Source organism: Saprospira sp. CCB-QB6, from assembly GCF_028464065.1.
Taxonomy (GTDB): domain Bacteria; phylum Bacteroidota; class Bacteroidia; order Chitinophagales; family Saprospiraceae; genus Saprospira.
This window is the reverse complement of record NZ_CP116808.1, coordinates 2815172-2872842: the sequence shown is the minus strand read 5'-3', so window position 1 is coordinate 2872842 and position 57671 is coordinate 2815172. Positions and strand designations below refer to the sequence as shown.

Sequence of the window (57671 nt, the reverse complement as noted above, 5' to 3'; positions counted from 1 at the left end):
ACAGGAATACACCAACCCCAATATTTCGCTCAGCCATTTGGCGCTCAATATCAATACAGAGAAAACAGAGTTTGCTCCTATTCCCTTTAACGACGATGTACTCTATTATTCTTCTTCTATCAATGGAGTATCGAAGATTTACCGTACCCAAAAGACTGGTGAAGCAACTTGGAGTAGTCGCCAAGTCCCCCCTATCTTTCTTGGTAAAATGGAAAAGCCTAACTATGGTAATGGAAGCTTTTCTGTAGATGGCAAACGCCTTTATTTTACAGAATGTGACTTTATCAATGGCGGAGAATTGCAATGTGCTATCTATGTGATGAACCAAAATGAAGACGGCAGTTGGGCCAATCCCGTACAACTGCCCGACTATATCAATGTGGCCGAAACCAATACAACTCATCCTTTTGTAATTAGTAAAGACGATAAAGAGATTCTCTACTTTGTCTCTGATCGAGAAGGGGGAAAAGGAGGATTAGACCTCTGGTACAGTAGCCGTGACCTAAAAGAGAAGGATAGTGATTTCTCTCTCCCCAAAAACCTTGGCCCCAATATCAACACTTCTGGCGATGAGATAACGCCCTTCTATCACTTCCCCTCTCAAACACTTTATTTTAGTACCAATGGACGCATCAGCGCAGGAGGCTTCGATATCTTTAAATCTAAAGGCGAAATGCTCAAATGGGAAGTAGCCCAAAATGTGGGCTTCCCGCTTAACTCCTCCGCAGATGACCTCTATTTTGTCATCAATGAAGCGCATAAGGGCGGCTATTTGGTCTCTAACCGCACCTTTGACCCCAATAAGGTCACGACCACCAATGATGATATTTTCTACTTTGGTCAAGAGGGCAGTCGCTTTTTTCTCTCGGGTAAAATTATGGGCGAAGACCAAGACGGCCTACTCGAAGATGTTAATATCAAGCTCTTTGAGGTAATTGATGGCAATGAAGAACTTATTAGTGATAAAATGCTAGCCGTAGGCGAGTATAAATTTGAACTCAAAACCAAAAAAGAATACCTATTTGAGATTAGCGCAGAAGGCTATCCCAAGCTCCTCAAAACCCTATCTACTGAGGATACCGAACCCAATGAAAAGAAACAACGCAACTTCGTTTTACACAAAGCACAAGTTGCCGCAGTACCCGAAATCCCCAGCATAGATCCCCGCTTTATTGTGGTCCCCGAAGAGTTCTCGGACCGAGATCATGCCTACTTACTACCCGATGAAGTTCCTTTAGATGAAAGCACAGGCAACCCCTACACTGAAGATAGCGAGGTCTATGATCTCTTTATCAAAGCCCAAGAAGTAGCTAAGCTCTCTATGACGGGAGAAGTCTACTGGCAAGAGGAGGTTTTAGTCCCTTATATGAGTGAATCAACGGCAGAAGTCGATCCCGACCCTATTGAAGAAGCCCCCCAAGAAGCTGGAATTTTTGAGCTCTATGAAACTACTCCTGATGCTGACGAGGGCGTGGCCTACCAAATCCAAGTGGCCGCCGTGCGTAAATATCGCGCCTACCGCTTCGAGGAATTGCAGGAGGGTCCATTGCTCGACTATCGTCTAGGCTTCGAGCCCATTGATGGTGGCATTACCCGCGTCATGATTCTCCCCCTAGAAAGCAATGCTGATGGCTCAGAAGGCTTTAAGACAAAGTCTGAAGCCCTAAATGTCCTCTCTTATATTCTAGATCACACCCGCTTTAAAACAGCTTTTGTCGGTCGCTACGAACAAGGCGAAAGAGTAGGCGAAGGCTTTCGCGGCCTAGATGAAGATGCAGGATTAGATTAAACAAGTATACAAAAGCAGCCTATTTTGGGCTGCTTTTTTTTGTTCCTACTCAACTTTCTGTCTGCTTACTGTTTTAGTCATTTGGGGCCTCCGCCTCGCTGCGCTCGTCGGCGCTACGTTACAGGGCTCGCTGTTCGCTCGGCCCTACAGCGCTACGCGCTTTGGTCTGGCCTAACGGCCACCCTTCCACATCGCTAGGCCTGCGGGCCTTCGGCCCTCTAAAACGTAAATAAATCACCATTATAAAATTAGAATATGCAACTCAAAAATGCAAAAGTAGTCGTTACGGGCGGAAGCTCAGGAATTGGAAAGGCCACTGCTCAACTACTTATTGAAAAAGGAGCTAAGGTCTTGATTACTGGCCGCAATGCGGAAAAGCTAGAAAAGGTGGCCCAAGAAATTGGCGCTACTCCCCTAGCGCTAGACATGACCGATACCGAGCAGTTTGCCGCAGCTGCAGAAAAAACACAGGCCCTACTTGATGGTCCTATTGATGTCTTAATCAACAATGCTGGAATTGGCGAATTTGCGCCCTTGGGAGAAATCCAACTCGCTCAATTTCAAAGTGTATACATGACCAATGTTTTTGGACTTAGCCTATTGACGCAGGCCTTTTTGCCTCAACTCAAGGCCCAAAAGGGCAATATTGTAAATATTGCTTCTACAGCGGGACTAAAGGGATTTGCCACAGGCTCCATCTACTCTTCTTCTAAGTTTGCTGTCCGTGGCTTGACCCAATGCTGGCAGGCCGAGCTGCGTCCCCATAATGTTCGGGTGCAGTTAGTTAATCCTTCAGAAGTAACCACAGCCTTCAATCAAGCCAACCGTGCCGAGCGGCCCGAAGAGGCCAAGAAGCTCCGCAGCCAAGAGATTGCGCATGCTATCGCTTCGGCCCTAGAGATGGATGATCGCGGCTTCATTCCAGAACTTACCGTTTGGGCCACCAATCCATTTTAGATTCTAGGCAGAACAACAAAGGGAGCGACAGCTTAGGCTGTTGCTCCCTTTTGCTTTTGGGCGCAGTTCGACCAAGCCGCCCAAGAGCGCAGGCCCCAAAAAAAGCGTGTATTTTGCACAAAAAAAATTAACTTTGGTCAAAGTCAAAACAAAGCTATGAACTACCTAAAAAAATATGCAAAGCTCTTAGTTGGTTACTCTTTGAGCGTGCAGCCCGGCGAGCGGGTATATATTGCCTCCACCACCCTAGCCGAAGATTTAGTGCGGGAGGTCTATGCGGAGGTCCTCAAAGCAGGGGGCATTCCCTATGTTAGCCTTAGTTTTAGAGAGCAGGGCCGCTTATTGAACCAATATGGAGAAGGGGCCCAATTAGAAGCCATTGATCCTATTTATGCGCAGGCCATGCAAGAGTTTGAGTGCTATTTATACATCCGAGCACCTTTCTATGGGCAACTCTGTTATAACCCCAATGGAGATAAGCAAAAGTTGCGGGCCTTGGCCCATACACCCTATCGCAAACTATATAGCGAGCGAACGGCCGACCTACGCTTAAAGCGCAGCCTGTGTGAGTATCCAACTATGGCCCATGCACAAAATGCAGGCTTGAGTTTAGATGAGTATAGCGACTTTATCTATACCGCCTGTCGCTTGGATGCAGAAGATCCGCAGGCGGCTTGGGAAGCCTTGAGCAGAGACCAGCAAGGTATTGTGGACCATCTGAATGCTTGTAGCCAAATCCATTATAAGGGCGAGGGCATCGACATTCAGTTTAGTACTGCTGGCCGTAAATGGATCAATTCCGATGGAAAAACCAATATGCCTTCTGGAGAAGTCTATACTGCTCCAGTCGAAGATTCTGTAGAAGGGCAGATTCATTTTGCCTATCCCTCTATCTATCAGGGGCAAGAAGTAGAAGGCATTACGCTTTGGGTACAGGCTGGAGAAATTCAGCGTTGGGAAGCCAAGAAAGGACAAAAACTATTGGATCAAATCTTTGAAATTCCTGGTGCTCGTCGCTTTGGTGAGGCAGCTATTGGGACCAACCGAGATATTCAGCGCCCCGTTAAAAACATCCTTTTTGATGAAAAGATTGGGGGTACCGTGCACATGGCAGTGGGACAAACCTATATGCAATGTGGCGGCAAAAACCAATCGGCCATTCACTGGGATATGATTGCCGAGATGAAAAACGGCGGGGAAATCTGGGCCGATGGCGAAAAGATTTATGAATCTGGCCATTTTTTATTAGGCTAGGGGCATCAAAGAAATCAGTTTAACAGAACTAAATAAAGTATTCAGATGAAAAATGTTGTTGTGATAGGTGCGGGAACCATGGGAAATGGGATTGCCCACGTTTTTGCCATGCAAGGCTATCAGGTCCAATTGGTAGATGTGTCTGAGCAGGCGCTCAGCAAGGCGATGGCGACCATTGAAAAGAACTTGGACCGCATGCTACGCAAAGAGAAAATTGATGAGGCTGGACATGCTGCTACTTTGGCGAATATTACGCCTGGCACAGCCCTAGATAAAGCCGCAGCTAATGCTGACTTAATTGTAGAGGCCGCTACCGAAAACGTAGACCTCAAGCTCAAGATTTTCAAGCAGATGGATGAGGTTGCGCCTGAGGGCTGTATCTTGGCCACCAATACTTCTTCTATTTCTATCACCAAAATTGCGGCCGTCACGAGCCGTCCCGAATTGGTGATTGGCATGCACTTCATGAACCCTGTACCCGTCATGAAATTGGTAGAGGTTATTCGAGGATATGCCACTTCTGATGAGACCCTAAATACCATCATGGAGCTCTCTAAAAACCTCAAGAAGGTTCCTGTAGAGGTCAATGACTACCCAGGCTTTATTGCCAACCGCATCTTGATGCCCATGATTAACGAAGCCATTTATAGCCTTTATGAGTCGGTAGCTGGCGTAGAAGAAATTGATACCGTCATGAAATTGGGTATGGCCCATCCGATGGGGCCCTTGCAATTGGCGGATTTCATTGGTTTAGATGTCTGTTTGTCGATTCTCAACGTATTATATGATGGATTTGGGCAAGACAAATATGCTCCTTGTCCCTTGCTAGTCAATATGGTGACTGCAGGTAAACTTGGCGCCAAATCAGGCGAAGGATTTTACCGCTACACCCCTGGCAGCAAAGACAAAGAAGTGGCCCCCTTCTTTAAGAAATAGACTGTTCGTTTAGGCAGCGGGCAAGCCCGCTGCCTCTTTTTCCCTTTGCCATGCTCACCAATAAATTTAAGGTTAGAAGAAATAAGAATAAAACCCGCTCTACCTCGCAGCAGCACTATCAGCGAGTGAGCAAATACCTGCGCAATATTGCTTTGGCGGCGGGCTTGCTCATTTTGACTGTACTCATTGGAGTCGTTGGGTTTATGTTTATTGATAACTATAGCCTTTCGGATGCGTTTTACATGACCATCATCACCTTGTCTACGGTGGGTTATGGCGAAATTCAGCCGCTTTCTTTTAATGGGCGCTTGTTCACCTCTTTCATTATTATTTTCAATATTGGAATTTTTGCTTATGCCATTTCGGTCCTTTCCTCTTTTATTATTGAGGGAGATTTGCGAAAATTCATGAAAGACTATCGCATGTATCAGAAAATACAATCCTTGCATAACCACACCATTATTTGTGGATTTGGGCGACATGGTCGGGAGATTTCTCAAGAATTGACCAAAAACAAACTGCCCTATGTCATTATTGAGAGTGACGAAGAGAAGGTAGAGGAGTTGCGCAAGGGCGGTTATGCCTTTATTGAGGGGGATGCGGCTATGGACCAAACCCTCTTGGATGCAGGCATTGAGCATGCCATGTCTATTGTGGTCACTTTTGGCGATGATGCCTTGAATGTCTATACTGTTTTGACGGCCCGAGAGCTGAATAAATTGGTCCGTGTAATTGCTCGCGCTTCCAACCATGCTGTAGAGCGCAAGCTCTTGCGGGCGGGGGCCGATTATGCCGTCTTATCAGAGGTGATTGGGGGCTTTTATATGGCTACCCTCATCTATCAACCTCGAATGGTGGAGTTTCTCAATCTTTTGTCCAATTTGGGCAATGATGTCTCCATGAGCTTTAAGGAGGTGGATTATAAAGATTTGCGGCCAGAGTTTAAAGACAAGCAGATTCGGGACCTCAATCTGCGCTCACAAACGGGGGTCAATATCATTGGGGCTCGTTTGGCCAATGGCAAATACATCATCAACCCTGGACCAGAAACGGCCATTGTCAAGGGAATGAGTCTGGTCATTTTGGGCGATGAGCAGCAAGTCAACACCTTTGAGCAGGTGGTCATGCACCCTAACCACCGTCCTCTTGCGTAGCTGGATTATTTTGTTGTATGAAGGGGTTTTTCCAAGGCCACTTCGTTTAACGCAAGCTGAAGAAGCCTTGCTCAAAAAACTATTTCCAGAACTGGCCCAATCCAAAATACAATTATACGAGCAGCTGCCTTGGTTTATGTTGGGCAGTTTTGCCGTGGGGGTCGCCTTGCCCCATAGTTTTAGTCGCCACAAAATTTGTCTCTATATCGATAAGTCGACGGCCCCTTTGGGCCTAAGAGATTTGGCCACTATTGTGCATGAACTTTGTCATGCGCAGCAATACAAATTATTGGCCCGCAAGCATTGGGGCTTTGGTTTTTTTCGGCCCTTTATGGGCTATTATTTTGGTCATTTTATTGCTCGTTTTTTTGCTTTATGGCCTCGTAAATCTTGGCGGGATTCGGCTGCGGAGGCCTATCGAGAGCATCCTTTAGAAGTATTGCCCTATGCCTATGAGGCCCGTTTTTTGGCCCATTATCCCGAGCTAGACGCCCTGCCTCCTTTTCGGCAGCCCATGCCGCTGCGGCCACCTTTTTGGGCTTTTCTGTTGGGACTTCTCTTTGCTTTTTTGCTGGCTTTTATTCGCCCTATTTTAGAGGGTTTATTGTTGCTCACGCTTTTTCCGCTCTACCATCTTGTTCAGCGATTTTAGTTTTTTTTTGGGGCCCGCGGCCGGCTAGCCTTTGGCTAGGGCGGCCGCCGCTATGCTGCGCCGCTCGCAGGTCTGCTCGGCCCTGCAGCCCTGCGGGCTTTGGTCTGGCGCTGCGCGCCACGGCTGCGCAGCGCTGGGCCATAAATTGGTCCTCCAAACTACTATTATCGCCTAGCGATATTGCTTAGCTGCGGGAGAAAACCCGCAGGTATCGGCTGAGGGATGGAGAGGGTGGCCGTAGGCCAGACCGAGCAAAAATGCGCAGCATTTTTTGCGAAGGGCCGAGCGAATAGCGAGCCCGGAACAGCCCGACCCGCCCGATAATTCATGAGGGTTTCAACCCTCATTTTGTATCGCTTCGCAAAGCGATACCGCTTTGCGCTGGGTTTCAACCCAGCGGAAGGGGCAGCCCCAAAATATCTAACAACTTCGGTGGCATATCCAGCATCTTCTGTATCTTTGAGGGATAAAATGCAGGAAATCAGATGAAATACAATTTTACGCTCTTGTTTTTACTTCTTTTGGGCAGTTTGCAGGCGCAGGTTTTGCAAAATGTGGTACGCAATCCCAGTTTTGAGCAGTACCGACAACAGTATCCTAAAGATTTGGGGCAGATCAGTTTATCTACTTATTGGGGTGGGGCCAATTTGGCCGGGGCCGACTATTATCACGAGCGCTCGGAGGCGACCAATGTTTCTGTTCCCCGCAATAAAATGGGCCGAACCAAGGCCAAAACGGGCCGAGGTTATGCGGGCGTTTATGCCTTTACCAGCCGATATAGTAAAAGAGATTATCGAGAGTATGTGCAGGTCAAGCTCAAGCATCCGCTCAAGCGGGGTGAGACCTATTGCATCAAGGCACAGGTTTATTTGGCCGAGGCCTCTAATCGGGCTTTGGGTGCTTTTGGGGCTGGGGCCAGTCGTTTTCCGATGGAGCAAGATGATGAGGCCGTTTTGCAGAATGTAAAATTCACTTATTTATTCAATCAGGACCGTTCGCCTTTGGACCAGCGGCAGTGGGTAGAAGTGCAGGGCGATTATGTAGCTGAGGGGGGCGAAAACTTTCTCATTTTGGGGAATTTTCAGGACGATCGTTCGACCAAAGTGACAGGAGCGATAGAAGTCGATTCTTTTCGCAATCCGCATGTAGATTTTGCCTACTACTTTATTGATGATGTCTGTTTGACCAGTCAGAAGACCAACTTCAATTGCAATTGTGGAAGTTTTGAGATGCTCAATACGCAGCGGAGAGAAAAAATTGTCTTAGATGTTCGTTTGAACCGCAAAGAATACCAGCTCAATCAGGTAGACATTTTGGAGCATGTTCAATTTGAGGAAGGCAATGCATTATTTTTGGAGGGGGCCAAAGAAGAGCTAGACAATTTGGCCAAGATCTTAGAGATGAACCCTACTTATGAGATTGAAATCTCTGGACATACCAGTAATAAAGGGGATCCCAGAGAAAATCACTTCTTATCGAAGAAGAGGGCCAAGGCCGTATATGATTATTTGGTAGCCTCTGGCGTGCACCGTAGTCGCTTAAAATATCGGGGTTATGGTCAAGCCAGGCCCATCGCCTTAAATGATAGCTCGGCGGGTCGGGCGAAAAATGAGCGCATTCAAATTAAGCTGCTGAAAAAGTAGGCTATTTTTTGTAAGTTTGTGGCTTGAAATTATTCCAATCTTTAGAAAGAAGTTTACATCATGCGTAGAAACAACATGGATGATCCCCGCCTAAGAGAGGCGGCTATTCAAAAGCCTATTGAAGAGATTCGTCAAATGTATCTGGACCAAAATGGTTTTAGCGAGCCAATGGTAGATAAAATGAAGGCGCTCCGTCAAATGTACATTGAGCTAGAGCAGCCTACTTTGGTAAAATCTGTTCGTCTTGTTTATGAATATGCCGAATCTCAGGATTGGACATTCAGCCTAGCGCCTTGGGAAGAAGAGAATGATATTTCTAGCTTAGAGTACTATCTAGACCTTTTGACCAACCCTGGCAACAAATACAACCGCGAAGAAATCCGCGAGCTAAACGACTACCTCAAAGCGACCCTAAAAGGGGAAGAAGTTGAGTTTCGTCCTGGCGCCGATGATGATGAAGAAGAGGAAGCCACTGAAGAAAATACAGAAGAAGCCTAAACTTTTTATGCCCAAGGGAGTCTATTCCCTTGGGACTCTTTTTTCTTTGAGGGCGCTAGTCGCCCTATCTAACCACTAATTCATGGCCTTACTTTCCTTCATCAAACGACGGGCCCAGCGCCAACAAGAACAAGATGGCGAAGGGGCCGAAATGAGTTTTGTCGAGCATCTCGATGAGCTCCGTATGCACTTAATCCGTGCTGTTATTGGGGTCATTGCTGCAGCAATCGTCATGTTTTTTGCCACGGAGCTGGTCTTTAAATATGTGATTTTTGGACCACTAGATCCTGATTTTATTACCTACAAGCTATTTTGTGGCATATCGGAACAACTAGGTACCAAAGCACTTTGCTACACCCCCGTCAATCCAGAGCTGCAAACCTTTGATATGGGCGAGGCTTTTTTGCTGCACATCAAAGTTTGTTTAATTGGGGGATTGATTGTCTCTTTTCCCTATGTACTTTATGAGTTCTGGAAATTTGTTCGTCCAGGACTTTATACGACCGAAGTAAGCGCCACTCGCGGCGTAGTGGGTATGGGTAGCCTACTCTTTTTGCTCGGTGTAGCTTTTGGTTACTTCATTTTATCGCCTTTTGCGATTAACTTTTTGGTGGGCTATCAGCTGCCTATGGTCAATGAGGGCCAAAGTATTATTAAGGCCAAATCTTTTGTGAACTACATGATTATGTTCACTTTGCCTGCAGGCCTTATTTTCGAGCTGCCTATTATTGTGTATTATTTGGCTCGTATGGGTATTGTTACCTCAGCGGGTATGCGGCAATATCGTCGGCACTCGATTGTGGGGATTCTCTTGCTTTCGGCTATGATTACCCCTCCCGATGTGATGACGCAAATTATAGTTTCTATTCCCGTCTATATTCTCTATGAACTAAGCATTAACATTGCGAAAAAACAAGAGAAAATACGAAAGGATGAATTGGGTATGCTTGAAGATCAAGCATAAGCAAAAAAGGGCGATCGGAAATTTCCGATCGCCCTTTTTCTATGCCGTTAAGCTTTAGAAAGCGGGAGCACTTCTATTGCTAAAAGTTCTTGAAGAGCCAAGGGAGAAAGTTCTAGCAAAATGCCTCTTTTTCCTGCGTTTATGGCAAACTGAGGCAAATCTAGCGCTCTTTGGTCCATATAAATGGGAATAGGTTGCTTGAGGCCCAAAGGGCTACAACCTCCACGAATATAACCTGTTTTAGCTTGTAGCTTATCTTGTGCTAAAAGGTCCAGCTGCTTAATGCCCAAACTTTTTTTAAGCAGTTTGAGGTCTAGCTGCCGATCGCCAGGCACCAAGGCCATCAATAACTGTTTATTACTGCCCTCTAAAACCAAACTTTTGTAAATCTGGGCCAGCACTAAGCCATTTTCTTCGGCAATTTTGGCCACATCTAGGTTTTCGCTATCGTACTGATACAAAATACTTTTGTAGGGAATTTTTGCTGCAGCTAATAGCCGCATAGCATTGGTCTTTTTCATTCGTTTTACTTTTTTTATTCGATGGGCTAAAGCCAAAATAGACCAAAAAGTTCAATTGAAGCGCCTAGGCAACAAGGCCAAAGAAGAAGCAAACACAGAGATATTTCTTAATTTTGACAGATAACAAAGTAATCGATATGCGCCTCTCCCCTCTTCTTTTTCTCTTGATTTTTGGCTTGCAAGCTTGTGCCCCTAGCCATTACAGTCCCTTCTACAAACTAGAATATCAGCAGTATGATCAAAAGATGGTCCTACGAGCCGATTGTATCCAAAAAGATCAGCATTTTCAGCTGCGTTGGGAACACCCCAAAAGTGAATATATCCTTGATGTACAGGTTTATCCACATCATTCTAGCTCGCAGGTTCTCTATAATCAGGTCCTTGACTTTGAGGGGGTAAGTATTGGGCAAGCCCAAAGCATAGTGCTAGGCGATTTTAAACCTGGAGGCCAGCCCTTGGTCCTTAAGCTACAAATTGCCTCGCCCCAAAAAAAGTTGCTGGGCACTCAACTCTTTTATCTCAATGGCCCAGATCGACAAGTTGCCCAAGAGATTTATTTGGAACATAGCGATGGCCGCCCCTTTTTGGGCAGCTATGCCAAGGCCCAAGATGTTTTGCAGTTGGCCAGCGCTGCCGATTCCGTTCAAGTTTTTTGCATTGATTTTTTTCCACAATCTCAAGCTCCTGCCCTACCTCCATATAGTCCAAATAGCAACTTTTTCTTGGGCCAAGAACAAAAAGCAAGCGACCGCTTTTGGGTCAAAAAAGGCCAAGAGCTTCGCCTCAGCCAAGAGGGCCTTTATTGGATTCGGAGCAGCGAAACCGCCAGCCAAGGCATCTATCTCAACTATTTTGGCGAGGATTTCCCCAAGGTCAATCGCGTCAAAGACCTTATTTTAGGCAGCCGCTATATCACCAAAAATATAGAATATGACAAAATGAAAAATGCCGAGCAGCCCAAAAAGGCCCTAGATGAGTTTTGGCTAAGCCGAAGCAAAAAAGAAGAACAGCTAAAACGCCTAATCAAAAGCTATTATGGCCGTATGGAATATGCCAACAAAAGCTTTAGCAGCTATAAAGAAGGCTGGAAAACGGATAGAGGAATAATTTATACTATCTTTGGGCCGCCACAACTTATTCGGCAAACCAATAAGGAATTGCACTGGTATTATGGCAGCGGCAGCGGCCGATACCCCGTTCATTTTACCTTTAGCGCCTATGAAGGCCAATGGATTCTCCAACGCTCTGGAACCCATCGCAGCCCTTGGAATGCCGAAGTGCTCAACTGGCGAAATGCCAGACAATAGAGCCATAAATGACTATTTTTTTTAGGGGCTTCCCCGCCCGTTGGGCGGGTCGGGCTGTGCACTGGCTCGCTATTCGCTCGGCCCTGCGGCGCAAAGCGCCTGGGTCTGGCCTAAAGGCCACCAGTTACCATCCCTAAGCCAGCGGGCTTCGCCCGCTTCTAGACGCTACAAAATCTATGAATGAGCTAGATCTCTCCATCACAGAAGAAAATTATCTCAAGGCCATCTATAAACTGGCCGACCTAGCCCCTGGGCCTGTCTCTACCAATGCCATTGCCCAAGAAGTACAGATTTCTGCCGCCTCTGTTAGCGATATGCTCCGCCGCCTATCCGAAAAAGAATTGATCGTTTATGAAAAGTATAAAGGGGTGCGTCTCAACCCCACAGGCAAAAAACAAGCTTTGGCCCTGATTCGGAAACATAGACTTTGGGAGACCTTTTTGGTTGAAAAACTGGCCTTTAGCTGGGATGAGGTCCATCCACTAGCCGAACAATTAGAGCATATTCGCTCTACGGAATTGGTGGACCGCCTAGATGCTTTTTTGGGCCATCCCAAAGTAGATCCGCATGGCGACCCCATTCCAGATGCAGAAGGCAAATTTCATGTATTGGACCATATCATTTTGGCCGAATTGGAAGCGGGACAAAAAGCCCGCATCGTTGGCGTAAAAGAAGATGATGCCGATTTTCTCCGCTATTTAGAGGAATTGGGCCTGCAACTAGGCGTAGAACTAAAGCTCATTAAGCACTTTAGCTTTGATGAAAGCCTGTTGGTCCAGAAAGAAGATGGCCAACAACTACAACTCAGCAAAAAATTGGGACAACACCTTTTTGTTCGCCTTTGCTAAAGTTGGAACTTTGCCGCAGGCAAAAAAGTTATGCCCCCGAAATCAACAGAACGGCTTTCTTTTGGGTCTAGCAGGCGGCGCAGCCGCCGCAGGCTTAGGGATGGACAGCAGTGGCCCGTAGGGCCAGACCGAAGCGCCCAAGGCGCTGAAGGGCCAAGCGAACAGCGAGCTGCGAAACAGCCCGACCCGACCGCAGGGAGGGGAAGCCCAAAAAAATAACAACTCATGGAATTCAAGAATAAAATAGAAATTGTCAACCGCAAAGCGCGGCATTTATATGAATTTGTGTACACCCTAGAAGTGGGGATTGTATTGCAAGGGACCGAAATTAAGTCTATTCGTCAGGGCAAAGTCAATATGGGCGATGCTTTTTGTCGGGTAGTGGCGGGAGAGCTTTTGCTGGAGAAGCTGCATATTTCGGTTTATGAACTAGGGACTTATAACAATCATGAGCCTTTGCGGCCGCGCAAGCTATTGGCCCACAAGCAAGAAATCAAGAAATTGCTGGGTCGAGTAAAGGAAAAAGGATTTTCTATTGTACCTTATCGCCTTTATTTAAATGAGCGGGGGAAGGTCAAACTGGAAATTGCCTTGGCCCGTGGTAAAAAGAGTTTTGATAAGCGCGACAGTCTGAAGCAAAAGGACCTCAAGCGCGATATGGACCGCAATTTAAAATATGGATAAGTTTAGCCCTTTACTTCTTTGCTTTTTGTTGTTATTGGCCTGTCAAGAGCCGGCTGTGCAAAAAGTGGAAGTTGTTCAAAAAGAAGAAACAAATCATGCTGTATCTATGGCTCCGGCCGCAGATACAGCATTTTTGTTGCAACAAAAAGCCCAGCTTCAGCAGGCCCAGAGAGATTCTCTTTTGGCCTTGGCCGATAGTGCTTGGGTGGATTTAAAAGTTTTAATTCCCCAGGCCGATTATGAAATTCGCTATGCGACGACCAACAACTTTATGGAGCTGCAGATTTATGATTGTCCTGGCTGTTATACGCGTTTGGCGGTTGCTAAGGCCTTGATGCAAGTTCAGGGCAAGTTGGATAGTATGGGATTAAAGTTAAAATTCTTTGATTGTTATCGGCCTTCTGCGGCCCAATGGGCCTTATGGAATAAGACGCCTGATCCACGTTATGTACATCCGCCCAAGCAAGGTTCTATGCACAGCCGAGGCAATGCTTTAGATTTGAGTTTGGTGGATAGTTTGGGCCAAGAAATGGACATGGGCACTCCCTTTGATTATTTTGGGAAAGAAGCCTATTGGTCCTATACCAAGCATTCGGAAGAAGTGAATAAAAACCGTAAATTGTTGCGAGAACAGATGCAAGCAGCTGGTTTTTCGACTATTCGGACCGAATGGTGGCATTTTGTATATAGAGCCAAACGCTTCCCTTTATCTAATTGGCAATGGGCCTGTCCCTCTGATAGTTTGGAGCAAAAGGGCTAAAATGCATAGTTCTTGTAGCTTTAAACGGAGACATTAACAAAACTGAATTTATGAAACTCTCTTATTTTTTAAGCTTTTGCTTTCTTTTCCTGGCCGTAGCTGGCTGGGCACAGCCCGATTTGGAAAACCTCAGTCGCGAGGAGAAAAACACCATGCGCAAATGTCCTTTGCACAAAAAGAAAATGAAACTCAGCGATAACTATCGGGCCAATGCCTCTGATTTTCGTCGTAGTGAAGCATATCCCTTTGCCTATCAGCTCAACTACCGTCGTTATTGCTCGGTTTGTACGAAATTGTTGGCCAAAGAAGAAAAACAATTTGCGGCGGAAGAGCGCGCCCGTGGAGATAAGGCTAGTATGCAGCGCTGTGTGGTCCACAATAAGTTCATGAAAACCAATCCCGATTTCTCTTCTGTCAAATCGGTAAAAGATGAGAAACGCGATGAAGACATCATGAATGCCAAACAGTATATGGGCCGTTTTTACTGCCGTGTATGCTCTAAGGTTTACCGCATTCGTTACAAAGATGAAGAATAACTCTAAACCCTCTCTCCTATGAATATTTTAGCCATTGTTATCCTACTCGCGTTATTAGCCGTTGCGGGTATTTTTTTCCTCCTTCGCTTTTTGCGCAATGTTCAGCCCGATGAGGGAGAGCTAGAGGAGGACTTAGCGAGTCTCAAAGCGGCTATTGCCGACTTTAAAGGAGGCTTTGTACCTTGGTCTCAGGGCATTTCTGCCAAAGAGGTGGACCAGGTAGTTGAAAAGAGCAATCAACGAGAAGGAAAGGGCGTTTTTCTATCTCCTGAGGGGGATCCCGTTTTTGCTTATGCCTTTCGCAGCTATATTGGTCCAGGTAAGAATAATTTGATTTATGTGCTTACGCTAGAACATGAATATATTTTTCGGACGACCACCAAAGGCACGCAAATCCAAAGAGATGGTCGCCTAGTGGGGCTGCTCCGTGCCAATGGCCAATTAGTAGACGAGCGCAACCGAGATATTGGCCGCTTAGAACGCCGCAATGCGATCAGTGAAAGTCGCTTTTATCTGCAAGAAGAAAATAGTGAAAGAGAGCTGGCCAAAATTGCCCTACCCGATAATCTTGGGAAGATGGAGGCCATAGAAATCACGGGGATGATTTCTGCCGAACAAGAGCAACAGCTCAAAGCGGTAGCCAGCTACGAGCTGGTCCACAACCTCGGTCTTTTTGCCTAATTAAAAAGTCTGTAAAAGCAAAAGGGCGACTGGATTCTCCAGTCGCCCTTTCTTTTTGCCCAATTGAGCAAGCTGCATAAAAAAAGCAGCTAACAAAAATGTTAACTGCTTTTGGAGGTCGCGGGCGGATTCGAACCGCCGTACAAGGTTTTGCAGACCTCTGCCTAGCCACTCGGCCACGCGACCTTTTTAAGAGTATGCTTCTCTGTCGAAGCGATTGCAAATATAGGGCAGGGCTTTGGATTATCCAAATATTTTTATCTAAAAAATAGTTTCCAAAGGAAAATCAAAGCTTAGCTTAGCCAAGGAATCAATGCTTTTCTCTAACTTAATCAAGCCTTTAGGGGCATCATGATAATCTAAAATTATTTTTTGTCCATCAGTCAATTTTAAAGAAATGGCCTTAAATGGGAAGCCCTCTAGAGGATTTTCGGCTGCTGGGTATTGGCGCTCCCAAGTTGCAAATTGCTCTTCCCATTGCGTCAATAGAGCAGTTAGTTGTTTGGGATCTATTTTACACTCTCGTTTCCCCATAGGCTTGGCAAATGCCTGTCCTTCGTACAATACATCTCCATTGGCCCAAAAATACAAACGATACTGCGGACATTTTCCATAGCAAGGGCCCGTCATAAAACTAATAAGCGGCTGATTGTTTTTTAGGCTGCTAGGCAATAGGCCCTTGCCAAATTGGCTCCCCAAGCCTGTTTCTTTCTCTATCTTTATTCTACCCTCTCGAGATCGACGGTAAGCCTCCATTTGTAGGATAGAATCCGCCAATGGTTTTGCGGCTATAGCCTCCTTTTTTATCCTTCTCGCCGCTGCCCGCTCATCGGCTTGGCGTAACCGTTCTTGCCAGGCCCGCTCTTCTTTGCGATGCTGACAGGCCAACAATAAAAAAAGAGATAAGAATAGGATTGGATAATGCGCTTTCATCTGCTAATTTTGGGCTAAAGATAATGATTTTTTTGAGGCTTATTATTTTTGGGAGCTCTCGCAGCGGCGCTTCGCGCCGCCTATTCTTTGCAACTTTTAGCTTTCTATGAAAAAGGTCCAACACTATTTAGGACAAGCAACGGCTATCCATTCTTTAGTCCTTCTACGCATTCTTTTTGGCGGCATTGGCGCTTATGGCTTCATTAGCTCTTGGCTGAAAGGAGAAGCTAGCGGACGCTTTCAGCAGCTTACTTATCGCTTTAGTTGGTCGGGCTATAGTTTGCCCTCTTTGGGCGATGCGGCCATTCCCTATATCTATTTGTTCGGCCTTTTGGGGGCTATTGGAATTAGCTTAGGGGCTTATTATCGGGTTTCGGTGCTTTTGTTTGCTTGTTGCTTTGGTTATTTGCATCGTTTAGATGCCAGCAATTTTATCAATCATTACTACTTGATTGAGTTATTGGCCTTATTTTTCTTTTTTGCGCCTGCGCATCGCAACAGCAGTTGGGATGCTTATCGTCGGCCCAAAATACGGCTAGAGCAGCATCCTTTCTTTTGGCTTTTTTGGTTGCGCTTACAAATAGTCTTAGTTTATTTTTTTGCGGGTTGGGCCAAATTAAGTCCCGATTGGTGGGCGGGCCGTCCCTTGCGCATTTGGCTGCTACAGGCCCAAGATACACCCTTAATTGGGCAGCTTTTGGCCTTGCCTGAAACGGCCCTTTTGGGGGGGCAATTGGCTGCCTGCTACGATTTAACGATCTTTATTTGGTTGAGCTGGTCTAGAACAAGGCCTTTGGCCTATTTGGCCGTTCTTATTTTTCATGGACTCACGGGCTATCTCTTCAATATTGGTCTTTTTCCACCGCTGATGATTGGAATGACGCTGGCTTTTTTTCCGCCAAAAAGTTGGGAAAAACTGCCGCTTCCTTATTTTAAGGGAGGAAAAACGACTTATAAAAGCTGGTTTACGCCCATTTTGCTACTTTATTTTGCTTGGCAGTTCCTTTTGCCTCTACGCCATCATTTCTTTGGGGCCAAAGACATTATTTGGTCGCAGCGTTATTATCGTTATGGTTGGCGTGTAATGCTTGTAGAGCATCAGGGGCAAGTGCGTTTTGAGTTGGCGGACCAAAAGGGAAAGCGTTGGGAGGTTTCGGCTAGCAAATACCTCAAGCCCTATCAGATAAAGCGGATGAGTGTGCAGCCCGAGGCGATTCGGGAGTTTGCCGTTTTTTTGGCCCAAAAAGAAGCCTCAGCCGATCAGGAGCTGGCCGTTTATGTGGATGCTTTTGTCAGTTTGAATGCTCGACCGAGTCAAAGAATTATTGACCCCAAAGTTAATTTGGCCCAAGCGGCTCCATTTGGTCCGTGGTTGCTCCCTTTAGCGAACTAAAGACTGGCAGGCGCTGTTTTTAGGCGGCGGAGCCGCCGCAAAGGAGCGAAGCGACGCGGCCTAGCGATGTGAAGCAGTGGCCGTCAGGCCAGACCAAGGCGCTGCAAGCGCTGCAGGGCCGAGCGAACAGCGAGCTGCGGAACGTAGCGCCCGCCGCAGGCGGGAGGCCCCAAAAATTAGCATAGAACAAGAAAAACGAATAATGAAAATTTTATTACAACTAGTTGGTTGGTTGGTCTTTATTGGCCTTTGGTTTTTGGTAGAAACGGAATGGCTAAATTTGGTCAGAGCGCCTTTTTTGCGCTACCTCAATAGCTTTGCGGGTTTCTACTTCTTCTTTATGGGTTTTAGTAGCCTGATGCAATTTTTGCAATATGTTTATCGGCGGCGGAAGAAGCTTGGGGCCGAGCAAAAGGACAACATCATTGCGGGCAGTCACAACATTTATTATTTGGTGATGCTTTTGGTCCTATTCATGACCGTTTTGAGTCTGTTTGGGATCAATTTGAGTAGTTTATTGACCTCCATCAGTATTTTTGCGGCGGCCTTGGCCATTTTGAGCAAAGACTATATCTCGAATATTATTAGTGGGATGATGATTGCCTTTTCTAATGAGGTAGACCTTGGCGATGTAGTTAAAATTGGGCAACAAAAGGGCAAAGTGATGAGCCTTAGTTTGTCTAAACTGGTCATTTTGAATGATGATGACGACCTCATTTATATTCCGAATAATACCGTTTTTCTGAGTGAGATCGTCAACTACACCAAGCGAGACATTAAGAAAACCAGCATCGAGTTTGAGATGGATTTGCAGTATGTTCGGCGGATACCAAACCTAGAGCAGGACCTCATTATGGCCATTGAGAACTATCATGAATGGATACAAGAAGACAGCTTCATCCTGAAAGTGGAAGAGCTAAAGAAAGATGCTGTTATTTTTAAATTTCAGTACATTTTGCAGGAACCCAATCGCAAGCTAGAGCAAGATATTCGCCGTTTGATGATTCGTCATATTGTACACATTGTTAAGGAGCATCAAAACAATGTAATTCCGTAGATTAGAGCGATAATCAAGATGACCACAACGCCTAGGCCAGGCAGCATACAGCCTTTAGCGTCTGGGCTGGGCCCTTCTTCATTTTCTTGGGGGGTTGGATGATGAGAAAAAGCCTCTTGTTCGGGCTCTTCATTCACTTCTCCATTAGCCAAAGGCGTTCCTTCAATATCCAATTGCTCCAGTTTGTTTTTCAATCTTCTGGGCAAGCTTTTAATCTGCGTATTGGCGGCAAACAACTGCTGCAAATTGGGCAAATCGACTAGGCTATCGGGCAATTGCTCGATGGGATTGCTCTCGATGTGTAAGACCTCCAAGGCGCGGAGTGCGTCCAAAATCAAAGGCAGGCGGTCCAAATCATTGCCTTGCAAATAAGCCATTTTCAGGCGACCAAGGCGGGCAAAATCGGAGGGTAAATGCTGAAGTTGATTGTGTTCCAGATGCAAAACCTCCAAAGAAGCTAGGCCTTCCAACTTCGGTAGATGTTGGAGGGCATTTTCTTTTAGGTTGAGTTGCTTGAGGCTAGCGAGGCGATCCAAGCTATCGGGTAATTCTTGCAATTCATTTTGGGCCAACTGCAAAAGCTCTAGACTGCGGAGCTGTCCCATTTGGGCAGGCAGATGCCGCAATTGATTGTTTTGAAGCCAAAGGTTTTGTAGGGCAAAAAGTCCCGTTATGCTTTCGGGCAACTGCTGCAACAAACAATTTTGAAGCTGTAGGTTTTGCAACTTGGCGAGCTGGCCAATGTTTACCCAAATTTGGCTGAGCGGATTGTCATTTAGGGCCAAAAAGGCCAAATTCAAGAGCTGTTCCTCCTCCAAATTGGGAAGGGCTGTCAAGCTGTTGTGGCTAAGGTCTAAACGTTGAAGAGTAGGCAGACTCAATACAGCAGCAGGCAAAGCCTTGAGCTGATTATGAGCTAGATTAAGCTCTTCCAATTGCGTATAAGCCAAAAAATCGGAGGCCAAAACCGTAATTTGGTTGCCCTCCAAATTGAGCTGCTTCAAATGGCTGAGCTGATTGAGCCAAGCGGGCAAAGCCGTTAGCTCATTTCGGCTCAAATTCAAAACCTCAATGTAACGCAAATTAGATAATACCTCTGGCAAAGCCGTCAACTCCTGTTCCGACAAATCTAACTCCCGCACGGCATAACAAGCTGCCACCTCCTCATGCTGTTGGGCATAATAAGGCAGAGGTATATATTCTCGAAGTTCGGCATATTCCTGTTCCCAAGGCTTGAGATTAAAGCCTTGCGCACGGGCACGCAAAAGGGCCATTTCCACCTGATCGGGGTTGGCGGAACGAAGTTTTTTCCAGAGCTGCTCGGTTAGCGGTTGCATTATCACGATTTTTTGGGCCAAAACAAGCGCCAAAATAAGGATTCTTGAACGAGCTACCAATATTTAAGCGCTGTTTTCTTTTTTCCTTTTTTTGAGCTTAGTTTTCCGTCACAAATAAATATATTGATATCCCTATTTTCAACTATAGCAAATCTGGCCTACTATGTTAGCAGAAAACGATGACATTCGGAATAGTATTCTCAAACTCCCCTGTCCCACCTGCGGCAACCAACTTAGCTACTCCGCAGAAAAACAGCTTATTAGCTGTGGGCATTGTGGATTTTCCAGAGATTTTGACAAAGCCAACGACCTCGTCCGAGAGCAATCTTTGGCCCTAGCCGCTAGCCAGCAAAATCAATATAAACCCAAAGATTTGGGCAAAAAGGTTATGAACTGTGGCGGCTGTGGCGCCCAACTCATGATCGATAGCAAGGAAGTATCGATCCGCTGCAACTTCTGCGGCTCGGAAAAAGTCAATGAAGAGGCCTTTGAACAAAATCTAATTCAACCTCAAGGCATTCTGCCTTTTGTGGTCACAAAACGACAGGCTAGCGATAAATTTAAGGAATGGATCAAAAAGGGTTGGTTTCATCCCACTAAACTGCAAAAACTCGCCGCTTTGGGCGATGTACACGGCATTTATGTTCCTTTTTGGACCTTCGACGCCCAAACGTATACCGAATGGCAAGGCCAAGCTGGCTATCATTATTATGAAAACCAAACGGTTTATGAAAATGGCGAGCAAAAGACGAAAAGAGTCCGTAAAACCCGCTGGGAATGGAAGTCTGGCCGCTTTCGCCAAGCTTTTGACGATGTCCTCATTGTGGCCTCTAAAGGCTTGCCCGAGAAAATTATCGAGCGCATTTTCCCCTACCGCCTAGAAGAAACGATCAACTACCAAAATGAGCTAGTGGTCGGCTGGGAATCGGAGATTTACAGCATTGATGTGCAGCAAGGTTATCAAAAAGCCGAGCATAAAATGATGGAAGACCTTCGCAATCGCGCCCGCAGAGAACTGGGCGGCGATGAACAACGCAGCCTAAGCGTCGATAGCGACTTTTTTGAGCAGACCTTCAAGCATCTCATCCTGCCCGTCTGGCTCTGCAGCTACCAATACAAGGGCAAATCCTATCAGTTTGCTGTTAATGGGCAAACGGGCCAAATCAATGGCGAAAAGCCTATTTCGGCAATAAAAGTGACCATTGCGGTCCTCATTGCCCTGGCCATTATTGGCCTAATCGTCTATTTTGCCTCTCAGGGAGAAGGAAATTAAAGGCTGTAAATAAGTATTTTCTTTTGGGGCTGCCCCGCCCTTCGGGCGGGTCGGGCTGTCTCGCAGCTCGCAAGTCGCTCGGCCCTGCAGCGCTTTCAGCGCTTTGGTCTGGCGCTTCGCGCCACTGCTGCCCATCCCTCAGCCTGCGGCCCTAAGGGGCCTGCAAAACGCAAAAAACAGCATTGGCCTTCTCTAAATCTCAAGGGATATGGCTATCATTGCAAAGCTCCTTTTTTATTCAAAAAAGGAGCTTTACTTTTTAAAACTTAGCAGCCATGAAAAAGAACAACAGCATTTTGGCCCTAGTTACTGGGGGTACTTTTGACAAAGAATACGATATGATTACGGGCAAGCTCTTTTTTAAAGACACGCATTTGCCCGAAATTTTCAAGCGGGGGCGCTCTACCCTAGACATTAAGGTCCGTACACTAATGATGGTCGATAGTTTGGATATGAATGAGTTGGACCGTGATATTATTATCAAGCATTGCCAAAGTACAGATGAAACTCGCATTCTTATTACCCACGGGACCGATACCATGGAGGTAACCGCTGCCGCCATTGCCAAAGCAGGCAAAATTGAAGGGAAAACGATTGTCTTACTAGGCGCTATGATTCCCTATACCTTTGGGATGTCTTCTGATGGTTTCTTTAATTTGGGGAGTGCCCTAGCCTTTGTACAAACCCTGCCTCCTGGTGTTTATATTGCTATGCATGGCGAGTACTTCAATTGGGATAATGTGCGTAAAAACCGCTCTACGGGTTACTTTGAGACCACCAAAGACAAAAAATATTAGTCCTTGGGGCTTTAACGGCCGAAGCCGCTCCCTTAAAAGCAAAGCAGGCGGTGGAGCGGCTGAGCGCTGCGGAGCGGGTGGCCCGAAGGGCCAGACCAAAGGCAGGCAAAGCCTGCCTGCAGGGCCGAGCAGACCTGCGAGCCCCGAAGCATAGCGACCCGAGCGAAGCGAGGGGCAGCCCCTATTATAAATACTGATACAGATAGAAATAAATGACTATACAAAGGAGAGTTACAAACCTGAACAGGGGCCAAAACTCTCGATAATCCTGCAGCAGATAAAGGGGAATAGCCTCCTTAGGTTTTTTGGGGAAATAGACCAGCTCTAGGCTATCTTCGATAGAAAAAAACTGCTTTTCATCGACGCTAGTAAAATTGGGATAAGTAAGGTCTATACCCAGGCCACTCTCCAAATAAAGGCGATAAGTTCCGCCAGTAACCGTGATTCGTTCTCCATTTGAATTGGTGTAATTCAGGCGGGGTTTATGGACACATTTTGCCCATTTTCGAATGCCTTCTTTTTCTAGGCGCTGTCGTTCTCCGATGCTTGTCGCCGTGCAGGTCCAGACCAAAGAGAGGGGAAAAAAGAGGAGTAACCAGATAAAAAATCGAAGCAAGATAGAGCGGGTAAGGGGACTTATCATGAGGGGGATTAAGACGTTTTGAGAAAAGCGACATAGAAAAAGAGGCCAACTAAAAAGCTTATCCCAAAAATGGTAAAGATAGAAGTAATTGTCTCCTCATAAAGCAGCCCAAAATCATTGGGGACGGCTAGTTCAGGCTTCCCTCTTTCATAAATGAGCTCGACGGATTGGCCCTCATAATAATAGACGGGAAGGCTATCAATTCGACGTCGAAATACTTCTCCCTCAGGGCTCTTGTACATAAAAGTAACGCTGTACATAATAGCCAAATCGCCATTGTTAGTACGACTATGATCCTTTACAGCGATGACTTGTGCATCTACTAGCAGTCCATTATCTTGAAAATCAATTACTTTATAAACTTCTTTTAGTTCTAGGGTCAGCAAATAACTAGGAAATAATAAGAGGAGCCAAAAAATGAGCCGCTTGGCCAAATCAGTAGAAAAAGTTGCCATATCTAATCTAATAAAAATGGGGGCCATAGGCCCCACCCATTGCTTGTATTTGCTCGTTTTTTGTCTATCGTGGCACCTCCACTTTCGCGATAATATCGGCCACCACATCACTAATTTGCATGCCCTCCATTTCTCTTTCGGGCGTTAGGATAATTCGGTGGTTGAGGACGGGATAAGCCACATATTGGATATCATCTGGTGTGACAAAGCCGCGGCCATTCATTGCCGCTAGGGCTTTTGCCGTTTGCATAATGGCCAAAGAGGCACGAGGCGAAGCGCCTAGAAAAAGATCGGCATGAGAGCGACTGCGGTGCACCAGCTCTGCAATATAATCTAGTAATTCGGTTTTGATATGCACCTGTTCAATAATCTCTTGGCACTCTTGAATATCTTGGGCTGATAGCACAGGTTTAACATCTGCTACCTGTCGCTTTGTGAAGTCATCCTTAAAGCGATAGAGGATCTGTTGTTCCTCTTGTAAAGAGGGATATTCTAGAAGAATGCGGAAAAGGAAGCGGTCCAACTGCGCTTCGGGCAACTTATAGGTTCCTTCTTGCTCAATAGGGTTTTGGGTAGCCAAAACCATAAAAGGAAAATTCATCTTATAGGTCGTTCCATCAACAGACACCTGTTTTTCCTCCATAACCTCAAAGAGCGAGGCCTGAGTTTTGGCTGGCGCGCGGTTAATCTCATCAATCAGGACCAAGTTAGAGAAAATAGGGCCCTTAGTAAAGACAAAATCCGAAGATTTCATATTAAAAATCGTCGTTCCCGTTACATCAGAAGGCATAAGGTCTGGAGTAAACTGAATCCGGGTATAATCGACCTTCATGCTTTGGGCCAAAAGCTTAGCGGTTAGGGTTTTGGCGATACCAGGCACCCCTTCCAAGAGCACATGTCCTCCTGAGAACAGGGCGATTAGGATTAGGTCAATCATCTCATCTTGTCCAATAATCACTTTTTGGACCTCCTGCTTTACTTTATGTACAGCCTCTTGAATTTTAAGGCTCTGGCTGTCTTCTTGCTCCCAACTTTGCATTTGTGGGGTAATTTCTTCCTCTTCTGAGGGCTTATCTTGCTCTGGAAATTCTTGCATATCTAGTTCTTAAGTTTTCGGTACTCAGGATTTTATCAAAATGAGGCAATTTATCTTTTATTCTTTAAGCCGTTGGCTGTTTTCTCCTTGCTTCTTCGGCATCGTAGAACTTTTGGACCAATAGGTAGAAGCCATTTAGGGTTTCAGCAGACATCGTTACATTGGGTTTGGCCAACTGAGAAGACAGGCTATTGTAGCGCTCTAAAATCTCTTCAATGATTTTGTAGTCTACCTCGCTGCGCTGGGCTATTTGCTGGGCCGCCAACTGATCCCATTCTTTAATATTAAGGCCATAGCGTTTGCGCAAATGTCCATGAAAAATCTGCATAATCTTCTCGAAGATAAGGCCATGACTCTGTCGCTGAAAATAGAGGCGACTAATCGTTTTCACAAATCCCAAAGAGGTATTGTGGTTCTTGGGCAAGACCTCGATCCGCTGTTGTCTTCTCTTGGCCCCAAAAAGCGCATAGCTAAAAGCGCCAGCCACTAAGAGCAACCAAGCCCAGCGAAGCGCAGGCTGAGAAAAGACATACTGCATAGGCGTTTTGGGCTTATCATAACGCTGCGGAGGTCGAGGATAATCATAAGGTCGAGGCTTTGTGCTCGCATAATCCCAAATGATCTTCTGAGCAGAAAAAGGCTGCAATAAGCGCTTGAGGTACTTATAGCCTACCTCCTTATTCGTTTTCTGCGAGAGGTATAAATTAGTCAACATAAGAGGATTGGTATGCCAGTATAAGCGGCCCTCCCCTACTTGAATAGCAAAGAGATAAGGATAACGCATTTCAGTCATCTCTCCCCCAACTTGATAAAAGCCCGCCTCTACAACAGCAGGTTCATCGCCTGGACAAATATTGTAGTCGGGCAAATAGGGCCAATAATAAGAGCCCGTATCTTTTACTCCTGTTTTGTAGGCAAAGGGATATTGCTCTGCCTCTTGAGTTTCCTCATAAGCATCGGCATAAAAGCCTGCGGTAACCGTTTTTGCCTCTATGCTATTTAGCCGATCGTCTGTGGCTACGCTATAAAAACAATGATCTTGGTCAAATAGCGTATAGAATAGGCTATCAGAAGGTGAACTAGTCACAATCAGGGCATTTCCACCTGCCTCCAAATATGCCTTTAGCTGCTGGGCATCTTCTTCAGAGTAGTAGGATTGCTCTCCAACAAATACATACAGACTATTCTCTGCATTAGCGGTAGACAGCTGCTCATCGATCCGTTTATCCTCATAGCGCACAAAGCTATCTACACTAGATTTAAGTAGTTCCTCTAAAAGCTTAAAGTCATAAGGCTGTTCTCTCGCCTGCTGCATAGAAGGCCACCAATCATATTTTGCCTCTTGAGAAGAGCCAAAGAAGTAAGCCAATACCCCCAAAAGTAAAACAGCAATGACGACATAGAGCAAACTAGCGTTTTTCTTTTGTTCCATTAGGCATTAGTTGTTTGTTGCTTTGTCTTAGGGCCTTGGGCCTTTTGTAGCATTTCATCAAATGAAGGACGAATACGGCCAAATTCTACCCGATCCAATTTCGCCCCCTTCGCAAACCAGAAGTACTCATAGATTCTAGTCACTTTTTGGAATAAAGGACGAGCAGGGTGAGACCAAATCTCTCGAATATATGCCCCATTGGTCTTCTCTTTCTTCCAGACAATATGTCCAGCATGCAATAAAGCCTGCAAAATACTGAGATAGTAAAGTCGTAAGGCCAATGAATAATTTGCTGCCTGTACCGCATCCTCTAAAGGGGTCTTAATATTAGCCTCTTCCAAATTATCTTCTATCTCCTCTAAGAGGTAAGCCTCATCTTTAGAAATCTTCTGATTGGCCCCTAGCAAACCTCCGCCAACCAAACGGAAGACGATAAAGACTAATAATCCAATCACTACCGCAAATAGGCTATACTTTAATACTTCTCGAGTACTAGAAGACATAGATGGCGTATCCACAGAGCGGTCTTTATAGATCTGATCCTCTTTGGGCTCCTCCTTCTTTTCTTCCTTTACTTTTTCTCTATTATAATCGTATCGCTCCGAAATGCGCTCCCAATCTGCCTGCTCTAATTGCTGCGCCTCTACCAAATTAGGCCCCAAACAAAAGAAAACACAAACGAGCAAGAGACGGAACAAATAGCTATTCCCTTTCCATTCCATAACTCTTCTTTTGCTGACCCAACTGGCCAATATGATCAAATAAATCCTCCGCCTGTACCGTCTGCTTATAGCTCCGCTCCCCTATGCTCATGACCAAAAAGACCAATGGAAACATAAAACAAAGCGAAAAGGCATGTAAGAATAGATTAAAACTCGTGTAGTAAATCTGTGCACTCTCCTCCGATATAGGCAATAAGGTCATAAAGGAATTAAAGTAAAAATCAACTAAAGGAGCCGTGGTCAGAAAGAGGAAAATAAAACTCATCAATACCCCCACAACATAATTTCCCATCATCGACATATAATTCTTCCCCAAATGCTTAAACCAAAGTGGAAGACTTACAATAAAGTTCTTCTTCTCATTATAACTTACCGCTAAACCATGCGCCAAAATAGGGATGACAAAGAGCAGATACAAGAAAATCATGATGTAATACTCTTCGTTGCTGTAAGTAACTAGCAACAAATTGATTAGCCCACTAGCTAAAAGCGCATTGACATATAACTTAGCATGCGTCCCCCAACTTAGCGGCCCATTGGCCTTAGCCGACACTCCGGATAAAGCAATATGCAAGATCACAGACATCGCCCCCACATTCAAGAGCCAACGTAAACTCAACTCTTCTAAAAATAGAAATTGAGCAATATGATAGCCTGTATAGGCTAAGGCCTCAAAGAAAGAAAATAAGAAGCCCGCCTGATGAAACTCAAAATAGTACTCCATTTTAATACTTACAGCCGTATAAACAAAGGCCATGGCCGCCGCCCCTAAGGCCAAACGGCCAATTTGCTTCCGATAAAGCTTAAAGGCATCCATAAAAACCTGCCCCTGATTCTTAATCGCTTTGAAGTTGATCGGCTGCTCTTTAGCTACAGGCAATTCCAATTCGTCTTCCTCTGCCGTTTGCTGCCGACGGCCAACCCGCCAAGGGTACCAAACAAAATAGCCCCCCATCAAAACAAAAGAAGCAATAATCAATATGGCCCGAACCACATAAGAAGCATCACTATATCGAGTAATATAGCCCTCAATAAAAGCAGCCAAAATAATCAAGGGGACAATGGCCATATAAATGCTCAAAGCCCGCCTAGCCGCTAATTGTAAGGATTGTAATCGACTATATGTGCCCGGAAATAATAAGGCCCGCCCCAAATGCAAACCCGCAGCCCCCGCAATAACTATACAGGAGATTTCTACTGCCCCATGCAGCCAAATCGTCAAAATGGAATCCCAATAAACCCCCTCTCGGATAAATAAGAACTGAAAAGCCCCAACCATGATCCCATTCTGAATAAGGATGTATATGGTCCCAACCCCAAAGAGTAACCCCAAAATAAAGGTCCCAAAAGCTACCCTCAAGTTGTTCCAAGCTATCCGCATAAACATGCCCGTCTGATCCTCATCCTGATAAACAGACATCGGCTCCCCCTTCCGAATGTTCTCATAGGTCATCTCTACATAACCATCTCCCAAAACAACTCGGGGAAAGTCCGGATCCATGATAGACGAAAAGACGCCTATACCTACCGCCAACATAAAGATGACAAAGGACAAGAAGAAATCTACCCTCGACTCATAAATGAGCTGAGGCAAATCCTTAGACCAAAACTGCAGAAATCGCTTCCATCTACTTTTTCGGTTCTTGTATATGCTGTCAAAGACAGCCTGCGATATATTATTAAGATAAACCCGCACCGAACGATTCGGGTAAAAGGTCCGAGAATAAGACAAATCATCCGTTAACTCAGTAAATAATTCACTCAACTTCTCTGGATCCTGATCCTTAGAAGCCAGTACTTCCTCAAATTCTATCCACTTGTCTTTATTATTCTCTATAAATTTGGTCTCACGCATGAGGGGGATATTTGTAACAGAGTAAAACAGTAAAGCCAACTACTTTCTGTTTAAGTTCTTAAAGCTAACTATTTTTTTCGCCTTATTCAATATTTAATCTCGCTTTTGCTATCCCCACTACACAGACAGGATATAGACAACTTTAACTCCACACAAGAAAAATCTTCCCTCTTCTCCCCAAAAACAAAAAGCAAGCGCCTAATCCTAGACGCTTGCTTACTTATTTTATCTTCTGATTTTCTTCTCGTTCTATAAGGGAAGAAAAGCCGTGGCGGTCAACGATAAGCTGAGATTGGCCCCAGCAGAAAGCCCCAAGTTATTCAATAAAACCCCTAAACCCGCTGAGAGCTCTAAGGTCCCCGCTAACTCTAAATTTCCATTGCTATCTTCACTATAAGAGGCTATATGCAACTCATAATCCCCCTCTTCTAAAAACGAAAGCTGAAAGTTTCCATTCTGATCCACTACAGCACTACTCACCGCATTGGCAAACTGAATTTCTGAAGCACCACTGCCCTGTACCTCTGTATCCCGATCATAAGTACCCTTTACATAAGCATAGGCCACCAAACGATCTCCATTGGAAGGATCATTAGACAACTGCCCATCCATATCCGCAGTACGATCCTTTTGCACAAAACGTACCGCCGAATTCAATTCCGAAGCCGTAACAAAATCATAGTTATCATTGGCATTGCTACTAGCCACTATAGATTTACGCAGATCAAAGTCAGCCACCAATGTAGTCGTCTGATTTTCCGCTACCTCAATATAACCCGATACATCTATACGGTTAGAGGCCGCCACTAAAGCATGCTTGCTCCCATCTACCGTCTGTACATAACAACCCGGCGCATTGCCCGAAGCATCCTCCGCCTGATCTAAAACTAAGGTAATTTGACTATATGAACCGGCCTCCACATCTAATTCCCCCAAAACAGCCGTCAAACCATTCTGATAGGCCATTAAGTTAATGCTCGTTTTCTGGAATCCCTCTATGGATTGTCCGCCAATTTGTACATCAGCCACTGTCACAACAGCCGCAGATACATTAGCATTATCAATAGGGGCATCCGTCATTTCTACTGATACTGTTCCTTTAGCCGACTCTTCTTTTTCGCAGCTCGTTAAGCTTATAGCCGCTACAACAAGCAGTAGGGCCATCTTTAGTAAGTTATTCATAGTATTCTTTTTTTGATGAATGGGCAACTTTAAACTAAAGAGCGAAAAAACCAAGCCAAGTCACAGAATAATAGCGTCTTAATATAACTTTAGCAGTATTTAGTTGCCGCCTGAGCTGCGTTCAACCAATTCTCCCTTACTATAGTACTCGACTTTCTCCAAATGCCCCCCCTCATCATAAAACTTCCACTCGCCATGCCGCAAATCGCCCTCCCAAGCCTGCACAAACTCCCCACTTTCCATACTTCCCTGCTCTTCCCAATAATCCTCATAACTGCGGTCCTTAATCCCCGGCCACCAATAATCCCCCTCCATGCTGAGCTTACCATTCGGATGATAACTCTTCCACTTCCCTATCCGAGCTTCCAATTGTTGCTCTACGACCTTACCCGACACGATCATCTGAGTCTTCCGACTCATAAATTGCCCCTCCTCTTTCAAACGACCAGAAGGATGATAGAACTTAGCCGCCCCATTCAAGCCCCCATCTTTATAATGTAACTCACTAGACATGTTCCCCCCCTGATGCCAACTCTTCCACTGGCCCGTCGCTCGCCCATAACGGTCGTAGGTCCCTATTCGCTTGCGACTACCATCCATATAATAACTTTTGTACTGCCCAATGATCTTTCCCCCCTGTATATACACCTCCTCTACTAAGGTGTCTACATTGTACATCTGCCGCAAAAATAAACTGTCGGCCCCATCTACCGAAACCAAACTAAACTTGCTCGTTAAGGCTTTGTCTTCTAAGCTATCTAGCTGTGCCGCCGAATAGAAGGGGATAGCCAAATAAAGCATCAAAATATATTTATACATATCATTCTAGTTGTTAGTAAGTTAATAATCTACTTGTTCCCGATAAAGAAACGCAAAAATAGCCCAATTAGCATAGGCCAATCTAAAGTCTAAAGCATATCCCTATCTTTAGCCCCCAAACCAACTCCCTCTCCCCCTTCTTTCCATCAATTAAAGTAGAAAAGACCATGCCCAGTCCCGAAAATATCTGCCTAGCCCCCTTCTACCAAATAGCCAAACTCCAATTGTCCCATTTTGAAGCCGACCCAAATTCTAAGGCCTATGCCGCCTGCCAATTTCAACTCAATAGCCTAACGGTCCTCTACCGAAAAGCAAAAATTACCCCCAAAAAAATTGGCCAGTTTGTAAGCTTTTGGCAACGACAAGCCCAAGGAACTACCGCCCCCTTTTCTAGCCAACACCCCCTCAGCTTCTATCTCGTTTATGTCGAAAAAGACAGCCATAAAGGCCTCTTTGTTTTCCCCAAAGCTATCCTAATCGAAAAAAATATCCTCTCTACAAATCAACAAACAGGAAAAAGAGGCTTTAGAATCTACCCTAGCTGGGACCAACCCATAAATACAACCGCCAAAAACTCTCAAAACTGGCAACTCCAATATTTCTACGCCCTAGATAGCCCCCATTTCCCCCAACTCCTCCAAAAGCTCTTCCCTAAAAGGACTTAGCCCTCTCAATGATCCATTATCTCCCCCTTTTTCTTCCCTCTTTTCTTTTTGATTTGGGGCTGCCCCTCCCTGCGGTCGGGTCGGGCTCTTCGCTGGCTCGCTATTCGCTCGGCCCTGCACAGCAGCAAGCTGCTGCTGGGTCTGCGGCTGCGCCGCACCAGCTTCCATCCCTCAGCCTGCGGCCCTTCGGGCCTGTACACGCCTATATATATCTAGCCTTAGGCAAATGAACCGCCTTATCCTATACTCAACGTCCCTGCTTTAGGCTGTGGCGGCCACAGCCCTAAATCCACTCTCCAACTTCACTCTGTGGTCGCCACAGACCTAAATCCACTCTCCAACTTCACTCTGTGGCCGCCACAGACCTAAATCCGCTCCCCAACTCTACCCTGTGGCCGCCACAGACCTAAATCCACTCTCCAACTTCACTCTGTGGCCGCCACAGACCTAAATCAGCTCCCCAACTCTACCCTGTGGCTGCCACAGACCTAAATCCGCTCCCCAACTCTACCCTGTGGCCGCCACAGACCTAAATCCGCTCCCCAACTCTACCCTGTGGCCGCCACAGACCTAAATCCGCTCCCCAACTCTACCCTGTGGCCGCCACAGACCTAAATCCGCTCCCCAACTCTACCCTGTGGCCGCTATACGCACAAAAAAATGGCTTGCAGTAAGCTACTGCAAGCCATTTATCTACAATCCAGAAGAATTGGGTCTTATAAAGCGGGAACTAACTCTGCCTCTACAACCAATTCATCCTCCATATACTCTTCTTTCTTTAAGGCAACAGCTTGTAGGCTATTGATCCACTCCTCTTTATAGGGAAGCGCCACCTTAACATAGTTGCGGGTAAAGCCGAACATCTTGCCATCTTGTTGTTTAGCCTCTACGAGGACCAAATCCTCTTGACCCAACTGCTGTTGGTAAAAGGCCAGCTTCTTTTTCTCAGAAAGGATGCGGAGCATCTCATTGCGTTCTCTACGGAGCTGCATTGGCACCTTGCCTTCCATTTCTGCTGCAAGAGTATTGGCCCGCTCCGAATAGGTAAAGACATGTAGATAAGAAACATCTAGGCTACGGATAAATTCATAGGTCTCTTTAAAGTCCTCATCGGTCTCTCCTGGAAAGCCTACAATAACATCTACTCCGATACAGGCCTGCGGCATCTTGGCTCGAATCCATTCCACTCTTTGCGCATACAGTTCTCTTTTGTAGCGGCGGCGCATGGCCTTTAGCTGCTTGTTGTTTCCCGATTGTAATGGAATATGAAAATGAGGCACAAATCGTTGAGATTGGGCCACAAAATCAATGATCTCTTCGGTTAATAGATTGGGCTCTATAGAAGAAATGCGGAAGCGTTCGATGCCTTCTACCTTATCCAGCTCCTTAATGAGATCAATAAAGAGGGCTTCTTTCTTGGGCTTAGCCCCTTCGATCACTTCGGTCCCATTCCCAAAGTCGCCTAAGTTTACCCCAGTGAGCACAATCTCCTTAATGCCCATCTCGGCAATCTTATGAGCGTTGGCTACGGCCTGTTCTACCGTATCGCTACGGCTGTTGCCTCTAGCTTGAGGGATAGTACAAAAAGAGCATTTATAATTACAGCCATCTTGGACCTTCAGGAAAGAGCGGGTACGATCGCCAAAAGAAAAAGAGTCGATAAACTCATTGGCTTCTTGTACTTCTCCGGCATAGACCATCCCTTTTTCGGGAGCCTTAGTGAGGTCCTGCACATAATCGAGGATGCGGAATTTTTGGGCGGCCCCAAGGACCAAATCCACCCCAGGAATATCAGCGATCTCCTGCGGTTTGAGTTGCGCATAACAACCAATCACGATTACAAAGGCATGCGGTGCTTTACGCAAGGCAGAACGAACGACCTTACGGCATTTCTTGTCTGCAAAATCAGTGACCGAGCAGGTGTTAATCACATAAATATCGGCCCCATCATTAAAGGGCACTTCGCCATAGCCTGCCTCTTCAAAAAGGCGACCGATGCTAGACGTTTCGGAGTAGTTAAGTTTGCAACCTAGGGTATAAAAGGCTACAGTTCTTGGAGTTGCCAAACTACAAATATTTTATTGTCATCCAGATAAATCAAAAGGCCAAGCCTTTTGGGCTGTTTTCATAATGAATAAGCCAAATGCAAAGATACATAAGTAGAGCAAAACGGCCAAGCCTTCTAATTGTAGCCCTTGCCCTATAGGCATAAAAAAAAGGAAAGCTCCCTAAAGCTTTCCTCCTATAGTTGGTTTTTGTCTTGTTTGGTATTGGGCTTAGATCGAAATATTCTTCGCCTTGGATGGTAGTTATAGAACGTAATAAGGCAAAAAAGATACAGCATTTCTATAAAAAAAATAAAATTGATTCGCTATCAACTAAAATTCTACTTGAGTTGTGACAAAACAAAGCCCTGCTTTTGGCTAGGCAGTTCAAGCAAAAAAGGGAGATTAGGCCCAGCGCTGCGGAATGGTGGCCGCAGGCCGACCCAGGCGGCAAAGCCGCCGCAGGGCCGAGCGAATAGCGAGCCATGTAGCATAGCGGCGGCCGAGCGGGGCGATCGCCCCGCTCGGCCGCGGGCCCCAAAAAAAGGGCAGTTTAAAAAAGAGGAGCTTATTCCTTAGTCTCCTGATCGACTTGATCTAATTCTTCGGGTAATACCCCTTTGGCTTCTAGAAGGGCCAGTAGGCGGTCCATTTTGCTATGCATTTTTTTCAGTTCCTGCTCTACCTCCTCAAATTGTTGTTCGGTTTCATCATGATCGCTGACCATGGCATCGACAAAGATCGAGTTGACGATAGAGAGGCCAAAAACGCCGCCCATAATGAGCATGAAAATAAAATAGGCCTTAGTAAAGAACTCGGCAACGGGTGAAAATTGGGCCTCCTCCACCAAAGCGTCGGTTACTCCGTTCCAGCCTTCCACCGTAAAGACTTGGAAGATGACATAATAGGCCTTGAGCGGATTGCCGAACATATTGGGGGCTGCTTCTTGGAAGAAAAAGGTTGAGATAATGGCCATAATGAACACCAAGACAAAAAAGCCGACCAGCACCATAAAAGACGCTTTCAGGGCCTCACTAATGGAGCGGAAGATATGCTCTACTTGGGGAAAAAACTGGATGAATCGGAAAAACTTGAAGACCCTCAAGACGCGTAAGACCATGAGGAAGCTCACATTGACGTAATCCGTCAGGTCGGGGATAATATGGACCAATAAGGAGGGCAAAGAGAGCAAAATCAGCGTAAGGTCGAAGCGGTTCCAGTGGGTGCTCAGGTACTCTTTGAGGCCATAATGTCTGGCTTTAACGATCAGCTCGGTCAGAAAGAGGAGCGTGAGCAAATCATCCATATAAGTGAAGAGCTGCTCATAGCCCGTATTGGGAAAACCCTGAAAAAAGATGACCACGGCGTTGATACTAATCAAGGCCAAGATGTTGCGATCATTGAGAAATAGACGACTAAAAAAAGAGGGTTTTTTGGCTGTGCCCATATTGCTATATTTGGTGATTAAATATGCTATATATTAAAAATGCTGACTACCTTTTGGTAGCCAGCAAATTTAATGATTTCCCATTGAAGTAGGGATTATGTTTGAATAATGCCAGGGTTAAATTTAGCCACAGGAGCATTATTAGCGGCCTCGATACCCATTGAAATTACACGGCGGGTTTCGAGTGGATCAATGATCGCATCTACCCAAAGGCGAGAGGCGGCATAATAGGCCGAGCTCTGCTTTTCGTAGCGGGCCTCAATTTTCTCAAGTAGTTCTTGTTCTTTCTCTTCGCTAAGCTCTTCGCCTTTGGCGGCTAGTGAACTCTTCTCGATTTGGAGCAATACTTTGGCGGCCTGTGAGCCTCCCATAACAGAGATCTTGGCATTGGGCCAAGCTACAATCAGGCGGGGGTCATAAGCCTTGCCGCACATAGCGTAATTCCCTGCCCCATTAGAATTCCCCATAACAATAGAGAACTTGGGTACAGTAGAATTAGAAACCGCAGAGACCATTTTGGCCCCATCCTTAATAATTCCGCCATGCTCGGAGCGTTTACCGACCATGAAGCCCGTAACATCGTGTAGGAAGACTAGTGGAATCTTCTTTTGGTTACAGTTCATGATAAAGCGGGCAGCTTTATCGGCTGCATCAGAATAAATTACGCCACCAAACTGAACTTCTCCTTTAGCATTCTTAACCACTTGGCGATTGTTGGCTACAATGCCTACGGCCCAACCATCAATACGAGCATAGGCGCAGATCATCGTTTTGCCATAGCCTTCTTTGTATTGTGTTAGTTTAGAATCATCGACTAAGCGCTCAATTAGTTCTAGACTATCATAAGGGCGGCTGCGGTCGAAGGGGAAAATCCCGTAAATATCTTCAGGGTCTTTGGCGGGGGGAGCTGGAGTAGCTCGGTTGAAGCCCGCTTTATCAAAAGCGCCTTGTTTATCAATCAAATCCTTGATCGTATCTAGGCAAACGTGGTCGTTAGGGACCTTATAATCCGTTACGCCAGAGATTTCACATTGTGTTGTTGCGCCACCCAAGGTCTCCTTATCGACTTGCTCGCCAATAGCGGCTTTGACCAAGTAAGGACCAGCCAAGAAGATCGAGCCAGTACCGTCAACAATCAGTGATTCATCTGACATGATGGGCAAATAAGCCCCACCAGCTACACAACTTCCCATGATAGCGGCAATTTGGGGTACACCCATACTCGACATCACGGCATTATTGCGGAAAATACGTCCGAAATGCTCCTTATCGGGGAAAATCTCGTCTTGCATGGGCAAATACACCCCTGCAGAATCTACCAAATAGATAATTGGTAGCCGGTTTTCCATAGCAATTTCTTGGAAGCGGAGATTTTTCTTTCCTGTAATTGGGAACCAAGCGCCAGCTTTAACTGTCGCATCATTGGCCACAATAACACATTGGCGGCCCTTCACGTATCCAATCCCACCAACGACACCACCTGCGGGGCAGCCGCCATGTTCTTCATACATCTCAAAACCGGCAAAAGCCCCTAATTCTAAAAACTCACTATCTTTATCAATCAGGTAATTGATGCGCTCGCGGGCAGTCAATTTCCCTTTACTATGCAATTTGTCAATGCGTTTCTTTCCACCCCCCTCATAAATGCGCTCCAGCAAGTGGCGCATTCGCGAGACCTCTAACTTATTATCGTCCTCATTTTTATTAAAGGCTAAATCCAATTTGGTCATAGACTATCGTTTATTGGTTCGCAATTTCGTTTTCCTTTGGGGAAACCTTGGGGCAAATATATAAGAACTTGCTCAAAAATTATTGCCTTCCTGCTTGAAAGCTATTTTTTATCTTCTTCATAGGGGCGAAAGTGGGGGCCTAATTAGGGCCGCTCATTTTGTCTTGTAGAGAGGAAGGGGGAAGGATTTTTGGGGCTGCCCCGCCCTTTGGGCGGGTCGCTCCCCTTCGCAGCTCGCTATTCGCTCGGCCCTGCGCCGCAATGGGCGGCTGGGTCTGCCGCTTCGCGCCACTGCTGTCCATCCCTAAGCCGAAGCGAGCTAGGCCCTTTGGGCCTTCAAAGGCCTTCGGCTGGGGCATAGATTTTATTTTGGACCAAAGGCCAGCCCTGCTCTTTAAATCCTTATCTTGAGTACACTACTATTTATCACTTAATACCTTAAAGAGAATGAAACGATCTATTTTATATTTGGCCCTAATGGCATTTTTGTTTACTGCCTGTGCAGGTGGAGAGGATGCAGCTAAAATGGAGACCACAGACAGCAGTCAGCAAGCAGATGGACCAAAAATTCAGACTGGCGAGTTTAAATTTATCAACTTTGAGCTGGCAGCAGATGCCTCTCTATATCTTTTTGAAGACCGAGCTGGGGAAATCATGCAATTTTGGGGCAATGAGGCCAGCAACTACCAATTTGCGCAAGAAGTCCCCGAAGACCAAGCGAATATGGACAATCAGGGTTGGGCTGGGAATCCCGAACTTAAGGGCAAGTGGTTCAAGATCCAGTACACAAAGAAAGAAGTGGTCGTTGGCAACTTTGATATGCCCAAAGAAATGGCTGAGGTTATTTTATCCGCCGACTTAATTGCCGATTAGGCCAAGGCCCCAAATCCTATAAATTTACATTTTCAGCCCCCCTTTTAACGCCTAAGTTTATGCCCCTATTCAAGCCACTATCCACCCTAATAAAATGGCTGTCTAGTCTAATTCCATTCATTCATCGAGCCATCACTATCGGCTCTTTTATCATCTTCATTATTTTAGCCTTAATGGGCTATTGGGGCTTTATGGGTAAGGAGAGTTGTGAGCAGCTAGTGATTCAGCAAATTCACTTTAAAGGGACATTACTAGCTAAAAAGAGCAGCTCTGCTCAGCATCGTTTTATTGTGATAGACTCTTTGGGTAGCCCTAAACAAATTGCTTTGCCCGATGAGACCCATGCCTTCTGGGCCATGGCTCAAAAGGGGGATCTCGTTATAAAAAAGGCTTGGAGTAATGAAATACAGTTACTTCATGAAGGAAAGATAAAGGCATTTCATTATGGTAATAATAAATCTTCCTTTAGATTTAACCTCTATGAATATGGCTTCTTTGATTTGGCAGACACGGCCTATTACTACTGCTTAAATCCAGATAAAAACAACACAAGCCAAAGCATCTATCTTGATGAAGTAAGTGACTAATTCATCTGATGAAGCATAAGGAGCAAAGCGCAGAAGGACCATTTGGCCCAACATTGCGCAAAGCCGTTTCGGTAGATTAAAACCCACTGCAGCAATAATATATAAATGAGGGTTTCAACTCTCATGAATTTAGCGGCGCAGCATAGCTGGCCGCAGGCCCAAAAACTGCAGTAGAACAGATCTTATAGGGCCATAAAAAAAGCCAGTCTCTAAGGAGACCGGCTTTTTTGTTTGTATCGGGGAAGCCTTAAGAATCTACAGAGATAGATTTTGGAGCTTCATCTTCTGGCTCAGGGGCAGTTTGAGGAGCAGGCGCATTGCTAGCTGAAGCTGGCTCAAAGCCGAAAGGCGTAAAGAGATCATTGTAGGTATTGAGTAACTCTTGGTTACCAATTTGGCCAGCTAGGCGTTTAACCAAATTGCTTTGCGAGATAGCCAAAGAGAGTTCATCGCTAAATACGGTAGCCATTTCTGGATTATCCGTAGTTCTGAGCAAAGCATCTTTTTGGGCCTCCATTTGTTCTACTTCATTGTTCAGTTGTACGGCCTGCTGATAAAGCTGTTGTTTTTGTGGGCTATTTTCAGCGGCTTGGTTCATCATCTGCACCAATTGGTTCAATTGGTTCTTCTTCTGATCGGATTGCTGTTGTAGGGTACCAAAATCTCGGGCAAATTCGCCAAGGCTGAGGGGAGCGACAAACTGTGCATAATAGCTCATTTTATCGGCTAGGGTAAGGCTAAGGTCCTTAAGGTGAGGAACAGCCTTTTCGCCAGCTTGGAGATTGGTGTACATTTCTAGCGCTTGGAGTCTAGTGTAGCCCTCATCTAGTGGGAAGTTCATGTGAGGGAAGCCTTCGAATAGTTTGTCTAGCACCTTCACAGCTCTTTCCTTATCGCCAGCCTCAGCCAATTCTCTAGCGAGGCGAAGCATAGCAAACTGCGTAGTTTGCACACTAGGAGCATAGCTTTCGTCTACAAACATCTCATATTGGTCAAAACCACCCCAATTGAAACGTTCAACTACATTGCGGTACATGCTATCTAGCTCGATACGGCCCATGCCCATAGCACCAGCATAAGAGTTGGCGCTAGTTGTTTTAATGGGAACAATGCGGAGCGCCATACCTTCCATTTGTAGGTAATCCTTAAAGCTACCCAATTTTTCGGGGCGAACGGTTACTGCAAAATAGATGGGGCGAGTCCAGCCATTGGCCATATTGGTTCCAACGATATCCAAAAGGGCAATCTCATCCTTAAAGACCAGGCGTTTACTAAGCTTTAAGTTAATTTGATCAACAATTTGCTCATCGGGAATTGTAGAAGATACGGCCTTATTGGCTCTTACGGCAGCCTTATCAACTGGAATCACGATATTATCGGTAGGCACAAAACTAGGTGCTTGGCCTGAAGGGTGATTTTCGCCCATAAAGCGAACGGCATCCACCAAATTCATGGGGCGACCAGAAGCTTGAATAGGTAGGGCATTTCTGGAAGTGCCTCGATAAGCGGCCTCAGAAATAGTCATGGCAATAGCAGGCGACTCATTCATCGTTCTGCGCAATTGGTCAATATACCAATCTACGGCCAAAAGACTAAAGTTGACAACTCGCACGTCCGTACGGATGCCTTCTACTTCCTGGGCATACCAAAGCGGATAAGTATCATTATCTCCATAAGTAAAGATAATGGCATTAGGTGCGCAAGACATGAGGAAGTTAGTTGCATAATCGCGTGCACCAGTATGTCTAGCTCTAGAGTGGTCATCCCAGTTTTCAAAGCCCATGATAATAGGTGCTGTAACCACTAGGGCAAGGGCGATACCCGCGCCAGCCTGTCCTTGGCCCATAAAGCGTTTGAGTTCGCTATAAATAGCGGGAACAGCTAGGCCAATCCACATACAGAAAGTAAAGAAAGAACCAACGAGTACATAATCTCGCTCACGGGGCTCACTAGGAGGCTGATTCGAGAAGACGATAATCGCCAAACCTGTTACGAGGAAAAGAATACCCAAAGCTAGGGCATCTTGTGGACGTCTGCGGATATGGAAAACCAAACCGATAAGACCAAAAATAAGGGGCAATAGATAATAAGTATTGCGGCCTTTATCTTGGCTTCTTGATTCAGGCAAATTAGACTGCGGAATCAAGCGCATACCATCTAGAGGACCAATGCCAGAAATCCAGTTTCCTTTGGTCGGATCATCTTCATAGAAGCCTTGCTTTGCGTTTTGACGCCCCGCAAAGTTCCACATAAAGTAGCGGAAATACATCCAGCCTACTTGATAGCGGAAGAAGAAATCTAGGTTGTTGTTCATGTCGGGCTTTTCGTTGGGTCCAAGCTTAAGCCAACGGCGATACTGAGCTTTGCGCGCCTCATCCATATGTCCCAAACGAGGGAAAAGCATTTGGTCCGACTTCTTGTATTTGTACCCCCCTTTCTCAGCAACTACCTCATAGCGGAAACCATTGCCTTTTTCTACAGGACGATATACCTTATCGCCTGCTTCATAGCCAATGTTCTCGGCGGCGAAGTGAGGACCAAAAGAAAGCGGGCGCTCTCCATATTGTTCCCGGTTGATATAAGATAACAAGCTATAAGGGTCAGAAGGCTTGTTCATGTTGATTGGCGTATTGGCTGCAGCCCGAATAACAATAGAAGAATAGGTAGAAAAACCCATCAAAGCCACGGCGAACATCATTACGCCCATCTGTAAATAGTAGTTCTTTTTGCTTTGTGCGTAGTAGATTCCGCCAGCAACTAGACCAATCAAGAGAAGGACAAAAAAGATCATTCCACTGCCCAAAGGAAGGCCAAAGTTATTGACAAAAGTAAAGTCAAAGCCAGCAGCAAACTCAGGTAATTTGGGTATAAATAGGGCCTGCATAAACATCAGAATCGCAAAGCCAATCCCAAAAGAGAGCCCCATATTCAACCAGATTTTACGCTCCTGCTGAGGTGCCTGAAAAGCCGAATACAAATAAATAGCAGGCACGGCTAAAGCAAAGAGTACATGCAACCAAACGGGAAAAGTAGAGATAAACTGTACCCCAACAAGGATCGCAAAAGCCAAAACAGTAAACATCATATTGCTGCTAAACTCGGTTTCCCGAACCTGGCTCTTTTTGTAGTAAAACAAAAGCGCAATAAAGGGAATCACGAGCAAACTCAACAAATGTACTCCGATAGACAAGCCAATCATGTAGGCAATAAAGACCAACCAGCGATCAGAACGAGCATTGTCTGTAACATACCAGCGCAAAGCAGCCCAAATAACTAGGCCCGTAAAGCCCGAAGACATGGCATACACCTCCCCTTCTACGGCAGAAAACCAAACAGAGGTAGCAAAGGTAGTAGATAGTGCAGCCACAACGCCAGCTCCTAGAATAGCGAGCTTGTCGCCCATGCTACTCACCTGCTCCCGATGGCCCAACAAACTGAGCTTGGCCAAAATGGTGGTCGACCAAAAAATGAATAAAACCAAAGCAGCCGTAGATAAACCCGACATCGCATTCAGGGCATAGGCAATATTGGCCTTATCGACAGAAAAAGTATCGGCCACAAAGGCAAACATGCGCCCAATCATTAAGAATAAAGGCGCTCCAGGAGGGTGAACTACCTCCAATTTGTAGGCGGCAGAAATAAACTCACCACAATCCCAAAGACTGCCTGTGGGCTCGGCCGTAAGTAGGTAGACTGTGGCGGCCACAGCAAACATCAGCCAACCCATGAGGTTGTTCAAAAACTTAAAATTATTCATCTTTTTGGTTTGGCAAAATCAATGATCTAGCAAAAATACTAGCGTTTTGCAGGTTTGAGGGATGCTAAATTAATTGTTTAGTACAGATACTCAGGTCCAAATGCCTGTTTTATCAGTTGGCAAATTTAGCAAAACTATTAGGGCTTGCAAAAGCCCCCCCTTTTTTTTAAATGCGATTTAAGGCCTAGTACTAGGCAAAACAAACTTTTTAAACCCAAAAAAGGCCCGAGCAAAATTGCTCGAGCCCCTATTCTCTTCCGCTAAGCAGCTTTTATTTGATGCCTAGTTTCTTCTTGATCTTTTTGGGAATCCCGTCCTTATGCACCATAATATTGGTGGTTTTATAACGGAAAAATGCCTCTGAAGCATAAAAATACCCATCGCAATCATTGGTTTTCCCCCAAGAGTTTTTCACAATGTAGTATTTGGTCCCTCGCTGATCTTCTACCATCCCCGTAAAGTGCATGCCATGATCATCTGTTGTTTCGTAGTTGTCAAAGGCTTCTTGACGCATTTCCTGCGTAATAGCCAACTCTTCTACGGGCTCATCAAAGGCAGAACCAATTTTCTCTGCTCCCGCATCACTAAAGTTGCGGTTGTCTCTCCCCTTGATTTGAATCGTGCGCTCATCCTTGGGCACAATAGCCAAACCATCGCGATAAGAAAAGCCTTTCTCCGATACATCACTAGCCCAAGCTACTCCAAAACCATTTTCCAAAGCATTGTTGGTAATCTCTACAAGCTCATCCAAAGGAACATTATAAGTAGAACCAAAAGCCCAGTTATCGGGAATCTCTAACACAAATGACTCATAAAACGGATGATGCGTGAATGAGGTAATCACCACATAATCATCCATATCTAAACCCAATTCTTTAGCATAAGACTCCGGCGTATAGGTCTTGCCCTGATACTCAAATTCCTCTGGTACCTCACCCAAATAAGCATCTAAAACCCCATTAAAAGCCTTTTTCCATGAGGGCGTAAGCTTTTTCTGCGGCGCCTTAATCACTTCTTTGACCATCGCTTCCAAGATGTTGTTCAACTCCGAGTGGTTATGACTGTCCATCCCATACTCCAAGCCCTGATAAACCTCCTGAGGCACAATTCCATAACGCTTAATAACGTGGGGAATATCATGAAAAGCACCACCTGGCCCAAAGTTAAAGTGGCCATGCATCCGCACATAGTTCACAGCCTTATCCAAATAAGCCCGACGAGCAATATACATCTCAGAAAGGTTGTGCTTGCCCTTTTTCATCCGAAGTAATTCCGACTCAAAAAATGAAAGAGCCGAAAAACTCCAACAAGTCCCCGTGCGATTCTGATTCTGCACTTCCGTTGCCTCGATATCATTGAGGAGCGTAAAAACATAGCCCCCATCCTTCTTATTGCTCAGCTTGGTATTCTCCTGAGCGTAGATTGTCGAGCAGCTCAACAAGGCCCAAATAAAAAGCGAAAGGGCCGTCCATCTATACGTCATAGTTGTTCCTAATTTGATGATCATTTAAAAAATGCCCCTTAAGATAGAAAAGTAGACAAAAAAAAGCGATTCGGGAGGCCACCGAATCGCTTTGATCGAGTTGTTTAACTCTTTTGTATTGAAAAAAACCTTTCACTAAACCATTAAAAACTAATTTCTTAAAGACAAAAATTAAGCCAACTAAACTAGTTTACCTTAACTTTTCCTTTGGTTTCTAAACAATTTAGAATTTTTTAGTTTTTTTTCTGGGGCTGCCCCGCCCTGCCGGGCGGGTCGGGCTGTTCCGGGCTCGCTGCTCGCTCGGCCCTTCGCAAAAAATGCTGCGCATTTTTGCTCGGTCTGGCCCTATGGGCCACCCTCTCCATCCCTCAGCCGGCGGCTTCGCCGCCTCTAGATCCAATCTACCCCCTTTTTATACAACCAGTTATGTTTTTTACCTAGCCAGTTAGGTCCCAGACATAACTTTTACCTTTTTTGATTTTGTTACATTATTTTCATTTTTAACAACTCCCTAACAATTGGGGGCAAAATCACTATTTCTGCAGCCTAAAGGCCGCAGCCAATCTTGTTGGGCCATCATTTTGTTCGCCGCAGGAGCTTAAAAGCCCCTGCTTCATTGGAGATAGGCGAAAGCATTCGGTTTTCAGGTCTTGTGGCTTTTAAGCTGCAGCTCCCAGAGCATCCAGAAAAAGCAGCCGCCACTAAATACAAATCCCCTCACAGGAGGGGATGACAGATTTAGGGGGTAAAATTTATATCATATAGGCCTGTGGGTTAAAACCCACAGCAAGAAGGGAGGCTATGCTAGACCTAATGAAATGGGCCGAAGGTTAAAACCTTCAGCCCATATATTAGAGGAAAATAGCCAGTTTTAAGGCCAAAAGATTTAAATCCATGCGGGTTTTAACCCGCATTCCATAAAAAGATTGCGAAGCAATACCACATTTGCTGTGGGTTTCACCCCACAGTATCGGCCTAGCGATGCGAAAGGGGGCGGCGCAGCCGCAGACCAAGGCCGTCAGGCCGCAGGGCCGAGCGAATAGCGAGCCCTGAAGCGTAGCGCCTGCCGCAGGCAGGAGGCCCCAAAAAAAAGACAGTCCCTAAACAGAGACTGTCTTTATCGTACTGCAGTAAATTTATGGCCTAAGCTTCTTCGAGTTCCTCGACCATTTCGGTGGTGGGCGCTTCGATTTCCTTGCCCATATAGATCAGGGTATCCCCTGCTTCTATCTGTTCATTTTGGGGTTGGTTGGCCCGCACAAAATGGAAATTGCCATCGGGTTTAAGAATAAAGAGCGGGATAGTATTGCGGCAACTAAGCTGGCAAATTTGCTCAAATTGCTCCTGAGATTCGAGAGCATGCTCTCGAATATGCGGGTAATCTCGGGCCGTTTCCAAGAAGTTGATATAATCTGTTTTGATATCAAAGGCGGCTTCATCGGCTAATTCCGTTTGGCCTTGACTTTCGGCCTGAGAGACGATGCGGAAGGTGCCATTCTCTCCAAAAACTTCTTTATATCGTTTGCAAGCCACCTCGTTAACGGCTGTACTAGGCGTAAGCGCCAGCAAATAGCCCATATCGAGTAGTTCCAGTTCTTCCTCCAAATTGCCCTCAATAATATCTTGTTCGATAGCTTTGAGGCCCATATCTTGGGCTTCTTGGACCAAAGTTGGGGAGCGGTCTACCAAGACTACATGTCGACCATGATTTTGCAAGTAGTTGGCGATCAGGCGAGCACCGGGGTTCGCCCCAACGATTAGTAGCCCATTAGATTGTTGTAGGGTAACGCCTAGCAACTTGGCCACAAGGCGGGCCGTAGTGGCATTGAGCAGAACGGTTCCCATAACGATCATAAAGACTAGGGGCGTAATTAGTTCGGCCTCTTCATAACCATAATTGGCTAGTTTTAATCCAAAGAGAGAGGCGATACCTGCGGCCACGATTCCGCGGGGGCCCACCCAAGAGATAAAGAGCTTTTCTCTAAGATCTAGGCCACCTTTGGCGGTAGAGGCAAAAACAGAAAGGGGGCGAAGGACCAAAACCACCACGGCAAAGAGTGCCCAATAGCGCCAATCGGCCAATAAGAGTAATTGTTCGCCATCAATATTGGCGGAAAGGACAATAAAAAGAATAGAAATCAGGAGGACCGTCAAAGACTCTTTAAAATAAAGCAGCTCCTTAAAGTGAGGTACTTTGAGATTGGCTAGGGTCATTCCCATTACCACTACGGTCAATAGGCCCGACTCGTGCACCACGATATCGGAAAGGGCAAAAGCGCCTAGCACTAGGGCCAAAGAAACCACATTCAATAAATAATGTGGGATCATATCTCTTTTGAGCAATTGATAAAAGCTAAAGCCCGTACCGATACCAAAAGTAAAGCCTACCGAGATAATTCCCATAAACTCCTTAAAGGCTTCTATTCCAAAAGAGCCTTCTGACTCATGCGAGATAATAAAGTCAAAGACCAAAACGGCCACCAAAGCCCCAATGGGGTCGATGAGGATCCCTTCCCATTTAAGGACCGTAGAGATATTTCGCCGCAAAGGCACATTGCGCAAAATAGGCGCAATTACGGTGGGGCCAGTAACAATAACCAAGCTTCCGAAAAGAAAGGCGATATCATAAGGGAGACCAATGATAAACTTAGCGGCCAAGCCTGCCCCAATAAAGGTAATAGCAGAACCTAAGGTTACCAATTTACCGATGGCGGGTCCCACCCCCGTCACCTCATGCCGGTTTAGGGTAAGTCCTCCTTCAAAGAGGATCACGCCAATGGCCAGAGAGACAAACCAGAAAAGCACATCAGAGGGGAAAAGTCCTCCATTGCCTTGAGGATTACCATGTTCGTCCAGCAAAAGCTCTTTGCCATTCGCTTCAAAGAGATAATCAAAAACGGGTTCAATAAACTTGTGGCCAGTCCAGATTTCTGCGATAGGGCCAACTAAAAGGCCGATCAAAATCAGAGGAAGGATAGCGGGCAGGCGCAGTCGCCAAGCCACCCATTGGGCCAAAATTCCCAAAACAATAATTCCAGCTAGTGCAATCATTTGCAAATATTAGTAGGTGAGAGATTGCTAGGTCTGCCTGCCCGTCTGGGCATGATAATCAGCCATAGCTTCTAGTTCTTCATAAAAATGTTGACCAAAGGCTTTGGTCAATGGCCCTTTCAAAAACTGATAAACGGGCACTTTTAATTCTTCGCCTAAGCTGCAAGCCGCCGAGCAAATATCCCAGTGGTCATAGTTTAGTGCTAAAAAGTCGGGCAATTGCTTGGTCCGAATAGGATAAAGGTGACAAGAGACGGGTTTTAGGTAGTCAATAATGCCGTCTTTATGGGCCTTTTCAATGCCACAGCTTGCCCGGCCATCCTCTTCATAATGGATGAAGGCACAGGGTCCGCCATCAATTAAAGCCGTAGCCCAACCCTCTTGTTCTTCGCTATGCGTGGCCACGCCCTGCTCTTCAATAGCGGCCTGACCTGCGGGCGTCAAGCGGTCTTTAATGGTTGGATAAATGGCTTTAAGGATCTCCACTTCAGCCTCTTCCAAAGGAGCCCCAAAGTCTCCCTCCCAACAACAAGCGCCCTTACAGGCATCCAAATTACAGACGAACTGCTTGTCGAAGATATCGGCCGTAACCAAATATTTTTCTGCTACTATATACATTAGGCTACAATTTCAATTTTTAAGGTCTTACGATAATACTCTAACTTAATCACCTGTACCTGTCCATCTATTTTTTGAATCACAGTACTTTTATGCACCAAGCGCAAACTAGCAGCCCCAACATTTAGCCCCTCCAAATGTTCTGGCCGAATCTCAAACTGGCTGCCTCGCGTCAATCCCACATGATTTACCGTTTTCACCTGCCCCTTGGCATCTTCAAACAATAAAACGAGGCTTTCTTCTTGTCCCAAAGGCTGCCCTTCCCAAGCAATCAAGCCCCCCGAAGTCATAGAAACTTCAGGCGTTTTAAGGCCAAAATTAGTATAGGTTGGAAAGCAAATCGTATCGCTCTCTCCCCCATAACTAAAGTGATAACAGCCTTTAAATTTAGATGGGCGCTCATGATAGCGATATTCCCAACCTACTTTCGGCAATTTTTTAGGCTGCATAACCTGCCCCTCAAAATACAATTTATCTGCTAAAACTAAGTTGCCTGTATCTTGCTGAAAACGCGCTTCCGCCTGCAATTCCTTACTATTTTCTAAATATCGGACATAATAATAGGTCCGCTCCACAGCAAAAGGTGTATGCTCCTCTTGCTTCACTTCCACCATTTTTGATTGACAAGCCGCAGCCAAAATCAAAAACATAAAAAAATGAATGGCTAATTGTGTTCTCATATAGTTAATTCTTATTTTTTGGGGCCTCCGCAGCCAAGCTGCGGCGCTACGTTTCGGGGCTCGCTATTCGCTCGGCCCTTCGGCGCAAAGCGCCTAGGTCTGCGGCTGCGCCGCCCCCCTTCACATCGCTAGGCCAAATGGCCCAACCCCATTAGATGAACGCTTGACAAAAAAGCCTTGCCGCCTTTTTTTCGGGCCCAAATTACAGACTTTATTCCGCTTTTAACAATTGCCCAGCGGCATCTTTAGCAGCAAATCTCCTAGAATCGTCGTTTGACCTAAAAGAATAGCTCTTCTTTAAAAGAATTTTAAGGTTGACTACAAGATTTTATACAAAACTCCGTTTTAAAGTCCAAGGAGTTTTCCCGCTCAGCTAAAACAATATTTTTCAGCCACATTAGTTTTTGTACTTTTGTTGGCAATTTTATTATACTCACTAAGGACTAATAGCCTTAAAGGTTTTACCGATAAAATTATAAGAGACGCATGAAGCTTATCCGACCTATTTCGGCCCTCTTGCTCCTGGCCTTTTTTTGCAACTTACAGGAGGCCAAGGCCCAAGACCCCCGCTACTCGCAGTATTATTCTGCCCCAGCCCGACTAAGCCCCGCCCTAGCCGGCGTTATGGAGTCGCAATTCCGCCTCGGTATCAACTACCGCAGCCAATGGTCCTCTGTTTTGGACAAACCCTATAACACCGCCTCTTTTACCGCAGAAGGAAAATTTGCCGTAGGTAAAGAAGACTTTGTAGGGGTAGGCTTTAACGCTATGCGAGATGTAGCCGGCGCCTCTTCTTATGCAATTACCGATGTCGGACTAGATGTCAACTACCAAAAACTCCTGAGCCAAGGACGTGGCCGCCTAGGCAAAGAACGTAGCTCTTACCTCATCGCTGGAGGTCACCTTGGTCTCGGACAAAGATCTATTGATTGGGACCAAAACACTTACTCTACCCAATACGATAGCGAATATGGCAATGGCTTCTATAACCCCACCATCAATAGTGGCGAAAATATGCTGGCCGTTCGCGATTCTAGAATGTATGCCGATCTTCATGTTGGATTGATGTGGTACGGAACCTTCGGTAAACGCCAATCCGCTTATGGAGGAATTAGTATCTTCCACCTCAACCAACCCGATATTTCTCTTTTTAACCGCGCCCCCGTTGATACTTCAGGAAACAGCTTTGCTGGTCCTACCGAAAAACTTTATAGCCGCTTCAATATTCATGCTGGTGGAGAAGTTCGTCTAGGTGGCCGCCGCTCTGCAATGAGCCTATTACCTGGTGCCGTAGTGATGATTCAAGGCCCCTCTACAGAAATCAGTACTGGAGTTAGCCTTCGCTACCAAGCCCCCCAATATGACGACTTTGCTTTCCGTTTTGGCCTATGGAACCGCATTTCTAACCAATATGTAGATGATAGCTCTAGCTCTTTGGGCGTAGATGCCCTTATCTTTATTGTAGGTCTCGATGTTAATCAATTCCAATTCGGCTTTAGCTACGATGCGACCATGTCTAGCCTCGCTACACTCAATAACAGCCGCGGTGGTATGGAGGTCTCTCTGATCTACAACTTTGGCGATAATGGCCGCAGAAGTACAGGTTGTCCCACTTTCTAGAAAAAAGATTTAGCTTTTTTCTAGAAAAAATTTGGAGAAAGAAAATATTGCCCTATATTTGCATCGCACTAGGGCAAAAGGCGAGATAGCTCAGCTGGTTAGAGCGCAGCACTCATAATGCTGAGGTCGAGGGTTCGAGTCCCTCTCTCGCTACTTTAAAGGACTAATGGTTTTCCATTGGTCCTTTTTTCATGCCCCTACTTCAGCTGTTGAAGAACAAAAAATGCGCTATGAATCAGAATTCATAGCGCAACAGTAATTTGGTCCAGATAAAGTATTAGTCTACCTTATTGACCAATTTTGTCAAGGGCTTTCTCACTTTTTTCAGATTGACCAACCAATCATTTTCTGCATCTCTGTAACCTACGGGCAACATCACGCAACTTCTCAATCCTTTTTCTTTCAAGTTTAGGATTTCGTCTACAGCTTCTGGCTCAAAGCCTTCCATAGGTGTAGCATCTAGGCCCAAAAAGGCGGCTGCGTTAATGGCATTGGTAAAAGCAATATATGCTTGTCTAGCCGCATGCTGGAAATTCAATTCCGCCTCTCTCTGAGGGTAAAACTGCAACAACTGCTGTCTGTAGTTTTCCCAACCTTCATTTTTAAAGCCTCGAATCTCATTGGTCAAATCAAACATGTAGTTAATGCGATCTTCAGTGTAAGTATCCCAAGCGGCAAAAACAAAGAGGTGTGAGCAATCGGTTACCATAGACTGGTTCCAAGCTACCGCTTTAATTTTTTCCTTTACTTCTGGATTCGTAATGACAAAAACCTCAAAAGGCTGTAGGCCGCTAGAAGTGGGCGATAAAGAAATTGCTTCAATAATTTGATCAATTTGTTCTTGAGGCACTTTTTGGCCATTCATCGCCTTGGCGGCATATCTCCATTTTAGTTTATCTAATAATTCCATTTTACGGTTAGTTTGATTATTAATGATCTATTGAACTAAGTTCATTTAAGGAAAGCTATAAAACCCAGAAGTTTAACTTCTGTTGAGCTAAGCTTGCTTTTTATTTTTCTTTAAGAGTTGCATTGCTTGCGTAGACCAAAGGGCCCAGAGAATAAGCAAAGGTTGAAAGAGAAGGCGAATAAAGCGCTTTTGGTCTGTATCCAATCCAAAAGCATCTATTTCATTGACATACTGATTGATATTGCCAGGAAAGATGAGAAAAAAGAAAATAGCTAGCGCCCAACCCGTTTGAGCTTTCCATTTTCCGCCTAAAATCATCATGGCCCCCAAGCTAATCTCGACAACACCCGAAAGAATAACCACTAGGTCCATAAATCCCTGATCTATAGTTAGCCAGCGAGGGACCTGAGCATAAAATTCCTCTCTCAAAAAAGTCAGATGCCCAACTCCTGCATAAAGCATAAATAGGCCTAAAATTACTCTCAGTATATTTTTTAAAATCATATCAGCAGTGTTTTTATATCGCTTGCGATACAAATTTAATCCAAAAATTCTGTTAGCCAAATTCATCTTCCCTCCTTTTCTATTAAAAAAGCGTTAAGGCTATTTAATAGAATGCTTATAGGCGAAAAAATAAGGGCAAACTGCCCGAAATTAGCTTTAGCGTTCAAGCAGACTGCTTTTGAGAGGAGTTCTGTATATTGCGCGATCTAACTGACCAAAAAGAAAAAATATGTCAACTTGTCGCTTAAGCGTAAATTTGAATAAAGTGGCTCTGATTCGCAATGCGCGGGGGGCCAATTTTCCTAATCTGCTGCAAGTGGCCCTAGATTGCGAAAAATTTGGGGCGGAGGGAATCACGGTACATCCTCGTCCAGATCAGCGTCATATTCGTTATGACGACATTCCTGAATTGCGGGGAAAAATTGCCACGGAGTTTAATATTGAGGGGAATCCCACTGCTGAATTTATGGACCTATTGCGGAAATATCCTTCTGATCAGGTGACTTTGGTCCCTGATGCGGCTCAGGCCTTAACTTCGGATTCGGGTTGGGATACCTTAGCTTTTGCTTCATTTTTGCAAGAGGTAACCGAAGAGTTAAAAGGCTTGGGGGCTCGGGTATCTATTTTTGTCGATCCCGATCCTAAAATGATTGAGGGAGCCAAAAAATTGGGTGCTGATCGGGTAGAATTGTATACTGGTCCTTATGCCCATGAATACAAGGCTGATCGGGCGGCAGCGATTGCGCCTTATGTCAAGGCGGCAGAAGCTGCGGCAGCGGTGGGTATTGAGCTCAATGCTGGGCATGACCTCAACTTGACCAATTTGACTTATTTCAAGCAAAATATTCCCAATTTGTTGGAAGTATCTATTGGGCATGCTTTGACGGTAGATGCGCTATACATGGGCTTTCAGAATGTGATTCCGCTTTATAAGAATTGCTTGCGCTAATTGGTCCAGGCGGCGGCTTTGCCGCCGCTAAAGGAGCGAAGCGACGCGGCTGAGGGATGGACAGCAGTGGCCCGCAGGGCCAGACCGAGGCGCTTTGCGCCGAAGGGCCGAGCGAATAGCGAGCTGCGAAACAGCCCGACCCGCCCGATATCATGAGGGTTTCCACCCTCATTTTGTATAGCTTCGCAAAGCGGGATCGCTTTGCGCTGGCTTTCAAGCTGACGGGCGGGGCAGCCCCAAAACCTTTGCTTGAATAGTTCTATTTTCTGAAAATTCTTTTTTTGCTAGAACTCCTTTAACTTTGTGGCGCTAAAGCTCAATGAGTTTAATTTGTTCATAACTACTTATATATTTCGAGACCTATGATGAAGATGCATAGCATAATGGCCTTTTGCCTATTCTTTTTGGCGGGGCAGCTTTGGGCGCATCAACCCAATTCTGGGGGTCCTTCTTCGGAGGATGATCCTGTTTTATTTACGGTAAAAGGCGTAGAAATTCGCCTTTCTGAGTTTACCTATATTTATGACAAAACCAATGGCGATAAGGCGGATTACAGCAAAAAGTCCTTGGAAGAATATTTGGATCTTTACATCAACTTCAAGTTGCAGGTGGTAAAGGGCCAAGAAATGGGCTTGGATAAAAAGCCAGAGGTTTTGCGCGAGCAGAATCAGTATAAGCGGCAGTTATCGAGCAGTTATTTGACAGATCGGGAGATCACGGAAAAATTGGTCAAAGAGGCTTTTGATCGGGCGCAGGAAGATCGTCGTTTTTCTCAGATTTTCATCAAATTGGATGAAAATGCGGAAGAGACGGCTGTCAAAGAGGCTTACGCTCGGATGAAAAAAGTGCAGCAGGAAGTGACTGCAGAGAATTTTGAGACGATGGTCGCTAAGTATTCTGAGGATACTTACAGCAAGGAGAAAAAGGGGGATTTAGGCTTTTTTACGGTTTTGCAATTGCCTTATGGTTTGGAAAATGCGCTTTATGAGACAAAAAAGGGCGCAGTTTCGGAGATTGTTCGGACCAAATACGGTTTGCATTTGCTCAAAGTAACCGAAATTCGTCCAGCTTATGGCCAAATTCAATTGGCACATATTCTTATCCGTCCCAAAAAGGAAGGTGGAGAAGAAAAGGCCAAGGCTAAAATTGACTCTTTGCATGGGGTACTCAAGGCTGGTCAAGCTACCTTTGCAGAGCTAGCAGCGCAATATTCTCAAGATAACAGCTCAAAAACTAGAGCGGGAATTATTGGATGGGTTGGCATTAACCAATTTGATGCGGCTTTTGAGGCGGCAGCCTTTGGTTTGCCCAAAGATGGCGTTTATGGAGAGCCTGTACAGTCGGAAGCGGGTTGGCATATTTTGCGTAGAGTAAAATCTATGGACAAAAGCAGCTATCCTCAGATGAAGGCGGAATTGACGGCCAAAGTAAAGCGGGATGATCGCTTTAAGTTGGTAGAAACTGCTTTGGTCAATAAAATCAAAGAAGAAGCGGGCTACAAACTAGACGAAAAGGTTTATGCTGAACTTATCGCAGCTTTGCGTCAAGATCAGGCCTTTATTCAGGGCCGTTGGAACCCCAAACCTGAGCTGCTCAAAAATGAGAAAGTGGTCTTTACTTTGGGCAACATCAATGCTACAGTAAAAGAATTGGTCCAAATGGCGCAGCGCTCACCTAATGAGCGTTTTGCTATGCGTCCCCGCCGCCATGAAGATGCCCTAGAGCGCGTACTTGATAAATTGATTGCGCAAAAAAGCTTGGCTTATGAGGAAACTCGCTTGGAAGAGAAATATCCTGAGTTTAAAGCTTTGCTTCGCGAATATGAAGAGGGCATTTTGCTCTTTGAGGTGAAAAAGCAGCTTATTTGGGACAAAGCCTCTAATGATGAGGAAGGACTCAAAGCCTTTTATGAGAGCCATAAAGAAAGCTACCAATGGAGCGAAAGAGCCAGAGTAACATTCTATACGCTTCGCTCTGTAGACAAAAAGCAAATTAAGAAACTACGCAGCAAGGCCAAAAAGAAAACGGCTCAGGAAGTTATGGATATCTTCAATGCAGATAAAGCCTTGGTACAAACTACAGAAGCTACCTATGAAAAAGGACGCAATGCCGAAGTAGACGCTATCAAATGGAAAGCCCGCAAAATGAATAAAGGCTACACCAAAGATGGTTCTTACTACTTTATCAAAATTGAAGAAGTGATTCCCGCCAACAATAAAAGCCTAGAAGAAGCTCGTGGCTATGTCGTGGCCGATTTCCAAGATCAATTAGAAAAAGATCTAATCGCAGAATTGCGCAAAGCATACGAAATCAAGATCAATAAAGAAGTGCTTGATAAAATTGTAAAAAAATAATTGATCGATAACCGATTGATTTAAAGACGACTGACGGACTAAAGTAAATTTACTTTAGTCCGTTTTTTTTATTTGCATTTGGAAAGCCCGAATCTTCGCCTTATATTTGTATCGCAGAGTGGAGCAGTGGTAGCTCGTCGGGCTCATAACCCGAAGGTCGCAGGTTCGAGTCCTGTCTCTGCAACAAAGTTCAAAAAGAGCTGTCTTTAAAGACAGCTCTTTTTTTTTGCCCTATGGGGAAGAAAGCTTATTTTAGAAAAACACCAAAGCCATTCCCTATGCAACAGTTTTCCCAACTTATTCTGGGCATTTTTGCCCTTAGCCTTATCGCCTGCCAATCTTCTTCTCCCCAAACAGAAGAAAAGCCAGCCCAAACAAACAATATTTCTGGAGAAGCAGGCCAAAGCTTGCAACCAGAAACGGCCCAAGAAGTCGCCAAAGAATACTGGAAAGATTTACATCAGGCCGGACAATGGTTTGAAGGAACCCTAAAAGATATCCCCATTTGGCTGTACCTGGATAGAGTCAATCCAAACAGCGATGGAAGCTATTCTTATGGCATTTATTATGGCTATAACTCTAGCCAAGGAGCCAGTATTTATCTTACTGGAGACGGAAAACCTGATAATATAGAAGTGGATTTTCAGCATTTTGAAGCTGGAGAATTAGTCGATGGCGAACGCATGCAACTCGAACTCAAGGGCGAGCAGCTCACTGGAGAATGGCGTAGCGTAAAAGGAAAACGCTTTCCCATTAAGCTAAAAGCAGTCGGCCACGAGAAATATAGCAAAGCCAGCGATTTAATCGCCAATTTGGCCAACCTTCGGCTGCCAATTGTTAATGAGGACTATTATCAGGGACTTAATATTCCAGAGAATATTAAGCCACATTACAACAATAAAAACTTCGGAAAGCGGGTCCCTAACTTTAAAAGCTTGTTGGGCGCCCAAGGCGATATTTTAGCGAAAGAATCAGCTGTGGTTTGGGGCAAATTGGTCCAACCCCAAGGCGAAACCCTCTTGCTCTACACGGCTACAGAGGTAAAACCCGAAAACTGCCGCTCGATTGTCGGTACCTACGCTGAAGATCCTGAAAATATGCTGGCCGCCGCCCTTTTTGATAAACAGGGCAACTGCCTTTGGAATAGCAGCATTGGCAATGATGCCATTGATGCCGATACTTATTTTATGGATTTTGGCTTTTCCATCCAAAAAGTCAATCGCATTAGCGCAAAATGGACCACCTATATGCGTGGCGAAAGAGGTGCACGAATGGTTGAAGAAGAAGTGAAACATCTTTTTAATATCAGTCCTCAAGGCCTCAATTAACCCACAGAATCCCTCCAAAAATGACGACTACTTCCTCTTATGATAGCCTGATTCAATCTAGCGCCTCTTCCGATTGGGAGCGGGCCTATTTCTATTTTGTAGCCACAGGCCAAAAAGCGATTGATGAATGGATGATTGATTTTTTGGCAGCTCATCTAGAGCTGCCCGAAAACCGAAAGTTTAGCCTGTTTTCTCCCCATACTTTTTTTAATCAGGTTGTGATGGGGCTGCCCTTGCAAATTTATAGCCGACATGAAGGCCGAAAGCGCATTTTGGGCCTCCAAATTGCCGACAGCAGCCAAATCCAAGCCCGCTTTGCCACAGAAATTGAGCCCTTGCCCCAAAATCAACGCTTTCATTCTACGGGCAACCCTTTGGTCGATGATGAAAATTATCGACTTTGGGAGGAGCTGCTCTTTTTCCAGATGTGCCGCCGCCTACTCTATGATAGCGGCGCCCTAGATTTTATGGTCCATGAAATTAGACAAAATTATTAAGCCCTCTAAGGTTCCTTGTATCAAGGAGCCTTTTTTGATTTTTGGGGCCTCCTGCCTGCGGCAGGCGCTACGTTCCGCAGCTCGCTATTCGCTCGGCCCTTCGCCAGCTTTGCTGGCTCGGTCTGGCCCTGCGGGCCACTGCTGCACATCGCTAGGCCGATACTGTGGGTTGAAACCCACAGCAAATGTGGTATTGCTTCGCAATGTTTTATGGAATGAGGGTTGAAACCCGCATGGATGTAAATCTTTTGGCCTTAGAAGCGGCTATTTTCCTCTAATATATGGGCTGAAGGGTTTAACCTTCGGCCCATTTTATTAGGTTTTGCATGGCCTCCCTTCTTGCGGTGGGTTTCAACCCACAGGCCTATATGATAGAAATTTTGCACCCTAGGGAAAGGGGCGCAGACAAAATTTCAAACAGCGCTTTTTATGCGTATAGAGGCGGCTTTGCCGCAGGCTGAGGGATGGAGAGGGTGGCCGCAGGCCAGACCTAGTGGGCGGAGCCCGCGCAGGGCCGAGCGAGCAGCGAGCCCGGAACAGCCCGACCCGCCCGCAGGGCGGGGCAGCCCCAAAAAACAATAAAAAAGGCCCAATACATAAACGTATTGGACCTTTAGTCTTTAGAGAAGAGATAGCCTTTAGACTAATTTGTATTCATCATCTTCTGTCATCAATTTGGCGCTATTGCTAAAGTTGCCTAGCAGTTCGCCCAAAGAATTACCTTCTGTATCGCCTTTGGCATCCAAGATACCGATATCCCAGCGGGCCAATTCGATAATCTCTTCCGTTTCCCAGCCTAAAATATGGCCGTTGAGGACCAGGCTAAGGCTGGTATAAATTTCGGCTAAAGCACGGTAATCAAAAGTGATTCCCTCATGCACCATTTCCACCGATTTGGTATCGGGATTATAGGTGATTGCCATGCCGATACCTGCGCTAATATCGAGATCGGTATTAAAGGCGGCGCGAATAGCGGCTCCAGCGCCAGCTACCCAAGCGTCTACTTCTACTCCGGCCTGAATATAGACGGATAGAGCTCCATCGGCATCAATACCGCCCATGAGTTCCCAAATGTCGCTATCCTTATTGCCTTGGGCCTGAATATTGGCGCCTAGTTTAATGCCGGCGTCAATTCCAATTTCTCCAGTAGCGTTAATTCCGGCCACGATAGGCACTGAAATACCCACGCTAGTAGGAATACCAAAATCGGCTAATTTAAACTCCTTAGAGCCGCCCAATTTGGCAGAGAGATTATTGATATCCAGTTCGCCTTCCATGCCCATGGCTTGGAAAGGAATTTTGGCAAAATCCAAAGAGATATCTTCGGCTTGGAAGCCGTTGGCTCGGCTAACATTAACGCCCTTGGCCACTACATTAGAGCCTTTAAGTGCGTTGATAGCCATAGCGCCCAATCCGCCGAAAGCGGGAAACATCTCTTTGAGTGTATCATAGTCAGCATCTTCACTAATGCCCAAAGTCACTTCGCTAAAGTAGAAGCCATTTTCGGTCAGTTTAGAGTCTGCGCCTACGGTCATATTGACGATAGCATTATCTAGGGAGAGTGCATCTAGAGAAGCTTCAATATTTCCGTCAGACAAAGACACTTCTAGAGAAGCAGCTGCGCTTCCTGTGGTGCTATACTGAGGCAAATCGATATTGAGAGAAGCCACAGCGGTAAGGGTAACATTTGAGCCCTCTTTATTGAGTGCGCCTTCTTCTAGAGAGGCCACAATTCCCTCGCGGATATTCCACTCATAGCCTAGGGCCACCTTCACATCTTCGATTTGCAAATCGCCCTCTTGCATAGAGATTGATTCGGCTTCTGCTTTTAGGCCAGCGGCAAAATTAGGGAAGCTAAAGGCGGGAGATTTGACGACAAACTTATTTTCATTGGCCTCATAGCCCATTTCTTTAGAGCTAGCTTCAAAGCCAGCAAAACCAGCTTCAAAACGGCTATTTCGGACCTTAATATCTAGGCCAGCATTAGAGGCATAATTCACATCCACTTGTCCAGAAGCTTCTACACCAGCAACGGCAAAAGCCAAACCAGCGCCAATAGAAACGCCCCAAGTATTGCCACCAAAGTCAACACTAGACTCAATATCGCTTAGGGTTGCTGCACCACCAGCTAGAACGATATCGCTAGCTAAGTTTACGGTTCCTGTACCAGATACAGCGCCTCCAGCAGCTACATTAAAGTTTTCGACTAGAACAGAAACGCCAGTTCCAGCCAATTCGGGAAACTCTGCGCTCATGCTATCAATAGATAAGCCTGCGCTGCTGTATACAACTCCTGAGGCAGAAGCCGTCAAGCCGCTAGCAATTGGGCCTAGATTTTCTAGGCTTAGGTCTACGGTATCAATGCTCAACTGCCCATTTTCATAAGCAAGGTTATT

49 protein-coding genes and 3 tRNA genes (2 of these 52 running past the window's edge) are annotated in these 57671 nt (G+C 45.5%); 29 read left to right on the top strand and 23 right to left on the bottom strand.

Translation table 11 applies throughout. The features are described from left to right. The 9 genes from PPO43_RS11085 to tatC all read left to right on the top strand — a co-directional run. Positions 1 to 1789 carry the 3' portion of an outer membrane peptidoglycan-associated protein gene (locus PPO43_RS11085; RefSeq protein ID WP_272617748.1) on the top strand. It extends 464 nt beyond the left edge of the window, so only the last 1789 of its 2253 coding nucleotides appear in the window; its start codon lies beyond the left edge, outside the window; the stop codon is at positions 1787 to 1789. Between the two features lie 255 nt (positions 1790 to 2044). Beyond that, positions 2045 to 2746 (top strand): SDR family oxidoreductase, encoded by a 702-nt coding sequence (locus PPO43_RS11080; RefSeq protein ID WP_272617746.1) that lies wholly within the window; start codon positions 2045 to 2047, stop codon positions 2744 to 2746. 156 nt (positions 2747 to 2902) lie between these two features. Further along, the gene (locus tag PPO43_RS11075; RefSeq protein ID WP_272617744.1) at positions 2903 to 4000 is read left to right on the top strand and encodes an aminopeptidase; all 1098 of its coding nucleotides are present in this window, start codon (positions 2903 to 2905) and stop codon (positions 3998 to 4000) included. 45 nt (positions 4001 to 4045) lie between these two features. After that, a complete protein-coding gene (locus PPO43_RS11070) occupies positions 4046 to 4936 on the top strand; it encodes a 3-hydroxyacyl-CoA dehydrogenase family protein (RefSeq protein WP_272617742.1) in 891 nt (296 codons plus the stop codon). Between the two features lie 50 nt (positions 4937 to 4986). Then, on the top strand, positions 4987 to 6090 hold the full coding sequence (locus PPO43_RS11065; RefSeq protein ID WP_272617740.1) for a potassium channel family protein: 1104 nt from the start codon (positions 4987 to 4989) through the stop codon (positions 6088 to 6090). Next, a complete protein-coding gene (locus PPO43_RS11060; protein ID WP_272617738.1) occupies positions 6083 to 6742 on the top strand; it encodes a hypothetical protein in 660 nt (219 codons plus the stop codon). Before PPO43_RS11065 ends, PPO43_RS11060 begins: the two co-directional genes overlap by 8 nt. 485 nt (positions 6743 to 7227) lie before the next feature. Next, positions 7228 to 8385 carry an OmpA family protein gene (locus PPO43_RS11055; protein ID WP_272617736.1) on the top strand — a complete coding sequence of 386 codons (1158 nt, stop codon included), beginning with the start codon at positions 7228 to 7230 and terminating at the stop codon, positions 8383 to 8385. 60 nt (positions 8386 to 8445) lie between these two features. Further along, entirely contained in the window at positions 8446 to 8883 is a 438-nt protein-coding gene (locus PPO43_RS11050; protein ID WP_272617734.1) for a hypothetical protein, read from the top strand. Between the two features lie 82 nt (positions 8884 to 8965). Further along, entirely contained in the window at positions 8966 to 9847 is an 882-nt protein-coding gene (gene tatC, locus PPO43_RS11045) for a twin-arginine translocase subunit TatC (RefSeq protein WP_272617732.1), read from the top strand. A 47-nt stretch (positions 9848 to 9894) separates the two neighbouring features. Here the strand turns inward: tatC and PPO43_RS11040 are convergent, their stop codons facing one another. Beyond that, positions 9895 to 10368 carry a YbaK/EbsC family protein gene (locus PPO43_RS11040; RefSeq protein ID WP_272617730.1) on the bottom strand — a complete coding sequence of 158 codons (474 nt, stop codon included), beginning with the start codon at positions 10366 to 10368 and terminating at the stop codon, positions 9895 to 9897. A gap of 113 nt (positions 10369 to 10481) precedes the next feature. Here PPO43_RS11040 and PPO43_RS11035 point away from each other — a divergent pair, with 113 nt between their 5' ends. The 6 genes from PPO43_RS11035 (at position 10482) to PPO43_RS11010 (ending at position 15184) form a co-directional block, all read left to right on the top strand. Next, the gene (locus tag PPO43_RS11035; RefSeq protein WP_272617728.1) at positions 10482 to 11675 is read left to right on the top strand and encodes a GWxTD domain-containing protein; all 1194 of its coding nucleotides are present in this window, start codon (positions 10482 to 10484) and stop codon (positions 11673 to 11675) included. Between the two features lie 176 nt (positions 11676 to 11851). After that, the gene (locus PPO43_RS11030; protein WP_272617726.1) at positions 11852 to 12523 is read left to right on the top strand and encodes a metal-dependent transcriptional regulator; all 672 of its coding nucleotides are present in this window, start codon (positions 11852 to 11854) and stop codon (positions 12521 to 12523) included. A gap of 225 nt (positions 12524 to 12748) precedes the next feature. After that, positions 12749 to 13207 (top strand): SsrA-binding protein SmpB, encoded by a 459-nt coding sequence (gene smpB / locus PPO43_RS11025; RefSeq protein WP_272617724.1) that lies wholly within the window; start codon positions 12749 to 12751, stop codon positions 13205 to 13207. Beyond that, positions 13200 to 13967: a M15 family metallopeptidase gene (locus tag PPO43_RS11020; RefSeq protein WP_272617722.1), complete on the top strand. Its 768-nt coding sequence runs from the start codon at positions 13200 to 13202 to the stop codon at positions 13965 to 13967. Before smpB ends, PPO43_RS11020 begins: the two co-directional genes overlap by 8 nt. A gap of 50 nt (positions 13968 to 14017) precedes the next feature. Next, a complete protein-coding gene (locus PPO43_RS11015) occupies positions 14018 to 14503 on the top strand; it encodes a hypothetical protein (RefSeq protein WP_272617720.1) in 486 nt (161 codons plus the stop codon). 18 nt (positions 14504 to 14521) lie between these two features. Further along, positions 14522 to 15184 (top strand): hypothetical protein, encoded by a 663-nt coding sequence (locus PPO43_RS11010; RefSeq protein ID WP_272617718.1) that lies wholly within the window; start codon positions 14522 to 14524, stop codon positions 15182 to 15184. Positions 15185 to 15296: 112 nt separating this feature from the next. Here PPO43_RS11010 and PPO43_RS11005 read toward each other — a convergent pair. Both PPO43_RS11005 and PPO43_RS11000 read right to left on the bottom strand, forming a co-directional pair. Continuing rightward, a tRNA-Cys gene (locus PPO43_RS11005) sits at positions 15297 to 15370 on the bottom strand. 75 nt (positions 15371 to 15445) lie between these two features. Continuing rightward, entirely contained in the window at positions 15446 to 16117 is a 672-nt protein-coding gene (locus PPO43_RS11000; protein WP_272617716.1) for a DUF6438 domain-containing protein, read from the bottom strand. Between the two features lie 106 nt (positions 16118 to 16223). On the opposite strand from PPO43_RS11000, the gene PPO43_RS10995 reads away from it, so the two are divergent. Further along, positions 16224 to 17510: an HTTM domain-containing protein gene (locus tag PPO43_RS10995; RefSeq protein ID WP_272617714.1), complete on the top strand. Its 1287-nt coding sequence runs from the start codon at positions 16224 to 16226 to the stop codon at positions 17508 to 17510. A 202-nt stretch (positions 17511 to 17712) separates the two neighbouring features. After that, positions 17713 to 18567: a mechanosensitive ion channel family protein gene (locus PPO43_RS10990; protein WP_272617712.1), complete on the top strand. Its 855-nt coding sequence runs from the start codon at positions 17713 to 17715 to the stop codon at positions 18565 to 18567. On the opposite strand, the gene PPO43_RS10985 is transcribed toward PPO43_RS10990, so the two are convergent. Next, entirely contained in the window at positions 18546 to 19904 is a 1359-nt protein-coding gene (locus PPO43_RS10985) for a leucine-rich repeat domain-containing protein (protein ID WP_272617710.1), read from the bottom strand. The two genes, PPO43_RS10990 and PPO43_RS10985, sit on opposite strands and share 22 nt — an antisense overlap. 163 nt (positions 19905 to 20067) lie before the next feature. Here PPO43_RS10985 and PPO43_RS10980 point away from each other — a divergent pair, with 163 nt between their 5' ends. Further along, positions 20068 to 21177, top strand: coding sequence for a hypothetical protein (locus PPO43_RS10980; RefSeq protein ID WP_272617708.1), 1110 nt, complete (start codon positions 20068 to 20070; stop codon positions 21175 to 21177). Between the two features lie 275 nt (positions 21178 to 21452). Next, positions 21453 to 21974 carry an asparaginase domain-containing protein gene (locus tag PPO43_RS10975; protein WP_272617706.1) on the top strand — a complete coding sequence of 174 codons (522 nt, stop codon included), beginning with the start codon at positions 21453 to 21455 and terminating at the stop codon, positions 21972 to 21974. 184 nt (positions 21975 to 22158) lie between these two features. Here PPO43_RS10975 and PPO43_RS10970 read toward each other — a convergent pair whose 3' ends face one another. From PPO43_RS10970 to PPO43_RS10935, 8 genes are all read right to left on the bottom strand, one after another. After that, positions 22159 to 22617: a hypothetical protein gene (locus PPO43_RS10970; protein WP_272617704.1), complete on the bottom strand. Its 459-nt coding sequence runs from the start codon at positions 22615 to 22617 to the stop codon at positions 22159 to 22161. Between the two features lie 8 nt (positions 22618 to 22625). After that, positions 22626 to 23072, bottom strand: a complete 447-nt coding sequence (locus PPO43_RS10965) for a DUF3592 domain-containing protein (RefSeq protein WP_272617702.1) — start codon at positions 23070 to 23072, stop codon at positions 22626 to 22628. Between the two features lie 64 nt (positions 23073 to 23136). Next, positions 23137 to 24168, bottom strand: a complete 1032-nt coding sequence (locus tag PPO43_RS10960; RefSeq protein ID WP_272617700.1) for an AAA family ATPase — start codon at positions 24166 to 24168, stop codon at positions 23137 to 23139. Positions 24169 to 24232: 64 nt separating this feature from the next. Continuing rightward, a complete protein-coding gene (locus PPO43_RS10955) occupies positions 24233 to 25600 on the bottom strand; it encodes a DUF4350 domain-containing protein (protein WP_272617698.1) in 1368 nt (455 codons plus the stop codon). Further along, positions 25600 to 26322: a hypothetical protein gene (locus PPO43_RS10950; RefSeq protein WP_272617696.1), complete on the bottom strand. Its 723-nt coding sequence runs from the start codon at positions 26320 to 26322 to the stop codon at positions 25600 to 25602. Before PPO43_RS10950 ends, PPO43_RS10955 begins: the two co-directional genes overlap by 1 nt. Further along, on the bottom strand, positions 26303 to 28177 hold the full coding sequence (locus PPO43_RS10945; protein WP_272617694.1) for a stage II sporulation protein M: 1875 nt from the start codon (positions 28175 to 28177) through the stop codon (positions 26303 to 26305). Before PPO43_RS10945 ends, PPO43_RS10950 begins: the two co-directional genes overlap by 20 nt. 249 nt (positions 28178 to 28426) lie before the next feature. After that, a complete protein-coding gene (locus PPO43_RS10940) occupies positions 28427 to 29359 on the bottom strand; it encodes a DUF4382 domain-containing protein (protein ID WP_272617692.1) in 933 nt (310 codons plus the stop codon). Between the two features lie 99 nt (positions 29360 to 29458). Beyond that, entirely contained in the window at positions 29459 to 30178 is a 720-nt protein-coding gene (locus PPO43_RS10935) for a toxin-antitoxin system YwqK family antitoxin (protein WP_272617690.1), read from the bottom strand. Positions 30179 to 30345: 167 nt separating this feature from the next. Between PPO43_RS10935 and PPO43_RS10930 the strand changes: the two genes are divergently transcribed. Beyond that, positions 30346 to 30843, top strand: coding sequence for a MepB family protein (locus PPO43_RS10930; RefSeq protein ID WP_272617688.1), 498 nt, complete (start codon positions 30346 to 30348; stop codon positions 30841 to 30843). 716 nt (positions 30844 to 31559) lie between these two features. On the opposite strand, the gene mtaB is transcribed toward PPO43_RS10930, so the two are convergent. The 3 genes from mtaB to PPO43_RS10915 all read right to left on the bottom strand — a co-directional run bounded on the left by mtaB (position 31560) and on the right by PPO43_RS10915 (position 36056). Continuing rightward, positions 31560 to 32909, bottom strand: coding sequence for a tRNA (N(6)-L-threonylcarbamoyladenosine(37)-C(2))-methylthiotransferase MtaB (gene mtaB / locus PPO43_RS10925; protein ID WP_272617686.1), 1350 nt, complete (start codon positions 32907 to 32909; stop codon positions 31560 to 31562). A gap of 547 nt (positions 32910 to 33456) precedes the next feature. Next, a complete protein-coding gene (locus PPO43_RS10920) occupies positions 33457 to 34335 on the bottom strand; it encodes an ion transporter (RefSeq protein WP_272617684.1) in 879 nt (292 codons plus the stop codon). Between the two features lie 95 nt (positions 34336 to 34430). Beyond that, positions 34431 to 36056, bottom strand: a complete 1626-nt coding sequence (locus PPO43_RS10915) for an acyl-CoA carboxylase subunit beta (protein ID WP_442985454.1) — start codon at positions 36054 to 36056, stop codon at positions 34431 to 34433. A 455-nt stretch (positions 36057 to 36511) separates the two neighbouring features. Between PPO43_RS10915 and PPO43_RS10910 the strand changes: the two genes are divergently transcribed. Next, positions 36512 to 36937, top strand: coding sequence for a hypothetical protein (locus PPO43_RS10910; RefSeq protein ID WP_272617680.1), 426 nt, complete (start codon positions 36512 to 36514; stop codon positions 36935 to 36937). A 59-nt stretch (positions 36938 to 36996) separates the two neighbouring features. Next, complete coding sequence (locus PPO43_RS10905; protein ID WP_272617678.1) at positions 36997 to 37524, top strand: hypothetical protein; 528 nt, start codon at positions 36997 to 36999, stop codon at positions 37522 to 37524. Between the two features lie 247 nt (positions 37525 to 37771). Here the strand turns inward: PPO43_RS10905 and PPO43_RS10900 are convergent, their stop codons facing one another. The 5 genes from PPO43_RS10900 to PPO43_RS10880 form a co-directional block, all read right to left on the bottom strand. Then, positions 37772 to 41281 carry a protein O-mannosyl-transferase family gene (locus PPO43_RS10900; RefSeq protein WP_272617676.1) on the bottom strand — a complete coding sequence of 1170 codons (3510 nt, stop codon included), beginning with the start codon at positions 41279 to 41281 and terminating at the stop codon, positions 37772 to 37774. A gap of 271 nt (positions 41282 to 41552) precedes the next feature. Further along, positions 41553 to 42764, bottom strand: coding sequence for an aminopeptidase C (locus tag PPO43_RS10895; RefSeq protein ID WP_272617675.1), 1212 nt, complete (start codon positions 42762 to 42764; stop codon positions 41553 to 41555). Between the two features lie 1143 nt (positions 42765 to 43907). After that, entirely contained in the window at positions 43908 to 45815 is a 1908-nt protein-coding gene (locus PPO43_RS10890; protein WP_272617674.1) for a cation:proton antiporter, read from the bottom strand. 27 nt (positions 45816 to 45842) lie between these two features. Continuing rightward, positions 45843 to 46433 (bottom strand): DUF3109 family protein, encoded by a 591-nt coding sequence (locus tag PPO43_RS10885; protein ID WP_272617673.1) that lies wholly within the window; start codon positions 46431 to 46433, stop codon positions 45843 to 45845. After that, a complete protein-coding gene (locus PPO43_RS10880; protein ID WP_272617672.1) occupies positions 46433 to 47113 on the bottom strand; it encodes a hypothetical protein in 681 nt (226 codons plus the stop codon). Before PPO43_RS10880 ends, PPO43_RS10885 begins: the two co-directional genes overlap by 1 nt. Before the next feature lie 486 nt (positions 47114 to 47599). Here PPO43_RS10880 and PPO43_RS10875 point away from each other — a divergent pair, with 486 nt between their 5' ends. Both PPO43_RS10875 and PPO43_RS10870 read left to right on the top strand, forming a co-directional pair. Then, positions 47600 to 48733, top strand: coding sequence for a PorP/SprF family type IX secretion system membrane protein (locus tag PPO43_RS10875; protein ID WP_272617671.1), 1134 nt, complete (start codon positions 47600 to 47602; stop codon positions 48731 to 48733). A 79-nt stretch (positions 48734 to 48812) separates the two neighbouring features. Beyond that, positions 48813 to 48886: transfer RNA gene (locus tag PPO43_RS10870), tRNA-Met, on the top strand. A 124-nt stretch (positions 48887 to 49010) separates the two neighbouring features. Here PPO43_RS10870 and PPO43_RS10865 read toward each other — a convergent pair. Further along, positions 49011 to 49643, bottom strand: coding sequence for an NAD(P)H-dependent oxidoreductase (locus tag PPO43_RS10865; protein ID WP_272617670.1), 633 nt, complete (start codon positions 49641 to 49643; stop codon positions 49011 to 49013). Between the two features lie 87 nt (positions 49644 to 49730). After that, complete coding sequence (locus PPO43_RS10860; protein ID WP_272617668.1) at positions 49731 to 50147, bottom strand: DoxX family protein; 417 nt, start codon at positions 50145 to 50147, stop codon at positions 49731 to 49733. A 229-nt stretch (positions 50148 to 50376) separates the two neighbouring features. Between PPO43_RS10860 and PPO43_RS10855 the strand changes: the two genes are divergently transcribed. From PPO43_RS10855 to PPO43_RS10835, 5 genes are all read left to right on the top strand, one after another. After that, the gene (locus PPO43_RS10855) at positions 50377 to 51096 is read left to right on the top strand and encodes a pyridoxine 5'-phosphate synthase (RefSeq protein WP_272617666.1); all 720 of its coding nucleotides are present in this window, start codon (positions 50377 to 50379) and stop codon (positions 51094 to 51096) included. Positions 51097 to 51458: 362 nt separating this feature from the next. Then, a complete protein-coding gene (locus PPO43_RS10850; protein WP_272617665.1) occupies positions 51459 to 53450 on the top strand; it encodes a peptidylprolyl isomerase in 1992 nt (663 codons plus the stop codon). A gap of 112 nt (positions 53451 to 53562) precedes the next feature. Beyond that, positions 53563 to 53634 (top strand) — tRNA-Met (locus PPO43_RS10845). 94 nt (positions 53635 to 53728) lie between these two features. Beyond that, positions 53729 to 54778, top strand: a complete 1050-nt coding sequence (locus PPO43_RS10840) for a hypothetical protein (protein WP_272617663.1) — start codon at positions 53729 to 53731, stop codon at positions 54776 to 54778. Positions 54779 to 54798: 20 nt separating this feature from the next. Further along, the gene (locus tag PPO43_RS10835; protein ID WP_272617661.1) at positions 54799 to 55275 is read left to right on the top strand and encodes a hypothetical protein; all 477 of its coding nucleotides are present in this window, start codon (positions 54799 to 54801) and stop codon (positions 55273 to 55275) included. Between the two features lie 638 nt (positions 55276 to 55913). Here PPO43_RS10835 and PPO43_RS10830 read toward each other — a convergent pair. Next, a protein-coding gene (locus PPO43_RS10830; protein WP_272617659.1) for a hypothetical protein crosses the window boundary here: on the bottom strand, positions 55914 to 57671 show its 3' portion. It continues 2145 nt past the right edge of the window; 1758 of the gene's 3903 nt are visible here — the last part of the coding sequence; its start codon lies off the right edge, out of view — the gene reads right to left on this strand; its stop codon occupies positions 55914 to 55916.

Excerpts from the sequence above, each read along its gene's own strand:
- PPO43_RS10840 (WP_272617663.1), top strand. The coding sequence starts at position 53,729 with ATGCAACAGTTTTCCCAACTTATTCTGGGCATTTTTGCCCTTAGCCTT.
- PPO43_RS10990 (WP_272617712.1), top strand. The coding sequence starts at position 17,713 with ATGAAAATTTTATTACAACTAGTTGGTTGGTTGGTCTTTATTGGCCTT.
- PPO43_RS11080 (WP_272617746.1), top strand. The coding sequence starts at position 2,045 with ATGCAACTCAAAAATGCAAAAGTAGTCGTTACGGGCGGAAGCTCAGGA.
- PPO43_RS10885 (WP_272617673.1), bottom strand. The coding sequence starts at position 46,433 with ATGTATATAGTAGCAGAAAAATATTTGGTTACGGCCGATATCTTCGAC.
- PPO43_RS10905 (WP_272617678.1), top strand. The coding sequence starts at position 36,997 with ATGCCCCTATTCAAGCCACTATCCACCCTAATAAAATGGCTGTCTAGT.
- PPO43_RS10980 (WP_272617708.1), top strand. The coding sequence starts at position 20,068 with ATGTTAGCAGAAAACGATGACATTCGGAATAGTATTCTCAAACTCCCC.
- PPO43_RS11000 (WP_272617716.1), bottom strand. The coding sequence starts at position 16,117 with ATGAAAGCGCATTATCCAATCCTATTCTTATCTCTTTTTTTATTGTTG.
- PPO43_RS10940 (WP_272617692.1), bottom strand. The coding sequence starts at position 29,359 with ATGAATAACTTACTAAAGATGGCCCTACTGCTTGTTGTAGCGGCTATA.
- PPO43_RS10950 (WP_272617696.1), bottom strand. The coding sequence starts at position 26,322 with ATGGAATGGAAAGGGAATAGCTATTTGTTCCGTCTCTTGCTCGTTTGT.
- PPO43_RS10900 (WP_272617676.1), bottom strand. The coding sequence starts at position 41,281 with ATGAATAATTTTAAGTTTTTGAACAACCTCATGGGTTGGCTGATGTTT.
- PPO43_RS11050 (WP_272617734.1), top strand. The coding sequence starts at position 8,446 with ATGCGTAGAAACAACATGGATGATCCCCGCCTAAGAGAGGCGGCTATT.
- PPO43_RS10970 (WP_272617704.1), bottom strand. The coding sequence starts at position 22,617 with ATGATAAGTCCCCTTACCCGCTCTATCTTGCTTCGATTTTTTATCTGG.
- PPO43_RS10955 (WP_272617698.1), bottom strand. The coding sequence starts at position 25,600 with ATGGAACAAAAGAAAAACGCTAGTTTGCTCTATGTCGTCATTGCTGTT.
- PPO43_RS10895 (WP_272617675.1), bottom strand. The coding sequence starts at position 42,764 with ATGACGTATAGATGGACGGCCCTTTCGCTTTTTATTTGGGCCTTGTTG.
- PPO43_RS11020 (WP_272617722.1), top strand. The coding sequence starts at position 13,200 with ATGGATAAGTTTAGCCCTTTACTTCTTTGCTTTTTGTTGTTATTGGCC.
- PPO43_RS10890 (WP_272617674.1), bottom strand. The coding sequence starts at position 45,815 with ATGATTGCACTAGCTGGAATTATTGTTTTGGGAATTTTGGCCCAATGG.
- PPO43_RS10995 (WP_272617714.1), top strand. The coding sequence starts at position 16,224 with ATGAAAAAGGTCCAACACTATTTAGGACAAGCAACGGCTATCCATTCT.
- PPO43_RS11075 (WP_272617744.1), top strand. The coding sequence starts at position 2,903 with ATGAACTACCTAAAAAAATATGCAAAGCTCTTAGTTGGTTACTCTTTG.
- PPO43_RS10945 (WP_272617694.1), bottom strand. The coding sequence starts at position 28,177 with ATGCGTGAGACCAAATTTATAGAGAATAATAAAGACAAGTGGATAGAA.
- PPO43_RS11010 (WP_272617718.1), top strand. The coding sequence starts at position 14,522 with ATGAATATTTTAGCCATTGTTATCCTACTCGCGTTATTAGCCGTTGCG.
- PPO43_RS10930 (WP_272617688.1), top strand. The coding sequence starts at position 30,346 with ATGCCCAGTCCCGAAAATATCTGCCTAGCCCCCTTCTACCAAATAGCC.
- PPO43_RS10855 (WP_272617666.1), top strand. The coding sequence starts at position 50,377 with ATGTCAACTTGTCGCTTAAGCGTAAATTTGAATAAAGTGGCTCTGATT.
- PPO43_RS10975 (WP_272617706.1), top strand. The coding sequence starts at position 21,453 with ATGAAAAAGAACAACAGCATTTTGGCCCTAGTTACTGGGGGTACTTTT.
- PPO43_RS10920 (WP_272617684.1), bottom strand. The coding sequence starts at position 34,335 with ATGGGCACAGCCAAAAAACCCTCTTTTTTTAGTCGTCTATTTCTCAAT.
- PPO43_RS11015 (WP_272617720.1), top strand. The coding sequence starts at position 14,018 with ATGAAACTCTCTTATTTTTTAAGCTTTTGCTTTCTTTTCCTGGCCGTA.
- PPO43_RS11055 (WP_272617736.1), top strand. The coding sequence starts at position 7,228 with ATGAAATACAATTTTACGCTCTTGTTTTTACTTCTTTTGGGCAGTTTG.
- PPO43_RS11040 (WP_272617730.1), bottom strand. The coding sequence starts at position 10,368 with ATGAAAAAGACCAATGCTATGCGGCTATTAGCTGCAGCAAAAATTCCC.
- PPO43_RS10880 (WP_272617672.1), bottom strand. The coding sequence starts at position 47,113 with ATGAGAACACAATTAGCCATTCATTTTTTTATGTTTTTGATTTTGGCT.
- PPO43_RS11065 (WP_272617740.1), top strand. The coding sequence starts at position 4,987 with ATGCTCACCAATAAATTTAAGGTTAGAAGAAATAAGAATAAAACCCGC.
- PPO43_RS10935 (WP_272617690.1), bottom strand. The coding sequence starts at position 30,178 with ATGTATAAATATATTTTGATGCTTTATTTGGCTATCCCCTTCTATTCG.
- PPO43_RS10860 (WP_272617668.1), bottom strand. The coding sequence starts at position 50,147 with ATGATTTTAAAAAATATACTGAGAGTAATTTTAGGCCTATTTATGCTT.
- PPO43_RS11030 (WP_272617726.1), top strand. The coding sequence starts at position 11,852 with ATGAATGAGCTAGATCTCTCCATCACAGAAGAAAATTATCTCAAGGCC.
- PPO43_RS10850 (WP_272617665.1), top strand. The coding sequence starts at position 51,459 with ATGATGAAGATGCATAGCATAATGGCCTTTTGCCTATTCTTTTTGGCG.
- smpB (WP_272617724.1), top strand. The coding sequence starts at position 12,749 with ATGGAATTCAAGAATAAAATAGAAATTGTCAACCGCAAAGCGCGGCAT.
- PPO43_RS10835 (WP_272617661.1), top strand. The coding sequence starts at position 54,799 with ATGACGACTACTTCCTCTTATGATAGCCTGATTCAATCTAGCGCCTCT.
- PPO43_RS10865 (WP_272617670.1), bottom strand. The coding sequence starts at position 49,643 with ATGGAATTATTAGATAAACTAAAATGGAGATATGCCGCCAAGGCGATG.
- PPO43_RS10985 (WP_272617710.1), bottom strand. The coding sequence starts at position 19,904 with ATGCAACCGCTAACCGAGCAGCTCTGGAAAAAACTTCGTTCCGCCAAC.
- PPO43_RS10960 (WP_272617700.1), bottom strand. The coding sequence starts at position 24,168 with ATGCAAGAATTTCCAGAGCAAGATAAGCCCTCAGAAGAGGAAGAAATT.
- tatC (WP_272617732.1), top strand. The coding sequence starts at position 8,966 with ATGGCCTTACTTTCCTTCATCAAACGACGGGCCCAGCGCCAACAAGAA.
- PPO43_RS10910 (WP_272617680.1), top strand. The coding sequence starts at position 36,512 with ATGAAACGATCTATTTTATATTTGGCCCTAATGGCATTTTTGTTTACT.
- PPO43_RS10875 (WP_272617671.1), top strand. The coding sequence starts at position 47,600 with ATGAAGCTTATCCGACCTATTTCGGCCCTCTTGCTCCTGGCCTTTTTT.
- PPO43_RS11070 (WP_272617742.1), top strand. The coding sequence starts at position 4,046 with ATGAAAAATGTTGTTGTGATAGGTGCGGGAACCATGGGAAATGGGATT.
- PPO43_RS10965 (WP_272617702.1), bottom strand. The coding sequence starts at position 23,072 with ATGGCAACTTTTTCTACTGATTTGGCCAAGCGGCTCATTTTTTGGCTC.